Source organism: Microcoleus sp. FACHB-672 (assembly GCF_014695725.1).
Lineage (GTDB): Bacteria > Cyanobacteriota > Cyanobacteriia > Cyanobacteriales > Oscillatoriaceae > FACHB-68.
Genome location: NZ_JACJOU010000019.1, coordinates 461,373 through 519,043 on the forward strand (window position 1 = coordinate 461,373; position 57,671 = coordinate 519,043).

The 57,671-nt window shown below is 46.9% G+C and carries 41 protein-coding genes and 1 other RNA gene (1 of these 42 only partly in view); 26 read left to right on the forward strand and 16 right to left on the reverse strand.

What is annotated here, in order from left to right; all coding sequences use genetic code 11:
* Positions 1-188 precede the first annotated feature (188 nt).
* The 4 genes from H6F56_RS15555 to H6F56_RS15570 all read left to right on the forward strand — a co-directional run bounded on the left by H6F56_RS15555 (position 189) and on the right by H6F56_RS15570 (position 4,608).
* Positions 189-1,043, forward strand: coding sequence for a class I SAM-dependent methyltransferase (locus tag H6F56_RS15555; RefSeq protein ID WP_199312871.1), 855 nt, complete (start codon positions 189-191; stop codon positions 1,041-1,043).
* Positions 1,044-1,051: 8 nt separating this feature from the next.
* Positions 1,052-1,966 carry an NAD-dependent epimerase/dehydratase family protein gene (locus H6F56_RS15560; RefSeq protein ID WP_190669702.1) on the forward strand — a complete coding sequence of 305 codons (915 nt, stop codon included), beginning with the start codon at positions 1,052-1,054 and terminating at the stop codon, positions 1,964-1,966.
* Positions 1,967-2,092: 126 nt separating this feature from the next.
* Positions 2,093-3,244, forward strand: a complete 1,152-nt coding sequence (locus H6F56_RS15565) for a glycosyltransferase (protein WP_190669704.1) — start codon at positions 2,093-2,095, stop codon at positions 3,242-3,244.
* A gap of 359 nt (positions 3,245-3,603) precedes the next feature.
* A complete protein-coding gene (locus H6F56_RS15570; protein ID WP_190669940.1) occupies positions 3,604-4,608 on the forward strand; it encodes a pentapeptide repeat-containing protein in 1,005 nt (334 codons plus the stop codon).
* Positions 4,609-4,742: 134 nt separating this feature from the next.
* Here the strand turns inward: H6F56_RS15570 and H6F56_RS15575 are convergent, their stop codons facing one another.
* Together H6F56_RS15575 and H6F56_RS26895 are read right to left on the reverse strand one after the other, a co-directional pair.
* Positions 4,743-4,958, reverse strand: a complete 216-nt coding sequence (locus tag H6F56_RS15575) for a DUF2945 domain-containing protein (protein ID WP_190669705.1) — start codon at positions 4,956-4,958, stop codon at positions 4,743-4,745.
* An 86-nt stretch (positions 4,959-5,044) separates the two neighbouring features.
* Positions 5,045-5,167 carry a hypothetical protein gene (locus H6F56_RS26895; RefSeq protein WP_255513722.1) on the reverse strand — a complete coding sequence of 41 codons (123 nt, stop codon included), beginning with the start codon at positions 5,165-5,167 and terminating at the stop codon, positions 5,045-5,047.
* A 220-nt stretch (positions 5,168-5,387) separates the two neighbouring features.
* On the opposite strand from H6F56_RS26895, the gene H6F56_RS15580 reads away from it, so the two are divergent.
* Complete coding sequence (locus H6F56_RS15580) at positions 5,388-6,377, forward strand: pentapeptide repeat-containing protein (protein WP_190669707.1); 990 nt, start codon at positions 5,388-5,390, stop codon at positions 6,375-6,377.
* 31 nt (positions 6,378-6,408) lie between these two features.
* On the opposite strand, the gene H6F56_RS15585 is transcribed toward H6F56_RS15580, so the two are convergent.
* Positions 6,409-10,071: a hydantoinase B/oxoprolinase family protein gene (locus tag H6F56_RS15585; RefSeq protein WP_190669709.1), complete on the reverse strand. Its 3,663-nt coding sequence runs from the start codon at positions 10,069-10,071 to the stop codon at positions 6,409-6,411.
* Between the two features lie 191 nt (positions 10,072-10,262).
* Here H6F56_RS15585 and H6F56_RS15590 point away from each other — a divergent pair, with 191 nt between their 5' ends.
* On the forward strand, positions 10,263-12,269 hold the full coding sequence (locus tag H6F56_RS15590) for an alpha-amylase family glycosyl hydrolase (protein ID WP_190669711.1): 2,007 nt from the start codon (positions 10,263-10,265) through the stop codon (positions 12,267-12,269).
* A 67-nt stretch (positions 12,270-12,336) separates the two neighbouring features.
* Here the strand turns inward: H6F56_RS15590 and H6F56_RS15595 are convergent, their stop codons facing one another.
* Positions 12,337-12,681: a type II toxin-antitoxin system PemK/MazF family toxin gene (locus tag H6F56_RS15595; RefSeq protein WP_190669713.1), complete on the reverse strand. Its 345-nt coding sequence runs from the start codon at positions 12,679-12,681 to the stop codon at positions 12,337-12,339.
* Positions 12,682-12,936: 255 nt separating this feature from the next.
* Positions 12,937-13,047 (reverse strand): Z1 domain-containing protein, encoded by a 111-nt coding sequence (locus H6F56_RS27355; RefSeq protein ID WP_416360995.1) that lies wholly within the window; start codon positions 13,045-13,047, stop codon positions 12,937-12,939.
* A gap of 338 nt (positions 13,048-13,385) precedes the next feature.
* Here H6F56_RS27355 and H6F56_RS15605 point away from each other — a divergent pair, with 338 nt between their 5' ends.
* Positions 13,386-13,880, forward strand: coding sequence for a peptidoglycan-binding domain-containing protein (locus H6F56_RS15605; protein WP_190669715.1), 495 nt, complete (start codon positions 13,386-13,388; stop codon positions 13,878-13,880).
* Between the two features lie 189 nt (positions 13,881-14,069).
* On the opposite strand, the gene H6F56_RS15610 is transcribed toward H6F56_RS15605, so the two are convergent.
* From H6F56_RS15610 to H6F56_RS15625, 4 genes are all read right to left on the reverse strand, one after another.
* Entirely contained in the window at positions 14,070-14,480 is a 411-nt protein-coding gene (locus H6F56_RS15610) for a hypothetical protein (RefSeq protein WP_190669717.1), read from the reverse strand.
* A gap of 194 nt (positions 14,481-14,674) precedes the next feature.
* A complete protein-coding gene (locus H6F56_RS15615; RefSeq protein ID WP_190669718.1) occupies positions 14,675-15,043 on the reverse strand; it encodes a phasin family protein in 369 nt (122 codons plus the stop codon).
* A gap of 95 nt (positions 15,044-15,138) precedes the next feature.
* Positions 15,139-15,235: signal recognition particle sRNA small type (ffs, locus tag H6F56_RS15620), an RNA gene on the reverse strand.
* Between the two features lie 22 nt (positions 15,236-15,257).
* Positions 15,258-15,524 (reverse strand): YciI family protein, encoded by a 267-nt coding sequence (locus tag H6F56_RS15625; protein ID WP_190669720.1) that lies wholly within the window; start codon positions 15,522-15,524, stop codon positions 15,258-15,260.
* A gap of 30 nt (positions 15,525-15,554) precedes the next feature.
* Here H6F56_RS15625 and H6F56_RS15630 point away from each other — a divergent pair, with 30 nt between their 5' ends.
* Entirely contained in the window at positions 15,555-16,115 is a 561-nt protein-coding gene (locus tag H6F56_RS15630) for a 2'-5' RNA ligase family protein (protein WP_190669723.1), read from the forward strand.
* 77 nt (positions 16,116-16,192) lie between these two features.
* Here the strand turns inward: H6F56_RS15630 and H6F56_RS15635 are convergent, their stop codons facing one another.
* The 6 genes from H6F56_RS15635 to tig all read right to left on the reverse strand — a co-directional run bounded on the left by H6F56_RS15635 (position 16,193) and on the right by tig (position 23,876).
* A complete protein-coding gene (locus H6F56_RS15635) occupies positions 16,193-17,623 on the reverse strand; it encodes a ribulose bisphosphate carboxylase small subunit (protein ID WP_190669725.1) in 1,431 nt (476 codons plus the stop codon).
* A 683-nt stretch (positions 17,624-18,306) separates the two neighbouring features.
* Complete coding sequence (locus tag H6F56_RS27055) at positions 18,307-19,044, reverse strand: rubrerythrin family protein (protein ID WP_199312875.1); 738 nt, start codon at positions 19,042-19,044, stop codon at positions 18,307-18,309.
* Between the two features lie 195 nt (positions 19,045-19,239).
* Positions 19,240-20,094: an alpha/beta fold hydrolase gene (locus H6F56_RS15645; protein ID WP_190669727.1), complete on the reverse strand. Its 855-nt coding sequence runs from the start codon at positions 20,092-20,094 to the stop codon at positions 19,240-19,242.
* Between the two features lie 91 nt (positions 20,095-20,185).
* Positions 20,186-21,526, reverse strand: coding sequence for an ATP-dependent protease ATP-binding subunit ClpX (gene clpX / locus H6F56_RS15650; protein ID WP_190669729.1), 1,341 nt, complete (start codon positions 21,524-21,526; stop codon positions 20,186-20,188).
* Between the two features lie 15 nt (positions 21,527-21,541).
* The gene (clpP, locus tag H6F56_RS15655) at positions 21,542-22,225 is read right to left on the reverse strand and encodes an ATP-dependent Clp endopeptidase proteolytic subunit ClpP (RefSeq protein WP_190669731.1); all 684 of its coding nucleotides are present in this window, start codon (positions 22,223-22,225) and stop codon (positions 21,542-21,544) included.
* Between the two features lie 205 nt (positions 22,226-22,430).
* Positions 22,431-23,876 (reverse strand): trigger factor, encoded by a 1,446-nt coding sequence (tig, locus tag H6F56_RS15660; RefSeq protein ID WP_190669943.1) that lies wholly within the window; start codon positions 23,874-23,876, stop codon positions 22,431-22,433.
* 752 nt (positions 23,877-24,628) lie between these two features.
* On the opposite strand from tig, the gene H6F56_RS15665 reads away from it, so the two are divergent.
* From H6F56_RS15665 to H6F56_RS15700, 8 genes are all read left to right on the forward strand, one after another.
* Complete coding sequence (locus H6F56_RS15665; protein ID WP_190669733.1) at positions 24,629-25,675, forward strand: aspartate-semialdehyde dehydrogenase; 1,047 nt, start codon at positions 24,629-24,631, stop codon at positions 25,673-25,675.
* A gap of 124 nt (positions 25,676-25,799) precedes the next feature.
* Positions 25,800-26,699, forward strand: coding sequence for a 4-hydroxy-tetrahydrodipicolinate synthase (gene dapA, locus H6F56_RS15670; RefSeq protein ID WP_190669735.1), 900 nt, complete (start codon positions 25,800-25,802; stop codon positions 26,697-26,699).
* A gap of 200 nt (positions 26,700-26,899) precedes the next feature.
* Positions 26,900-28,663, forward strand: a complete 1,764-nt coding sequence (locus H6F56_RS15675; RefSeq protein WP_190669737.1) for a ribonuclease J — start codon at positions 26,900-26,902, stop codon at positions 28,661-28,663.
* A gap of 148 nt (positions 28,664-28,811) precedes the next feature.
* On the forward strand, positions 28,812-30,512 hold the full coding sequence (locus H6F56_RS15680) for a bifunctional serine/threonine-protein kinase/formylglycine-generating enzyme family protein (protein ID WP_190669739.1): 1,701 nt from the start codon (positions 28,812-28,814) through the stop codon (positions 30,510-30,512).
* Between the two features lie 518 nt (positions 30,513-31,030).
* Positions 31,031-31,408: a Mo-dependent nitrogenase C-terminal domain-containing protein gene (locus H6F56_RS15685; protein ID WP_190669741.1), complete on the forward strand. Its 378-nt coding sequence runs from the start codon at positions 31,031-31,033 to the stop codon at positions 31,406-31,408.
* Positions 31,409-31,691: 283 nt separating this feature from the next.
* Complete coding sequence (locus H6F56_RS15690) at positions 31,692-33,380, forward strand: glycosyl hydrolase family 28-related protein (RefSeq protein WP_190669742.1); 1,689 nt, start codon at positions 31,692-31,694, stop codon at positions 33,378-33,380.
* A 124-nt stretch (positions 33,381-33,504) separates the two neighbouring features.
* The gene (recR, locus tag H6F56_RS15695) at positions 33,505-34,128 is read left to right on the forward strand and encodes a recombination mediator RecR (protein WP_190669744.1); all 624 of its coding nucleotides are present in this window, start codon (positions 33,505-33,507) and stop codon (positions 34,126-34,128) included.
* Positions 34,129-34,558: 430 nt separating this feature from the next.
* The gene (locus H6F56_RS15700; protein ID WP_190669746.1) at positions 34,559-35,995 is read left to right on the forward strand and encodes a hypothetical protein; all 1,437 of its coding nucleotides are present in this window, start codon (positions 34,559-34,561) and stop codon (positions 35,993-35,995) included.
* 64 nt (positions 35,996-36,059) lie between these two features.
* Here H6F56_RS15700 and H6F56_RS15705 read toward each other — a convergent pair whose 3' ends face one another.
* A complete protein-coding gene (locus H6F56_RS15705) occupies positions 36,060-36,341 on the reverse strand; it encodes a DUF427 domain-containing protein (RefSeq protein ID WP_190669748.1) in 282 nt (93 codons plus the stop codon).
* A 282-nt stretch (positions 36,342-36,623) separates the two neighbouring features.
* Between H6F56_RS15705 and H6F56_RS26900 the strand changes: the two genes are divergently transcribed.
* The 10 genes from H6F56_RS26900 to H6F56_RS25875 form a co-directional block, all read left to right on the forward strand.
* The gene (locus H6F56_RS26900; protein ID WP_255513723.1) at positions 36,624-36,758 is read left to right on the forward strand and encodes a hypothetical protein; all 135 of its coding nucleotides are present in this window, start codon (positions 36,624-36,626) and stop codon (positions 36,756-36,758) included.
* Positions 36,759-36,960: 202 nt separating this feature from the next.
* Positions 36,961-37,104, forward strand: a complete 144-nt coding sequence (locus H6F56_RS15710) for a hypothetical protein (protein ID WP_190669750.1) — start codon at positions 36,961-36,963, stop codon at positions 37,102-37,104.
* A gap of 28 nt (positions 37,105-37,132) precedes the next feature.
* Entirely contained in the window at positions 37,133-39,382 is a 2,250-nt protein-coding gene (gene recQ, locus H6F56_RS15715; RefSeq protein ID WP_190669752.1) for a DNA helicase RecQ, read from the forward strand.
* 219 nt (positions 39,383-39,601) lie between these two features.
* Positions 39,602-41,563 (forward strand): long-chain fatty acid--CoA ligase, encoded by a 1,962-nt coding sequence (locus H6F56_RS15720; protein WP_190669753.1) that lies wholly within the window; start codon positions 39,602-39,604, stop codon positions 41,561-41,563.
* A gap of 35 nt (positions 41,564-41,598) precedes the next feature.
* Positions 41,599-42,045, forward strand: coding sequence for a YlqD family protein (locus H6F56_RS15725; RefSeq protein WP_190669754.1), 447 nt, complete (start codon positions 41,599-41,601; stop codon positions 42,043-42,045).
* Positions 42,046-42,175: 130 nt separating this feature from the next.
* The gene (locus H6F56_RS15730) at positions 42,176-43,480 is read left to right on the forward strand and encodes a dihydrolipoamide acetyltransferase family protein (RefSeq protein ID WP_190669755.1); all 1,305 of its coding nucleotides are present in this window, start codon (positions 42,176-42,178) and stop codon (positions 43,478-43,480) included.
* Between the two features lie 88 nt (positions 43,481-43,568).
* Positions 43,569-44,276, forward strand: a complete 708-nt coding sequence (locus tag H6F56_RS15735; RefSeq protein ID WP_190669758.1) for an ROK family protein — start codon at positions 43,569-43,571, stop codon at positions 44,274-44,276.
* 326 nt (positions 44,277-44,602) lie between these two features.
* Complete coding sequence (locus H6F56_RS15740) at positions 44,603-45,604, forward strand: zinc-dependent alcohol dehydrogenase family protein (RefSeq protein WP_190669760.1); 1,002 nt, start codon at positions 44,603-44,605, stop codon at positions 45,602-45,604.
* Positions 45,605-45,984: 380 nt separating this feature from the next.
* Complete coding sequence (locus tag H6F56_RS15745) at positions 45,985-53,184, forward strand: CHAT domain-containing protein (RefSeq protein ID WP_190669762.1); 7,200 nt, start codon at positions 45,985-45,987, stop codon at positions 53,182-53,184.
* Between the two features lie 1,087 nt (positions 53,185-54,271).
* Positions 54,272-57,671, forward strand: partial view of a PAS domain S-box protein gene (locus tag H6F56_RS25875; protein ID WP_199312877.1) — the 5' portion only. Its footprint extends 74 nt past the window's final position; only the first 3,400 of its 3,474 coding nucleotides appear in the window; it begins with the start codon at positions 54,272-54,274; its stop codon lies off the right edge, out of view.

Sequence of the window (57,671 nt, forward strand, 5' to 3'; positions counted from 1 at the left end):
GTTTAGCTTTATTTTGGTTAGCAAATTGGCACTTCCTTAAAGCGCAAGTTTGATTTCATCTGCTGAACTGGCAGGAAGAAGTGAAGGTGCTATTATCATATTTGGTTCTCGATTTATCCAAAATGTCGCCTGAACATACTAAGTTCATAAAACTCAAAAACCTGTCCGTTTTAGTCCAAGGGAGTTAAATGATGAATGAAAAAGCTTTAACTTGGGAAGAGGCAGTTCAATGGTTGAAATCTCAGCCTGGTCAAAAAGAACTGATCGAGGCTTGTTATTACGATCTACCTTTGATAGGAGCCGCTAAGCGGTTTGCTGAAAGTGAGGAATGGCTAGCTGTTTGTGAACTTTTGTCAGGTTGGATACCTGGGAGAGTTTTGGATCTCGGAGCTGGCAATGGAATTGCCAGTTATGCCTTTGCCAGTGCAGGGTGTGCGGTAACAGCCTTAGAGCCTGATCCGAGTAATATTGTGGGAGCCGGCGCAATCAAACAACTGTCTCAAGAAGCCAATCTTCCGATTAATGTTGTGGAATCTTTTGGGGAAAAATTACCATTTGAAAATGCGAGTTTCGATATTGTACATTGTCGCCAGGTTTTACACCACGCAGCGGATCTCAATCAATTATGTCGGGAACTCGCGAGAGTTTTACGTCCGGGTGGCGTGCTGATTGCTACGCGGGAACACGTCATTTCTAAGTCAGAAGATTTAGATGCTTTTCTCACCTCGCATCCGCTTCATGAACTCTATGGCGGTGAAAACGCATTTTTGCTCAAACAGTACCGTCAGGCTATAAGCGATGCCGGCTTTACCATTAAAAATGTTTATGGCCCTCAAGAGTCTGTGATTAATTATTTCCCAACAACAAAAGGGAAGAATCAAGAAAGAATTACTGCTGTATTGCAGAAATATGCCGGTAAATCTGTTGCTAAAGCCTTAGCTTCCCAAGAAAGTTTTATCGCTTTAGTTAATCGCTTTCGCACTTGGCGCGATCACTCGCCCGGTCGTCTTTACACGTTCGTCGCTGTTAAACCTCAAGCCTAAACAAACAAATGAAGAAAATTCTAGTGACCGGAGGAGCAGGTTTTATTGGCTCTGCTCTAATTTCTGAGCTGCAAAAACTGAGCTATGAAATCTCTGTAATTGACAATTTGTCTTTTGGAAATAGAGATTTCATAAAAATTCCAGATACCCATTTTTATAATTTGGATATCTTAAATTCAGAGCAAGTAAGAAAGACTATTCTGGAAATCGATCCCGCTTGGATTATACATCTTGCAGCTATTCACTTTATCCCTTACTGCAACCAGTATCCTTTTGAATCTAGCAATGTCAACACAAAAGGAACGATCAATATTTTAAAGGCAGCCAAAGAACTTAAAAACTTAGAAAAGATATTTTTTGCTTCTACGGCAGCAGTTTATCCGATCTGCGACCATGCGATACCTGAAACCCAACCGCTTCAACCAATGGATGTTTATGGGTTATCGAAGTTGGTTGGGGAGCATTTAATGAATGAGTTTTATTTGCAGACCTCTGTTCCTACGATCATTTGTCGCTTCTTCAATGCTTTCGGCCCTAATGAAACAAACCCACACTTAATTCCTGAAATTCAACAGCAAATTAATTCAGGACTCAGAAAAATTAAGTTAGGAAACTTGGAACCGAAGAGAGATTTCATTCACACGTATGATATGGCAAAAGCAGTAATTTTACTCTTAAAAAATTTTGCCAAGGAAATAGATATTTTCAATTTGGGTAGGGGCATTGAGTATTCAGTTGTCGATGTTGTTAAAGCTTTTGAGCGCCAAATTGGAGAAGAAATCTTGATTGAGGTAGAGCCGACACGAGTCAGGAAAGTAGAAAGAATGCATTTGCTTGCAGACATTTCTAAATTAAAATCCTTGACCGGCTGGGAACCAACAATCAGTCTTGATGAAGGGATCAAAACCTTAGTCAACTTGTAGGACTTAATCACTGCAATTACTCAATTAATCGCCCAAAGTAATTGAATTGTTGGGAAGTTTAAAAGTGGGTAGATGCATTAATTTTTGCCGGAATCGAGAAAGAAAGTAGGATTGATAGGGGGGACTATGCACATTTGTTTAAATATGTTGGGTGACTCTGGGTGGATAGGAGGAGCGCTCTACATTCAAAATTTAGCTCGCGCAATTGCCAGTTTACCAAAAGAGGAAAAAGACCAAATTAAATTAAGCGTAGGTGTTTACTCATCTAACTTAGAATTAGCTGAGCCGATGCGTCCTTACGTTGACCAAATTTATGCCAGAAATGTTTTTGACCGGCGATACCTTAAAATTTGTAAAGGTTTAGCTGAGCGCTTTTCCTTCATTCCGCTACAGATGCTCAACCCTCAAAAGGTTGATTTTGTTTACCCAGAACTTGCCGGCGCACGTGCTCCCTATCGCTGGGGTGCCTGGATTCCTGACTTTCAGCACTATCATCTCCCCCAGCTTTTCTCCCAAGAAGAAATTGCTGATCGCGACATCAAGCATAAAAAAATGGCTGAAGTTGCTCCTGTTGTCATCCTCAGCAGTCAGATGGCGCAGAACGACTTCAAGCATCTTTATCCAGACGCTGCCGCCCGTAGTGCAGTGATGACCTTTGCGAGTTTCTTAGAACCAGAATGGCTTCAGGGAGATCCCAAACAAATCCAAGCAAAATACGAACTGCCGGATCAATTCTTTTTGGTAAGCAATCAGTTTTGGAAACACAAAGATCATACCGTAATCATTGAAGCATTAGGCTTACTTAAACAGCAGGGAATTAAGCCAATTGTTGCTTGCACCGGCAGCCTACAAGATCGTCGCAATCCTGAATATTCTAACCAACTCCTCGCCCGTATCAAAGAATTAGACCTTAACGATCAATTTCGCACATTAGGGCTGATTCCTCGAATTGATCAAATTCAACTAATGCGGAGAAGTCTAGCCGTCATTCAACCTTCTTTATTTGAAGGGTGGAGTACGGTGGTAGAAGACTCCCGGACGCTCGGAAAACCCATGTTGATTTCTGATTTTCCGGTACACATCGAGCAAAACCCGCCTTACTCTCACTTCTTTGAGCGCGGTAATGCTGAACAACTCGCAGATCTGATATCTCTTGCGTGGTCTACTTTTAAACCAGGCCCAGATCTAGACAGAGAAAATATCGCGAAACAAGAGAATAAAGAACGCGTAGCAGCTTACGGGCGGCGCTTTCTAGAGATAGTTCGGAGCGCTCTCTAACACTCCTCTAACTGAGTTGGTACTGTTTGAGTTGCTGAACGTTTACAGAAACTCACACCTTCTATAAAAAGAGGGATTAAAAACATAGTGTCTCCACCTTGAATTGGGTAAAAACGCGAGTTCTGAGGTCTATTGAGTAGATATCAGAACTCGTTTTGTTATGAATAAATATAAATAGAAAATCTTTCACACCGGCATCTGCCATCGCCACAGACGGAAGAGAGAGACGATCCAGCCGGCCTTAAGGCATCGCCTTGAACTTGTTATATTTGTTGACCTTTTAATTGCGATCCCTGCTAAGTATTTGGGAACTCTAGCCTTTGAAGAGGCTTACCGGCATCACCGGCGAGGGAGAAAATATGAATGAATATGAACTGATCAAGCGTTACACCGCTGGCGAAAGAGATTTTAAGGGAGCCAACTTAGCAGAAGCCAATCTAATTGGGGCGACATTGGCAAGCGTCAACCTATCCGGCGCAAATCTAACAGAAGCCTCTCTGGCAAGAACAGATTTAAGTCGCTCCTCCCTGCTTGAAACTAAATTAAATGGAGCCTTTTTATACGGGGCCGATATGAGTTTTATCAAGCTGAAGGGAAGCAACCTCATAGAAGCAGACCTGACAAAAGCTGATCTCAGAGGGGCGCAACTCGCTAACGTGGATCTGACAGGCGCTAAACTCAGTGGAGCTATCCTCAGCTGGGTCAGTCTTTATCGCGCTAATTTGGCGGGAGTCAACCTGTGTGGAGCGAACCTCAACAGCATTAACCTGCGCTCAGCTAATCTAGCCGGCGCAAACCTGAACTGGGCAAACCTGAGTGGAGCGAGATTGAGCGGAGCATCCCTGAAAGGGGCACAGCTCAATGGAGTTAAACTGAGTCGGGCATTTCTGAATGGACTTAATCTCGAAGGCGTCAATTTTAGCGGGCTTGAGATGAGTGAGGTCAAACTCAACGGAGCCAAATTAAGCGGAATGAACGTTGCCGGTGCGGATTTAACCGGCGCTCAATTGCGCTTAGTTAGCTTTGAAAACGGCAATCTCAAACAGGCAGACTTGCATCAGAGTATCCTCAAAGGCGGTCACTTTAATGGGGCCAATTTGATGAAAACCGATTTACGGGAAGCAGACTTAAGGAATGCAGACCTGAGCGGGGCCAACTTGAACTTGGCCAACCTTGCTGGGGCCGATTTAAGTGGGGCCAACCTACAAGGTGCGTACCTCTGGGGCGCAGAGCTGGATGGGGCTAACTTTGAGGGGGCAGACCTCCGGGGAGCCAGTCTACGGGATGCGGCAATTACTGGCGCAAACTGGCGCAATGCGATCTTTGATGGAGTGTTAATGCCGGATGGCCGGCTTTGCGCTTAGCGAGCACTTTCTGCCAACGGTGAAACTTGGACTGTCTAAAGTTTGCATTTCAACAGTCCTGAGAGAGCGTCATGTTGACAACTTGGTGAAATTCGTCAATAACGGATCTACCATTTTTATTCATGGCGCTGGGATTACTCATCTACCTTTTCAAGGGCGTCAGGCTTGTGGGCGGCTTCTTTGCCGGTTTTTTCGCTCTCAACAAGGTACTCTGGATTTTCTTTTGAGGCGGCGACGTGATGCCCTTTAATATCTGTGGGTGAGGTGAGCTTTTTCTTGACCTGGCCGGTTGTTTTGCCTTGTGAGGTTTTCCACTCAACGCGGTCGCCTTTTTTGAATTCCTCTGTCAAGGGTTTTCTCCTGTTCAATGGTTTTCTCCCACATTATGTTTGGAGATAAAGCCATAGAAATCGGTCTAATTACAGATTACGGGCTTCTAAGTTTCTAGCTGAGAATCCCCCTTTTTGAGGTTGTTTGCTGCCGGCAACAAAATTAGCCACTGCCAAAAAACTGGAATTTTAATATTCAGGTGAGGTGCCGGCGCAGATAGGTGTGACACTCACTTTCTTTATGCCGGTTATAGAAATCTCGTGTAATTTTTATAGATGTAGCGGCTACTGACATCTGTGTCAATATATATTTTGGATACAATTTTCTCTATAATTATAAGTATTGAAATTAAATAATAATTAAATATTTACAGCTTAAGGACAATTATTTATGGCATTTAATAACTAAAAACAAAGTCCTTTACTTGAGCGAAACAGGGGGCAAATGATATGCAAGTTGAAGAATTATTAAGCCAATACGCAGCCGGGGAAAGAGATTTTAGAGAGGCGAATCTGATTGGGGTCAACTTAGAGAGAGCAAACTTGGCAGGAGCAAACTTGTCAGGGGCGTACTTATCCGCCGCTAACCTCAGTCGGGCAATTCTTACAGGAACAAACTTGTCAGGTGCTTTCCTAAATCGGGCAGATTTGAGTTTTGCCAGGGTGAATGAGGCAAGACTCACAGAGGCGGACTTAACAAAAGCTAATTTGAAGGGCGCTTATTTAGTTAAGTCGCTGCTGAATGAAGCAAAACTGAGTGGGGCAATTCTTTCTGGAGTGAACTTAAGTTTATCTAACTTGTGTGGCGTAAATTTATGTGGGGCAGACTTGCGGGGAATTAATTTACGTTCTGCCAATTTAAGGGAAGCCAATTTAAATTGGGCGAACCTGAGTGGGGCGAGATTGAGCGGTGCTCAGTTGCGTGGGGTGTTATTAAATGGCGTAAATTTAAGGGGCGCTTATCTGAATGGCGTAGATTTGAATGGCGTAGATTTGGATGGAGTGAATTTAAGTGACACAAAACTCAGTGGCGCGAATCTCAGCGGAGCAAATTTATCGGCAACAAACTTAACTTCAGCTCAGTTACGTGTAACACTTTTATCTCGCACAAATTTACACGCCGCAAATCTGCATAAAGCTTCTCTCACGAAAGCGGATTTATGTGAAGCAAACTTGAGTAAAGCAGATTTAAGTGAGGCAAATTTAAGTGAAGCAGACTTGACTGGCGCAAATTTAAATAAGGCAAGCCTGCATAATGCAGATTTGAGCTGGGCGAGTTTGCGCGAAGCTTATTTGTGGGGGGCAAATTTGAATGTTGCGGGAATGCGTGGGACAGATTTGAGTGGCGCTAGCCTGCGGGGGGCGTATTTAGAATCAGTTGATTGGCAGGAGGCAATTTTAACCGGCGCAACAATGCCGGATGGCACAATTCATGAGTAGGATAAGTCGCTTGGTAAACGTCAATATTCGGTTACAATTCTCCAGGGAAGCCATAACCTCCGCCTCCCGGAGTTTCTATCACAAATAAATCCCCGGCATTCATTTCAACGACCGCCGTACTGCCTAATTCTTCTACACTTCCATCATTACGATTCACGTAATTTTTTCCTAAAGCACCGGCATCCCCACCATCTAAACCATAAGGCGGAATGATTCGACGACTTGATAAAATTCCAGCCGTCATCGGTTCCAGAAAACGAAGGCGACGAATGACGCCATTTCCGCCGTAAAAATGCCCTTTGCCACCACTATTGGGGCGAATAGAAAAACTTTCTAAAAGTACAGGAAACCGCCATTCTAGAACCTCTGGATCAGTGAGGCGAGAATTTGTCATGTGGGTTTGCACTGCATCGGTGCCGGCAAAATTAGTCCCCGCTCCCGATCCGCCGCAAATAGTTTCATAATATTGATAACGTTCGCTGCCAAAGGTAAAATTATTCATTGTTCCCTGAGAGGCTGCCATCACTCCCAGCGCACAATACAAAGCATCGGTAATATTTTGAGAAGTCTCCACATTGCCGGCAACCACAGCAGCCGGATAACGCGGATTCAGCATACACCCTTCAGGAATAATAATTTCCAAAGGTTTAAGACAACCGGCATTTAAGGGAATATCATCATCGACTAATGTGCGAAAAACATATAAAACTGCTGCTTTGCACACGGCTGCCGGCGCATTAAAATTACTGTTAAGTTGAGAAGAGGTGCCGGTGAAATCTATCTTGGCGCTGCGACTGGATTGATCGATGGAAATTTTGACCTTAATTTCACCGCCATTATCCATCTGATAGGTAAATTCCCCATCTTTTAAAACTGCAATTGCACGGCGTACTGACTCCTCAGCGTTATCCTGTACGAAACCCATATAAGCTTGTACAGTTTCCAAGCCGTAATGCTCAACCATTTTATCTAGTTCTTTCACACCTCGCTCATTGGCGGCAACTTGTGCTTGCAAATCTGCAATATTTTGAACCGGCTTTCGTGCGGGGTAATTTCCCGAAACAAGTTGCTGTAAAAGTTGTTCTTCTTGAAACTTTCCTTGACTCATCAAAAGGAAGTTATCAAATAACACACCCTCTTGCTCCACACTCGTGCTACTTGGCGGCATTGAACCCGGAGTAATTCCGCCGATATCTGCATGGTGTCCCCGTGAGGCGAGGTAGAACAGAGGGGAAGCGGAAGCGGGAGAGAAAACGGGGGTAAGTACGGTAATATCTGGGAGGTGAGTGCCGCCGTTATAGGGATTATTTGACACATAAACATCCCCAGACTTAAGCGTGCCGGCACGTGCAGCAATTAAAGCTTTTACACTTTCACTCATTGAGCCTAAATGTACCGGAATATGAGGGGCATTGGCAATTAGCTCACCCTTGCCATCAAAAATCGCGCAGGAGAAATCGAGTCGTTCTTTAATATTGACAGAGGAACTCGTATTTTGCAGCGTAATTCCCATCTGTTCAGCAATTGCCCGAAACAGATTATTAAAAATTTCCAGCATTACTGGATCTGCTTTATCAATTACAGATAACCGCTGATTAGCAGGAATTTCTTCATCTGCGTTTATCTGCGTGCATCTGCGATTCAAAATTAAATGATTGCGCTCAGTTAATTGCGCTTGCCAAGCCGGTTCAATAATATTCGTCCCCGTTGCTTCAATAATAATTGCCGGCCCTGCAATTTCATCCCCAGGCTGCAAATCTTCTCGCTGAAAAACCGGCACCTCCTCCCACTCGGCGGCAGTATACATCTGTACTGTAGCAACCGGCACCAGCACTGCATCTGTGCGCCGCGAAATCACCGACTCTGCCGGCGACTCCATTTTTTCCACCAACTCAACCGAAACCGCCTCAACAATTAACGCTTTTTCCGGTTGAACAAAGCCATAACGCTGCCGGTGTGCCTCCTCAAATTGCTCCCGCATCGTCGCAGTCTCGCCAAAATCGACAATTAGCGCCGAATCTGTCCCCTCATATCTCAGACGTACCTTCTGCAAAACCTTAAGCGTCTCCATTTGCTTAAGGCTGCCTGCATCTGTGGTTAGTTCCCCTTTTCCTTCGGCCTCTAACTCTGCCAATGCTTGTTTTAATGCCGGCACCAACTCACTGCTTAACTTCGCCTCAACCGCCCGTTCCCGAATCACGCGTACATCAGCCAAACCCATGCCATAAGCCGAAAGCACCCCCGCATAAGGATGAATAAATACCTGTTTCATCCCCAGTGCATCCGCAATTAAGCAAGCGTGTTGCCCACCGGCACCGCCAAAACAACACAAAGTATATTCAGAAACATCATAGCCGCGCTGAAGTGAGATTTTTTTAATCGCACTTGCCATTTTTTCCACAGCGATTGCCAGGAACCCAGCCGCCACTTCTTCTGGGGTGCGGCTGTCCCCCGTCGCCTGCTCAATTTCTTGCGCCAACTGGGCAAACTTCTGTTGCACGATTTCTGCATCCAGCGGTAAATCCCCATTTGGGCCAAATACCTTGGGAAAAAATGCCGGCTGAATTTTGCCGGTGATTACATTGCAATCGGTTACTGTCAGCGGCCCATTTTTCCCGTAGGCAGCGGGTCCCGGATTTGCCCCAGCCGATTCTGGCCCGACGCGATAGCGGGAACCGTCAAAAAATAGAATCGAACCGCCACCGGCAGCCACGGTATGAATTGCCATCATTGGGGTTCGCAGCCGCACACCGGCAATTTCAGTTTCAAATTCTCGCTCGTATTCACCGTTGTAGTGGGCGACATCGGTGGAAGTGCCGCCCATGTCAAAGCTGATGATTTTGCCAAAACCGGCAATCTTGCTCGTCTGCACTGCCCCAACAATGCCACTTGCCGGCCCTGATAAAATACTGTCTTTGCCCTGAAATTGCTGGGCATCCGTCAATCCGCCGTTGGATTGCATAAACATCAGCTTCACAGAATTGCCTAATTCAGCAGCAACTCGATCAACATACCGGCGCAGGATAGGGGACAAATAGGCATCAACGACGGTGGTATCACCTCGGCTTACCAGTTTCATTAATGGGCTAACTTTGTGAGATATTGAAACTTGGGCAAAGCCTATTCCTTGTGCGATTTCAGCAAGACGCTGCTCATGAGTCGAGTAACGATAGCCGTGCATCAACACAATCGCACAACTACGGATGCCGGCATCATAGGCTTCTTGCAACGCGGCGGCTGCACTGGCTTCGTCTAAGGCAATTAACACCTCTCCTTGGGCGCTGTAGCGTTCTTCAACCTCTATGACGCGCTCATAGAGCATTTCTGGCAGGATAATGTTCAGGGCAAAGATATCGGGCCGGTTTTGGTAGCCGATGCGAAGGGCGTCCCCAAAGCCTTTGGTAATCAGTAATACGGTGCGATCGCCTTTCCGTTCCAGCAGGGCATTTGTCGCGACAGTTGTGCCCATTTTGACGACTTCAATGGAATCTGAGGGAATCGGTTGATCGGCACCCATTCCCATCATCTCCCGAATTCCGTGAACTGGCGCATCGCTATAGCGTTCAGGATTTTCTGATAACAGCTTGTGAACCAGCAGTTGCCCATCGGGGCGTTTGGCAACAATGTCGGTAAACGTGCCACCTCGGTCGATCCAAAATTGCCAGCGATTACTGAGATTTGGGGAAGTGTTCATTGTGAAACGAGTAAAAACGACTGTTATGAGTTTATATTTATTTTTTTTAGCGATTATTCAGATTTGGAGAAGTGTTCATTGCGAAACGAGTAAAAACGACTGTTATCACTTTATATTTATTTTGTTTGCTGAAATCGGCAACTGTTAGCAGAAAACCGCATCAGTTCATTTTTACCCAGAAGGGCCGTATCATGTCTCTCAATATATTCATTCGGAAAACCACGCACTTTGTTTTGTGGCGTCCGGGATCGTTGGAACCGACACCGGCACTCTACATTGGCACTTTCAAAACATCCGAGTCACCGACTTTTGACAATTTTCGAGAAATTCCGCTGAAACAATCCGCGCAATTTTCCGATTTATGGGAAATGCCGGCACAAGAGTGTGATTTAAAAGACGGACAAGTTTATTACTACTGGTTTAAAGTTCGTGACACCGCCCCTTATAGCGAAGCCTATCAAGTCGTTTACTGCACCGATCCGATGGCTTGGACAGTGGATCGGCGGTTTCCCGCGCCGGTGCCGGCAGAGAACGGCGGAATTGCCAGTTTCGATGCTGCCAGTGTGGTGTTATTTAAAAATGGTCAGCTAGTCCCCTGTGATCCTCAAGGGCAAACTGTTAGCTGGGAAGGAGATGCAGATTTGCCGGCACTGCCAACGAATAACCGGCTCGTTATTTACGAATTACCGACTCGTTGGGCACGAATTGACTCAACTGCTGAAATTGTAGTTGGCAACGGCACATTTCGTGATGTCCTTTCTCTATTAGTCCCAGACAAAACCGCACCAACATTTCCCACCCTTAATGAAGTAAAAAACCGCGCTCATCTTGTCGAACTCGGTGTGAATGCGCTGGAATTGCTGCCGCCATCCGATAGCGACGATAAGCTGGAATGGGGTTATGGCACCGGCAACTATTTCGCCGCAGATTTCGATTTAGGATTGCCAGATCATCAGTCAGAACCCACCGCTTCAACCGATTTAGCCAATTTAATTAAAGTTTGTCATCAGCATGGCTTGCGCTTCTTTGTCGATGCGGTGATGGCTTTTTCGCGTAATAATCCTTACCACAATATTAGCTTTCTCGATTTCTACATCAAATGGGGTGCCGGTGATCCAGAACAAGGCAGTCGAGATGGATTTGGAGGAGATTTATTCAAATATAATTATTGGGTGGAAGGTTATCACCCAATAACTGGAGAAAAATCTTGGTTTGTGCCGGCTCGTGAATACATGAAAGCCTACGCCGCCCACTGGCTGCAATATTACCGCGTTGATGGTTTGCGCCTTGATAGCGTGAATAATGTTGGCAATTATGACTTTTTAGAGGAATTTAAAAACTTCTCTCGCTCGCTTTGGCGGGAACGCTGGGGAAATCAAAACGGAGCCGATGAGCGTTTCCTTGTTGTAGGTGAAGAGTTAAGTGTTCCGCTGTCTCTAGTTCGGCAAAATCGTCTAGATGGGTTGTGGAATGAAAAGTTCAAGCAAATTATCCGGCGGGTAATTTTAGGTCAAAATGCCTTTGATGAATCCAGCTTTGAGTGGAGTGTGCGTAAACTGATTGACTGCCGGCTTTTAGGATTTGCCAATGATTACGAGGCGGTTAATTATCTAACGTCTCACGATATTGGCGGCATGGGAAATGAGCGCTTCTTTAATTGGCTGAAAAATAATGGAATTGATCACACCGAACCGCGCATTAAGTTAGCATTTACCTGCTTATTAACGGCTGTGGGAGTTCCGATGATTTTTGCTGGCGATGAATTTGCAGATGAGCAAGATTTGGATCTCAGTAACGAACATGGAAATCACAAACAAATTGATCCGGTTAACTACAGTCGTGTGAAAGAAGATTGGCGGCAGCGCATTTTTCAATATGTCGCCAGATTAATTAAATTTCGCACAACTTCTGAGGCTTTTTCAGTCAGTGATACCCACTTTATTCACTGTGACTTCAACGAAGGAAAGCGAGTTGTTGTCTGGCAGCGCGGCAATCAAGCTGATAAATTAGTGGTTGTGGTTGCCAATTTCTCTGATTACGGCACACCTCCAGGTTCAGAGTATAAAGTTCCGAATTGGCCGGGAATTCCTGCCGGCAAGCAGTGGAAGGAAATTTCCCAAGATCGGATGGTGCCAAATGAGTGGGCCGGTAGAGAAGGGATTTTTCCTTGGGAAGCGAAAGTTTACGCAATGGTTTAATAATTGAAAAAGTTAGCGATCACGTTTTAGTAGCGTGATCGCTGCTTGATAAAAGCTTTACCTGTAGTTATTTTTCGTTCAGTAATTTGTAAAGCTTTTCAGCAATCTGAGCTTGTATGTCTAACGACAATTCCCCCAATTCTCGATGGATGACTGCGGTAGAAACCGTCACCAATTGGTGTAATCTAATGGTGGATGGAACTCGCAATCCTGAAGCTGCGAAATCTGGATGCGTGGTATCTAATACGATGTCTGTTTCCACCAAATTAGAGGGGATAGGACTGGTAATATAAGCCAAAATGATGTGCTGGCGTGAGCCTAAAGGGTTCGTTAAGCAAGCAGTTGGACGCAGCTTATTAGCTGATAGATCGTCATAGGGAAAAAGCGCAAGGAAAATCTTACCCTTCGTCATGGAATGGTTTATCATCAGCTAGGGTGTAAATGCCTTCTTCAGACTTTGTTGGGGAGATAAAATTAGAAGCGCTGATCACTGATTTAGCCTATTCTGGGTCATTAAAGGGTTTGTCATCCGCTAAAGTTCTAAATATCTTATTTAGGGGCTTTGAGAAAATCAAAGGCTGGATTATTAGCTGCTGCGTGGAGCATTCATGTTTGTCTACTTCCTCTGAATTATTTTATTCTAGTTCATTTATCTAAATCTTCAGGATCAGATAGTGCGGAAAGCTTCTAATATGTGCTTGGGCAAGAATAGATGGGTAACATCTTTTAATTTCTCACGATAACCATACATCCGTGCGTGCTGATGCACGGTATCCATCACTTTTTGTATTGTCCATAAAATCTCAATAATAAAACCGGCTTCATTTCATAATAAAGCCGGCAAAAAGCTGTGTGCAGTTGCTCGCAACAAAGCGCGAGTCTTTCACGTCATTTCAGTGTAAGCTGCCGGCGCATTTTATGGGAATATAGTATGGCTCTAGCAGATGAAATGCGCCTCTAAATACTTCAACAATCTGCCGACCACCCTCATCCTTATGGGTGAACTGATGGAGCGATTGATAAAGCCTTCTACTGGATGAACTGATTAGGCGATGGTGGCTATGGGTGTGACCCCTTACCTTGGTAAATGTAGACATTCACTCCACCCAGAAAACAATGCAAACCACAGATAACCAAACCATCCAAGCTCAAGCTGCTGCCGCTCAATTGAATAAACCCCAACTGCTCTTTGGATCTAAGGGAGAAGCGGTTAAGGAAATGCAAAAACTCCTGATTCATTGGGGTTACTGCATCAATGCTGATGGCCACTTCGGACATAAAACTTTAGAAGCCGTTAAAGCCTATCAGCGCCGTGTTTTCCTTAAAGCTGATGGAATTGTGGGAAATATCACTTGGCAAGCACTCTACACCGGCGCACCCATTAATATGCCGGTGTTGCGTAAAGGCAGTAAAGGTCAGGCTGTAATGACTTTACAACAAGCCCTCAAAGATGCCGGTAATTATAAATCCACCATTGACGGTGATTTTGGCCCTGGGACTGATGGAGGGCTTCGAGCATTCCAAAAAAATGCCAATTTAGCCGTTGATGGCATCACCGGCAGCTCAACTTGGTATGCCTTGAGCCGAATTTACGCGCCCTATCACTGCTAATTCCGGGAAACCGCATTGAGCAAGTGCGTTTTCAGTTCTGTAAATATAGCGGTTTTCAGCTAACTGCAAGCCGCTATAACTCTCAAATTATAAAACCGGCTTCATTCCTTAACGAGCCGGCTAACTTCTATAAACTTAAAAAGTGCCGGGGTAGCCATCCAAAACATCGTGATCGCTACCCCGGCATTTTTAATGGGTTTCCCAGTCTGGACAATTTGCATCATCCCAACCGCTGGGGTGCATCCCGCAAACTAACAAATTTCCCCCGTAAACATGACCATGATAGTTGCGGCAACCCATACAAGCTGGATGTTTTTGTGACGTGGGTTCCACATAATGCACAAACTGTTCAGGCTGATCGGTAAAATCTAATTCTTCCAGTTCCAAATAAACATCGAACATCGGCTCGACAAGTTCATTCAAAAACCGATCCAGATCATTGACAAAAGTATTCTGTACTTGTGCTGTAATTTCTTCAGAAAGCTCGAAGAAGGCATCGACCGCTTCGAGCGCCTCTTCCGTTACTTCGATGAAGAACTGTTCAACCTCGTGAGTCGCCTCTTCCAGCATCTCAAAAAAACTTTTTTGCCAGTCTTCCATTGGCGTGTAATCTTGCTCTTAAAAAACATCATAAAAGTGCAGCTTGAGCCGCAAAGCGGGAATCCTGCACTTCTTTCTCCATTGTGATCCGTGATCAGGGAATGTGGAGTGGATTGCTGCACTCATCTTCACACTCTGTAATCTCTTCCAGGGAATACAACCATCGGCTCTTTTGCTATCCCTGTTGTGTGAGTCTACTCGCGCTGTAGCCGGCGCAACTCTTCCTGCAACGCTTGTACCTGATCACGCAGGTGATCTGCCTTTTTCGTTTCCGGTGTTGATGGTTCCTCTTCATCGAGGATCTCGATCCGTCTTGGCTCAGCCGGCCCTTCTTTCGTGGCTGTTCCTGCCGGCGGCTGCTGTTGCGCCTTAATCACCATATCATCAACAAACTTGCGGGCTTCTTCTGCTGTCATCTCGCCCCGCTCAACCATTTCATCTGCAAGCTTTTGAGCTTGGGTTCGCAGCTGGCTCAACGTGCTGCCGGCCCTCTCGCCGGCATAAGAAGCCAGCCCAACGCCGAGGTAAAAAGCCTTTTGAACAATATCTCCTAAACCAGCCATTGCTAGTGAGGCTCCTTGAGAACACAAGTATCTGATGATTCCAGCATAAAGTTAAAGCTGGCTGATTGCCCACTGGACTCAAGGCGTAAAAAAAAAGTGACCCGGAGTCCACGCCTACCACAAGCATCCCGTGTTGCTGCTACCTTCCGGTCCTGACAAGATTTAGGCGTTGCGATCGCATGAGTCCGAGCCAATAACACTATAACATAACTGTTCACTCTACGACCACGCACCACTCGTAAATGTCATATTTAACACAGCCATTTTTCACTAAGGGATCTTGGGCAACCAGCGCGTGGGCTTCTTCCTTGGATGCTGCCTCAAACAGCAGCATTCCGCCGCCACGTCGCGCCCAGTAGCCGGTTCGCGCCTTATGTCCTTTCTCAATCAAGTCTTGGACATAAGCTTTGTGTGCTGGCACATACTGGTCAAACGTAGATTTATCGACAATTCCTTCCTCAATCTTGACAAACCAAGGCATCGTATTAGTAGTGATTAGTAGGGATTAGTGATGGACAAATCTAAAAGTCGCTACTTCATTGCGCTCCTGCCACCCAAGGACATTAGAACCCATGTCAACGGTATCAAGCAATACTTTGCCGATCACTACGACAGCCGCGCTGCTTTTAAATCTCCTCCCCATATCACGCTGCAACCACCCTTTGAATGGCTGACTGAGGAGGTGCCGGTGTTGGAGGGGTGTTTGACTAAATTTGCCAGTGAACGCCCTTCTATTCCTATTACTCTCTCTGGCTTTGCTGCCTTTGTCCCCCGCGTCATCTACGTCAATGTTATAAAAACGCCGGCTTTGCTCACCTTGCAAGCCGGCTTAATGACGCATTTGGAAACTACCCTAGGCATTACCGATCCCAAATCAAAACAGCGTCCTTATGCGCCACACATGACGGTTGCTTTTAGAGACTTGAGCCGGCAAAATTTCAAAGCTGCTTGGCCAGAATTTCAGGATCGAGAACTGCATTTTGAGTTTACAGCCGGCAACCTGACATTGCTAATTCATGATGGCAAGCAGTGGAATATTAATACTGAGTTTCCATTTCAACTGGCTTCTTAGTGCAGACATAACGCCTTTTAGCTTCACATCAGTCATTCCCAGGCACTTGCCTGGGAACGAACTCGCTTTACTTTTTACTAGCTTTTTGGGCGGTGAATAATTGACTCAACAACGCGGCGCTTGCTATTCGGTTCAATCCCAATTAGACGTACATAATCCCCACTGTGTTCATGCAGACACGCTTCCAATGCTGAGATCGCTTCAGACTCTTGATTAGCTGGAATTGAAGCACAACTTATCCAAGAATTCGTCCGGAACCGGCGCTGATCCACATACTCAATGCCAAGGCGATAGCCACCCCGCACAATTTGTTGCAGCTGTTCCATCACTTCTGTACTGAGTTGCGAATTATGACCGTTGCCGGCGTGGGTCACCTGCTGGTAAGCTGCAACATGAGTTGGATCATTTGCTATCTCATTGCGATCAACCGCCTTTTGGGCTTCCCTCTCGGTTGATGATAGTTGATTAGTCGGTTGATAAGATGAGGATTGATTTGTCGGTTGATTTCTCGATTGATTTGCCGATTGATAAGATGAGGGTTGATTTCCCGATTGATTTGCCGGCTGATAAGATGAAGGTTGATTTCCCGATTGATTTGCCGGTTGATTACCCGGCTGATTATTTGAGCGCAAGACTTGATTATATTCTTTTGCCAGCCCTGTTTTCAGCACCCGTTGCTGTTCCTGGCTCATCAAATTACCAAATTCGATTAAGCGAGACAAACTGAAATCTGGTTTAGGAAATTGTGGCTTGCCTTCAGAGCTATTTGCTACACGCGAGGAAATCCGCTCAATTCCTGTTTTGTAAATAAATTCTCGGATTTGCTCATCATAAAGCCGCGCCCGCAACGCACCGTAGAAATCAATCGCTTGATTGGGAAATGTATCAACAAGTTTTTCAACGTCTTTGCGAGAAAGTTCATCTTGCTCAAAAATACCGGAAACGATACCAACTCGGTCATCTCTGTCTGGTTCCCAGTAGAATTTTTCCATCCGTCCATCCCGAATCAGCGGCTCATATAGGGTGGAAAAGTCGTTGCCGGTGACAAGAATGGGGACACGGTGTAGAGGCGTGGAATCATAACTGCCAGGGAGTTGCACATTGGTGGGGTTATCGGCAATGTTCATCAGGGTGCCGTTCACCATCTGTGTGTTCACCGTGTATTGAGTGGTTGAGTCAAACCGCCCCGCACCGGCATCCAAATCGTTAATCATTAATACGCACATCTTGCCGCGCACTTTAATTAACTCTGCTGCTTCCCGATAGCGCAGGCGAACCAAACGTGATGGATCTCCCGCATCTGGACTTTCCAACTCGCCGGCAGACATATGAATGACTTCAATGCCCATCCTTTGGAAAATTTGTTCGCATTGAAAGGTTTTGCCCTCTCCCTTGCGTCCATGAATGCCGAGAATCAGTGGAACTCGTACTTTCGGAAGGTCTAAGAAGTTTTTGGTGATGTGAACCGCAACTTTATCTAAAAAACGGGGAGAAATGTAATACGTCATTGGTCTAATTTTTAGCGTTCGCTCTGATTTCCCTTATTGTTAAGATTTTATGACAAAATGACAGGTTTGTAGAATTTTTCTTAATAGCCAGTACCAATCCACAGCTACGAAAAAGCGAACTCAAGAGTTTTGACAAATAAACCGTATGGAGGCAATCAATAACCTCTGTCAAAGCAAGGCATAACCGGCCTCGGCTTTATTTAATCTACTTGATAAGCGATTAGGCACTTCAGATATTATTTGCGCTTATGGAACTCATATAAACTCGAGTGACCGACACGCACAGGATACGGCGCAAGTCCTTCCCCCTTTTTGTAGATTTAGCAATAAAATAATTAATACAAAATAGGATAAAATTTTTTATGTCGATTTATTCAACAGCTTGGTTATGGAAAAATGATTTTAATCTAACGATTTGAATTATTGTTTTTAAATTTAAAATTTATGGAAATAGCATTATTTTTTTTTTATAGGCAATTAAAGTTTAAAAAGTTACAGCTAACAAAAGAAGAAATGACAAAAAAATGCCGGGTGCATCCTATTTTTGTCAATTTGGAGTGGGAGCATTTTGCTGCTCCAGATGACAGCTAGCCAGCAAGAAGCCCCCGCTCCAAATATTTTTGCCAACTGGGATGTACCCAAAATTTCCCCTTATAAAGAGAAATTGTTTTTTGACCTTTTAATTATGCTGCTGCCTTCTCTTCCATGAGTGTAAACATCTTTTTAGTAGCACCGCAAATCGGGCAAACCCAATCTTCTGGAATCTCTTCAAAAGGTGTGCCGGCAGCAATTCCTGAATCTGGATCGCCAACAGCCGGATCGTAAATCATGCTGCACTTTTTGCAGATCCAGCGACTGGTAGCTGGGTTATCGCTGACAACTCTCGGTGCCGGCTTTTCTCCCTCTAATTCTTGTAGCGCTTCTGTATAACGCTCTGCATGGAATTGCTCTATGTGTTTGAGCAATCCAAAACGTTGAGCTGCTTGCCGAAACATCTGTGCGTGCTCTGCAGATTCCGCTGCTTGAGCTTTAAATTCATCTGCCGCGCCACTGTCGCGATCTCGCTCAGCATCTGCTGCAAAATCCGGATACATTGTCTTGTATTCATACGTCTCGCCCTCAACTGCTAGGGAAAGACAGCGAGACATAATTTCGTGCTTTTGGGCGTCAGATAAACCGGCTGCATCTTTTACAGCGAGTTCTGGATGCAACAAAGAAAAGTGGGCAAACGCGTGTTCTGTTTCTTGCGCTGCTGTTTCTTTGAATAACTTGGATATCTCCCCAAACCCTAATTGACGGGCGACTTCTGCAAAAAATAGATACTTCCGATTCGCCATTGATTCGCCGGCGAAGGCAGCTTCTAAGTTTTTAAAGGTATTAGAATTTGACAGATCCATTTCGTTGGATGAGTCTGGACTCATAAGTGTTCTCCCCTTGATTTGTGTTTTCCTCACCGGGCAAGTTTTCCCTACCCTAGTGGGTTGATTTTAGCGGCATCTTTGACTGTTAAAGTCAGGGTTAGCTGACGGTAAAAGATGCGCGAGGGGGATAATTTTGTAGAACCGGCACCCCATTTGCCCAAAAAGCCGGCACTGTCTACGTTGCTGTTTCTTTCCCTAAATTCCTAAAAACTCCCGCACCAACTTTAAATAAGTCGCGGGATCTTCGAGCATGGGAAAGTGAGCGGTATCTTGAATCAAGGCAAACTCAACTTTTTCACTGAGCGAGGCTGCGTGCCGGCCCATTTTTGCTGGAATAATTTGGTCATACTCACCAGCTACCAGCAGCGTCGGCACCTTCAATTGAGCAAATTCTTGCGGCATCACCAAAGATGCTTTCTCACTCACCGAGGTAAAAATCGTGCCCATTGCCGCCGCATAATCTGCCTCCAGAAAATCTTCCATGAAAGAGCGTCTTAGGTTGCCGGCAATACTCTTGCGAAGGAACCGTGCCATAAACATCCGATCTGCAAAAGGAATGTTTACTAGCCATTTGGGGCGAAATTTGACTACATAGCCGCCAAATTTATGAAATGCCTTAAACGCCTTTTCTTCGTACTCAAAAACCCCACTACAGGTTAAAATCGCACGTTCCACTCGTTCTGGATAGCGGTTAAGAAACAGCGTCGCCACAGACGCTCCCATTGAATGGGCGTTGAGATACACTCGCTGTAGCTGCAAAGCATTTAGCAACCCCAGCAAGTCCTCAGCATAGCTTTCCATTTCATAATCTAATTCTTCCTGCGTCTGCGGCTCAGGCTGCTGCTGCGGCAATTTGGAACGCCCAAACCCACGCATATCATAAAGCAGGCAATCAAATTCATCAGCGAGTGCCTTTGCCGTCGTTTCCCAGTAACGAGCCGAGCCGGCCCATCCGTGCATAAAAATCATCACCGGCTTGTTTTCTGAAGCTGCCGGTGATTTAACCCATTCGTAATAATGTTCGACGCCGCGAACCTGAATGTAGGGCATCCTGAAAGTGCTTGTTGCGAATAAAGTATAAAGCATTGAGTGTAGAGCCGGCGAAGCAATCTCACCTTAACCCTATTCCCAATGCTCCATTTTAAGCTGATTCTGGCTTCGGCAACGAAGACGGATGTACCAAAAGTTCCGCTGTTGAGCGTTTCTCTACCATTTCTCGCGTAATCATACAGCGCGATACATCCTTGCGGGAAGGCAACTCGTACATCACATCGAGCATCAACTCTTCCACGATGCCCCGCAGCGCCCGTGCGCCGGTTTTGCGGCGGTAAGCTTCTTGAGCGATCGCCCGAATTGCCTCTGCCTTAAACTCTAACTGCACGTTGTCCATCTTCAGCAGCTTTTGGTACTGCTTCACGAGGGCATTGCGCGGCTGAGTCAAGATTGCCATGAGGGCTTCCTCATCTAGCGGTTCCACCACTGCCACCATCGGCACCCGCCCGATGAACTCTGGAATCATGCCAAACTTCACCAAGTCATCGGGTTCCAGTTGTTTGAGAATATCTGTTGCGCGTTTTTCCTTGGGCTGACTTTCTCCAGGCTGAACAAAGCCCATTGATTTTTTTCCGATGCGCTGTTCAACCACTTTATCCAGCCCCACAAATGCGCCCCCGCAAACAAACAGGATATTGCTTGTGTCTATCTGGATGCAATCTTGATAGGGGTGCTTGCGTCCTCCTTGAGGTGGGACATTGGCGATGGTGCCTTCCAGCATTTTCAGCAGTGCTTGCTGTACGCCTTCGCCGGAGACATCGCGCGTGATTGAGGGATTTTCGCTCTTACGAGCAATCTTGTCGATTTCATCAATGTAGATAATCCCGCGTTGGGCCTCTTCTACATCCAAGTCTGCGACTTGCAGCAGCCGCAGCAGAATATTTTCCACATCTTCCCCAACGTACCCCGCTTCTGTCAGCGTTGTGGCATCCGCGACGGCAAAGGGAACGTCAAGAATATCCGCCAGGGTTTGAGCCAAGAGCGTTTTGCCGCAGCCGGTGGGACCCATTAGCAAAATGTTAGACTTTTGCAGCTCCACCGTATCGTCAGGCGCGGCTTTCCCGTTAACTTTGGATTGGGCAAAGCTCAGACGCTTGTAGTGGTTGTAAACCGCCACTGACAGCACCTTTTTCGCTTCATCTTGGCCAATCACGTGTTCGTCGAGATATTTCTTAATTTCCCTTGGCTTAGGAATTTGATTCAGCGATAAATTCGCAGAACGAGCTCGCCGCTTCTGAGGCGGTTCAGAACGCGGGGTCGGTTGGGGAGTCGCAGAGCCGGCATCAAACAGCTCTTCGTCTAAAATTTCATTGCACAGGTCTACGCATTCATCGCAAATGTAGACTCCCGGACCGGCAATCAACTTGCGGACTTGCTCCTGAGACTTGCCACAAAAGGAACATTTTAGATGGGAGTCGTACTTGGACATATCTGCCTCTCATTTCTATGCGCTAACAGCCTCTCCGGGGGTGGGAAGGCTCTGCTTTGATACCACCTGGTCAATCAGGCCATAATTTTTGGCCTCTAAAGCCGACATATAGTAGTCGCGTTCGGTATCGACTTCTACTTTTTCAAAAGGCTGACCCGTGTGCAAGGCCAGTAACTCATTGAGATTGCGCTTGATATATAGAATTTCTTTGGCTTGAATTTCGATATCAATCGCTTGCCCTTGAGCACCACCAAGGGGTTGGTGAATCATAATCCGGGCGCTTGGCAAAGACATCCGTTTGCCCTTGGTTCCCCCGGAGAGTAGAAACGCCCCCATGCTTGCTGCATGGCCAAAACAAATGGTCACCACATCGGGGCGAATCTGTTGCATGGTGTCGTAAATTGCCATGCCGGCGTAAACCGAGCCACCCGGAGAGTTGATGTAGATCTGAATATCTTTTTCTGAGTCTTCAGCTTCTAGATACAACAACTGCGCCACAATTGAGTCTGCCACGGCATCGTCAATTGGCGTTCCCAGAAACACGATCCTCTCGCGCAGCAGCCGTGAGTAAATATCAAACGCCCGTTCCCCCACGCCGGACTGTTCCACCACCATCGGGAGGACAGCATCTGCGCCGGAGCGAATCTCCAAGCGACTCAAGTTGATAAATGGGTCATTTTGGGACTGAGATACAAGCATAGGAGTTAACTCAAAGCGTGCAATTTAGCATCTAGCTGTTAAGGGAATTTTCCAGATGGCAGCAACGACTGCCTCTGGTATCTGTCACCATTATGCCGCAGCTAGATGGACTCTGCCGGTTTGTTTCGGGAAAAATGCCCGAATGGCTCACAAATCCCGCGACTTGTTCTTGCTTAAGGGCAAAGCTTGCCGGGAATCACCGGCTTCAGGTTGGCTCTCCAGAAGATGAGACAGTCGGCTCATCCACTTGAGTCACTTCAGCTTCAAGAATTTGCTCTGATGCTTCAGGCGTTGCTTCTTCCTCAAGTTCGCCCTCATCTTTTTTCGTTAAAGAACCTTCTGGCAGCAGTTCGATGTTCGCATTTTCTGCCAACCATTCGAGGGTTTTTTCTCGCTGTAGCTCTGCTTGGACAAAATCGCGCACCCTGACTGGATCAATGGATTGACCGGCAAGCTGGGCCACTACTTCTTCGATCCGGGTATCAATCTCTGCCTCTGTGGGTTCGATTGATTCTAGCTTGGCAATTTCTTGCAGAGCACGAGCCTGTTTGATCCGCTCAATCGCTTCCGGACGTGAACGCTCCCGCATCTGGGGCAGATTTTCTTCACTATATAGCTGCTTAACATCTAAGCCATAATTTCCCAGCTGGATGGCCATTTGCTTGAGCAGGTACTCAACTTCTCGCTCAATCAGCGTTTCCGGAATTTCCATTTCTACGTGGTTTAAAAGCTCCTTGAGCAAGGCTTGCTCTTTGTTGGCTTTTGTTTCCTTATCGGCATCCTCTTTATACTTGGACTCGACCGATTCTCGCAGTTCTGCTAAGGTTTGGAACTCGCTGACTTCTTGGGCGAAGTCATCATCCAATGGGGGCAGCTCTTTTTCTTTGAGGTCTTGCAGGGTAATAGTGAAAATCGTAGATCTGCCGGCCAGGTCTTCGCGGGTGTAATCTTCCGGAAACTTAACGGTGACTTCTTTGGTTTCTCCCAAATTCATGCCAAAGATGCCTTCGATGAAGCCGGGAATAAACTTGCCTTCTACCAATTCCACTTGAAAGTCCGTTGCTTGCGCCCCTGGAACTTCTTCGGTGGCTTCCTCTGCTGAGTCACTGGCAAACCGTGCACTATAGTCAACGACTGCCATATCTCCCTGCTGTGCCGGTCGCCCTTCTACCGGAATTAAGGTAGCCTGCTCGCCTCGTCGCTGTTCTAGAAACTTATCGACTTGGCTAGAATCTGGCTTGACTTCTTCAGCCTGTACGGTCAATCCTTTGTAGTCACTCACCTGCACCGCCGGCTCTACATCCACTGTGGCTTTGTAGGTTAGCGGCTCTCCGGGTTTAAACTGGGTGATCAGTTCCTCGAAGGACGTGAGGAGTTGATAGTTGCCGATCGCTGGAATCGATTCCTGCTTGATGGCTGCTTCCAGGCCATTTTGAATCAAGTCTTCCAAAGTGGCGGCTTTGATGCGGACGGTTCCTAAGCGCTGGAGCAATATCTGGCGAGGAACCTTGCCTTTGCGAAACCCAGGAATATTCGCTGTGCGGCTGAGGTCTTGAATGACCCGCTCGTAGGTCTTTGTAGACATTTCTGGGGGAATTTCGATTTCTAGGCCAACTTGGCTAGCTGGAAGCTTTTCCTGGGTGACTTTCATGGGCGCGTTCGTTTCAGACAACAGCTGTGATGGTTCTTGATCGGTTTTACTCGGTGCTTCACCGGCTGAGATTGCGTTAAAGGCGATCCTCCAGCGATGGAGGTCAGCATCGCCTAGCAGCTCGCAGTCGGTGATGGGATCGGGCCGGACAAGACCGCTAGCTCTAACTGGGTATTTCCAGCCCAAACTTCCGGTTGCGATCACCGTTCAAATTTCTATCGTAACCGATCCAAACGCAGTATTTTGTTTAATGTTTAATTCTATGGCCTGCCAGTGAGGGAGGTTTGAAGGAGGCTGATCTCAGTGCCTGGATGCCAGCCTGTCTCAGCGGCTGTAGTGCAGCTAGGAACCGGATCAAGATTGGGGGACAATTTCTGTGATAAGCTTGTTAACCTAAAGACATCTTCTAAACTGTGCGATGGGAAAGCCAGTTAATTAGGCTCCTGGGCTTTTGGCCGGCCTACACGCTTTCAAAATAGGCTAATTAAAGATAAATTTATAACAGCGTTGCAGGTTGAATCGGTTATTCTAGTTGAAATGCCCATAAAAGGCGCACTAGCCGGGAGACTGGATCGGCAGGGTGTAAACATGAAAAGCCCCAAAGAAAATTTACTTTTTCAGATAAAATTTAATGGAAAGTCAAAAGTAATTACTGCTAAATTTTAGATTTAATGAATTTTTTTTTGATGTTTGATGTTTGAAGATCTCGAAGTTAATAAACAATGGTGATGAGTTAACAGGAGGAAAAAAATTTGCCTGAATCTTATCGAGTAGCAATTTTAGGAGCCACCGGCGCAGTTGGCACAGAATTGCTGGAATTACTGGAAAACCGGAACTTTCCCCTCAGTGAGCTTAAGCTGTTAGCTTCCCCGCGCTCAGCAGGGCGGACTTTACCGTTTAAAGGCGAACAACTGCTGGTGGAACCTGTGGGAGAGGGTTCGTTTGAAAATGTGGATATCGTTCTGGCATCTGCCGGCGGCTCAACCTCGAAACAGTGGGCGCATAAAGCGGTAGCAGCCGGTGCGGTGGTGATCGATAACTCCAGCGCGTTTCGCATGGATTCGCAAGTTCCCCTTGTGGTGCCTGAGGTGAATCCAGAAGCAGCGGCCAATCATCGGGGAATTATTGCCAATCCTAACTGCACCACGATTTTAATGAGCGTAGCAGTTTGGCCCCTGCATAAAGTTCAGCCAGTGCAGCGCATCGTTGCCGCCACCTACCAATCTGCAAGTGGTGCCGGTGCGCGGGCGATGGAAGAAATGAAAGAGCAAGCACAAGCGATTTTGGATGGAAAAACACCCAAAACAGAAATCTTCCCTTACCCTCTAGCCTTTAATTTATTCCCGCATAACTCCCCGCTAAATGATCAGGGATACTGTGAGGAAGAGATGAAGATGGTAAATGAGACACGCAAGATTTTCGGTGCGCCGGCATTGCGAGTCAGTGCGACGTGTGTGCGGGTTCCCGTATTGCGTGCCCATTCAGAAGCCATTAACCTAGAGTTTGGCCAACCGTTTAGTGTGGCTAAAGCGCGGGAAATCCTCTCAGAAGCTCCAGGGGTTGAGTTAGTAGAAGATTGGCAGGCAAATTACTTCCCCATGCCGTTTGAAGCGACAGGTCGGGATGACGTATTAGTTGGCAGAATTCGTCAGGATATTTCTCATCCTTGCGGCTTAGAACTGTGGCTGAGCGGGGATCAAATTCGTAAAGGCGCGGCTTTAAATGCCGTACAAATTGCGGAATTATTGGTCGCTAAAAATTTGTTAAAGCCGGCAGTTGCGCTCGGTGCGAATAGCTAAAGGTTAATCGCTAATTGCGTCTTTTGTCCCTAGTCCTTAGTCCGGCAATAATTTCTAAGTGGACAAAGGATAAAGGACTCTTGCACAAAAGACAAGCATACAAAAATAACTTAGGTAGAAACGTGTGGTAAATTTTGGACGGGTTGTGACGGCAATGCTTACGCCGTTCAAAGAAGATGGGAGTGTCAACTACGCAGTCGCTGAGAGACTGGCGGCGCATTTAGCGTCTCACGGATCAGATGCTTTAGTCGTTTGCGGGACAACCGGCGAGTCTCCCACATTAAGCTGGGACGAAGAATACCAGTTATTTCAGGTTGTGCAACAAGCCGTTGCCGGTAAAGCAAAAGTGATCGCCGGCACCGGCTCCAATTCCACGACAGAGGCGATCGCAGCGACCCAAAAAGCCGCTAGAATAGGATTGGACGGTTCTTTGCAGGTTGTCCCCTACTACAACAAGCCACCCCAGGAGGGACTTTATCAGCATTTCAAAGCGATCGCCGGTGCAGTGCCCGACCTACCGTTGATGCTGTACAACATTCCGGGACGCACTGGCCAAAATCTTTTGCCAGAAACCGTTGCGAAATTAGCTGAAGTTCCCAACATTGTGGCAATCAAGGAAGCAAGTGGCAACCTGGATCAAGTCACTCAAGTTCGACACGCCACGCCAGAGGAATTCAAGATATACTCTGGAGATGATTCCCTTACCCTTCCCATGTTGGCGGTTGGGGCTGCCGGCGTCGTCAGTGTTGCCTCTCATTTGGTGGGAGAACAACTCCAAGAAATGATCGAAGCATTTGAAACTGGCAAAACCGGCAAGGCAACTCAAATACACCTGCAATTATTCCCCCTATTTAAAGCCCTGTTTGCAACAACCAATCCAATTCCAGTCAAGACAGCGCTTAAACTTCAAGGCTGGGATGTGGGTTCAACACGCTTACCCCTGTGTGATCCACCGGCTGAAGTCAGTCAAGCTTTATCAGCGGTGCTCAAAGAGTTATCTCTCCTGCAAACTAGCGTGTGGTAGTGATCCAGGTTTTTTGCAAAATTGAATACTTTGAAGGCGATGCCTTACCCCTGATCTTTCAGGAAAACTGTTATTTGCTAGATGTCAATAGCGAATCGCTAATGACTAAACAAGCGGATTAAGTGCAAATTAGCAATGCAATGATTAGCTAAATTCATTTGCAACTGTTAACAACCAAATTATCTATCAAAAGGATGTCCATGACCCAAAACGAATCTTCAACAGCCCTAAAAATTATTCCCCTAGGGGGATTGCACGAAATCGGCAAAAATACGTGCGTCTTTGAATACAACGACGAAATGATTTTGTTGGATGCCGGTTTAGCATTTCCCACCGACTCCATGCACGGGGTAAATATTGTCCTGCCAGACATGACCTACGTGCGGGAAAACCGGCACAAAATTAAAGGCATGATTGTCACCCACGGTCATGAAGACCACATCGGCGGCATTGCCTTTCACTTAAAGCAATTTGACATTCCAGTAATTTACGGCCCGCGCTTAGCAATGGCCTTACTGGAAGGCAAACTCGAAGAAGCCGGTGTTTCCAACCGCACCGAACTGAGAAAAGTTGGCCCGCGCGATATGGTGCGAATTGGTTCCTCATTCTTTGTGGAATTTATTCGCAACACCCACTCCATCGCAGACAGCTTCACCATCGCCATTCACACCCCAGTTGGCATTCTCATTCACACCGGCGACTTCAAAGTTGACCACACGCCGGTTGATGGTGAATTTTTTGACTTTCAAAGATTGGCTGAGTATGGCGAAAAAGGCGTAGTCTGCCTGATGAGCGACTCAACTAACTCGGAAACCCCAGGATTTACGGCGTCAGAACGGTCTGTTTTTCCCAATCTAGATCGGGTTTTCTCTCAGGCACAAGGTCGCTTATTTGTTACCACCTTTGCCTCCTCAGTTCACCGGCTGCAGATGATTTTGGAGCTGGCTAAAAAACACAATCGGATTGTATCTGTCGTTGGCAGATCCATGCTGAATGTGATCGCACACGCCCGCAACTTGGGTTATATCAAGTGCGAAGATAACTTGTTTGAGCCGTTGCACGCGATTCGCCAGCTACCGGATGAGCGAGTCTTGATTTTGACCACCGGCTCTCAAGGTGAGCCAATGTCTGCCATGACGCGCATTGCTCATGGGGAACACCGGCAGATCAAAATCCGCAAAGGCGATACCGTCGTCTTCTCTGCTAACCCTATCCCTGGCAATACCATCGCCGTTGTCAATACCATCGACAAGCTGATGATTCAGGGTGCTAACGTGGTTTATGGCCGAGATAAAGGCATTCACGTTTCCGGGCATGGCTGTCAGGAAGATCAAAAACTGATGATTGCCCTCACCCGTCCGAAATTCTTCTTGCCGGTTCACGGTGAGCACCGGATGTTAGTCCAGCACTCCAAAACCGCGCAGAGTATGGGCATCCCCGCTGAGAATATGGTAATTATCAATAACGGAGATGTTGTTGAATTAACCGAAACCAGTATGCGGATCGCGGATAAAGTGCCTTCTGGGTTGGAACTGGTGGATTCTTCCCGTTCTGGTGTGGTGAAAGACAACGTCCTGAAAGAACGTCAGCAGCTTGCAGAAGATGGCGTTGTGACGATTGCCGCCGCGATTGACTGGAATGGTCAGATGACAGCGCAGCCGGAAGTTCACCTGCGAGGGGTGGTATCATCCGTTGAGCGAATGCTCTTGCAACAGTGGGTCAGCGAAATTCTGGCAGGTTTATTGAATGATCGCTGGACAGAGTTTGCCAAACCTTCAAATGATAGCGAACTGGAAGTCGATTGGGCCGGCCTTCATGTCCAAATTGAGCGCGAACTGCAACGAATGCTGCGCCGCGAATTGCAAAGCAATCCTTTACTCGTGTTCTTGATGCAAACGCCTCAAGAAGCCCCGATGAAAACTGCCGGCAGACGCCGCCGCCCAACTGCTAAAGTCGCTTCGTAATTTTACAGCGATTTAAGCGAATGAGGGGGAGAGTTTTCTCTTCTCCTCATTTTTTTGTGTGATGGTATGTAGCCGGCGCGAGTGCGGTGATGCCGCCAGGGCTATTGTGCGAAAATCAATTAAATTGCCACTGCCCGGAGTACAGACTATGCTCGCTGCCGGTAAAATCCTGCGGAATCGCTACGAAATCGTCAAGCTGCTGGGAAGTGGCGGGTTTGGGGAAACCTATTTGGCAAACGACTTAGATATTCCCGTCACCCCGAAGCCTAAATGTGTCGTCAAGCGGCTGCAACCCGAAGCGATCAACCCTGATATTCAACGTTTATTTCACAAAGAAGCACAAATTTTATATAAACTCGCGCAAAACCATGAGCGCATTCCCAAACTATTTGCGTATTTTGAAGAAAATCAAGAATTTTATCTCATTCAGGAATTTATCGAAGGGCATGACTTAAGCCAAGAATTGAGTCCAGGCAAAAAGTTAAGCGAAACCTATGCGATTAAATTGTTGCAGGAAATTTTAGAAATTCTGGCGTATGTTCACCAGAACAATATCATCCACCGAGATATTAAACCCCAGAATATTATGCGGCGAAAAGATGGCAAGTTGATGCTAATCGACTTTGGGGCAGTTAAGGAGATTGGCAACCAGAAGACAATTTTATCAAGACAAACGAGCCGCACGGTTTCTATTGGAACGCTTGGTTTTATGCCCAGTGAACAAGCAATGGGCAAGCCAAAACCAAGCAGCGATATTTACGCACTGGGAAAGACAGTCATTTTTGCTTTGACTGGTGTAGAGCCTGACTTACTCAAAGAAGATAATGACGGGGAAGTGATTTGGAAAAATCACGCTTCTGTGAACAACGATTTCGCAGACATCTTAAATAAAATGGTGCGCGATCACTTCACTGGGCGCTATGCAAATGCGACAGAAGCTTTGCAAGCTCTAAATTCTTTGATGCTAGGATATGCGTTTCCAACAGCGCCATCTCAAACGACTAAAGTAATCTCAGCGTTCGCCCTTTCAACTTCCCCCTTTCAATTCACAACCTTTACTGTCGATGCCATAGGACTAATGGTTAGCAGTCAACAAAAACAAGCGGAAGTTTTTGCAGAAAAACTCGGTAACAATGTAATTCTCGAAATGGTATCAATTAAGGGCGGCAGATTTCTCATGGGTTCCCCCGACACGGAAGAAGAGCGACATAGCGATGAAAGTCCCCAGCATGGGGTAACGCTACAGCCGTTTTTCCTAGGCAAATATCCTGTCACTCAAGCGCAGTGGGAAGCTGTGATGGGCAATAACCCCAGCCGCTTTCAAGGAAATAATAGGCCAGTAGAAAATGTATCTTGGAATGATGCCGTTGTATTTTGCCAGAAACTTTCACGAAAAACGGGACGCAACTATTGTTTACCCAGCGAGGCGGAGTGGGAATATGCCTGCCGCGCCGGCACCACCACCCCCTTTTATTTTGGCGAGACAATCATGCCTAATTTGGCTAACTATGATGGCAACTACACTTATGCCTCGGCACCGAAAGGTGTTTACCTACAACAAACAACTAATGTCGGGAGTTTTCCACCCAATGCCTTTGGGCTGTATGATATGCACGGCAATGTTTGGGAGTGGTGTCAAGATGTCTGGCATAAAAATTACAACGGTGCGCCTTCTGATGGCAGTGGGTGGGAAAGTGGAGGAAATAGTAATCGCCGGATGCGGCGTGGAGGTTCTTGGAGTAATTACCCCATGCTCTGCCGCAGTGCGGTTCGTCTCTGGCACGAGCCGGGTAACTGGTTCTACGACATCGGTTTTCGGGTGGCACTCGTTCCCGCGAGGACTATTTAACCCTTTTCTCTCTTACTCTTTTACCCTTTTTTAGCAAGTGAGCCTTTCAATTTTTTTGCAAGTCAGTTATTGTTTTTCGCACCATAGAATCAGCCAAACCCTCTCTGTATGCAATTGCCGCTTTGTGCCGGCTGCCAGAACTTACTAAAGATTTACCTCCCGTCGAGTCGTTAAGTTAGTGGATGCCGGCACTCTTTGATTCATAACCTGAAATAAGCGACCGAATTGAGCCGGTGAAAGCACACATAGCACCGCTTAGTGATACCGATCACTTATGGCGGTGAGAACAAATATTTAACTTAGTGATGTTAATCCTTTATAAAGTCTTCACTTTTTGGGCAGAATAACAGAGGAATGCGACAGCATCCCAATTGCTCAGCTTAAGTTCAGGATTTCTGCGCCGGCTCATAATCAAAGCCAACGCGTTAACAGCAGCACAAATCCGGGAAACCTAGCTGAGGTCTTGTAGAAAGTCGGCAGACGCTTGCCTACAACTTCTGCCAACAGAGGAAAAAAACATGAATGTATCCCACAATACCATACGGACAATCACCATTGCAAGCTGGGTATGGATTGCCAAACCGGAAACCCCTATGAGTGCAGCAACAACAGCGAATTATCCTTCTCAAAAACCCGGCTTTGATCCACTCCAACCCTTGCGGCAGTGGCTCGATCAAGTACAAGTCCAAAACCGCGAATTGGCTCACCAGCTTTGCCAACTGATTCCCGCTCAATGCCCGTTTGAGCGCGACATCAAAGTGTTTGGGCGCACCCTGTTTCACATTCCCCCGATGTGCAAGCTCAACCCCCTCTACGAAGAAGTCGTGGGGCTGCGTTTCCGTGCACTTTGCTACCTAGCAGATCAATGCGGTGAAGATGTCACTCGCTACTGCTAATCTTGCACTGATTAAAGCAGTGATTGCCGGCAACCCACCAACATCTCAGCTTCCTCACACAACCAATGGTGGCTAGCATTGAAGGCTAATTAACTGCAACCTTTGAACACTTCCCCTGCGTCAACCCGAAAAAGTCTATTTCGCTTCGCTCTTTTTCCTAGAGACACAAGCGTTGATGCCGGCGTTATATTCTCAAGTATTGTCTCCTTCAGGGGGCTAAAGATTCTGCAACCGCATGATACTGTGGCACAGGAGAGATCATTACCCTTGAGGGAGATCGCGGATGAGCCGAAAACCTGCGAACCGACGTTTTAAAAAGTTCTGGCAAGTTTTTTTAGTTATCGCTTTATTTTTTACTTTTTTTGGTGGAATCTACAGTCTGTCTGTTGCTTACAATTATCTGACAGCCTTGGAAATTCCCCAGTCTGAAACTGCCACATTCACCGCCAACCCTTCATCTACTTGCGGTAGTGCTACCGGCAGCCCCACAGATAACCCAATTTCAGCGCGTTACGGCAATTCCACGTATTCTTGGACAAATCAAATAAAGTGGAATTGTGTTTATAACATTAAAGATTTTCAAGGTTCTCCAATCGAGCGATTTAATACCGCGCGAGATGCCGCATCAGCCGGTGGTGGAGGTGTGGTTTACTTTCCTGCCGGCACTTATAATTTTACCGATAGTATTTCTCTAAAAAATGGCGTTGTTATTCGCGGCGCAAATCCTGCTACTCAAGATGCGAAAGCCGGCTCTTATGCTCCCCCGACAAAGTTTGTCTTTCCTAAATACGAGCCAAAATTATCAGGAAACGGAACCCCCAACCAGACAGCGTTTAAAAAAATTCTAACCACTTCACCCAATCAAGATAGTAATATTGGTCTTGTTAACCTTGATATTAATCGTGCCGGCATTTATTGGGAGGGAGATACGAATAGCGGGAAAAACAAAAATATTATCATCTTTGGCATTCGTAACAACAACGTTGCCGATCCAGATCCGAATATTCCCAATACTTCCTTTCAAGAACCTTGGATGCGATATAGTCATCGCTTTGCCGCCAATTTAAAAATTAATGCTTATGAAAATGTTTTAGTTGCCAATAATCGGATTAACGATGCGATTACCGACAATTACGATCAACCGGGCTATAAAGTTAGAGCGTTAAAAGGTAACAATATTATTACTTATTCCGAAGGTAATAAAGTCCCTTTTCACTACGGCAATCATTACGGAATTGTCGTGAATCGTTCCAAAGCCGGTGGATATAGTCTTGCCGGCAATCCGCAAACCGAGCCAGGATTATTTCGCAAAGGAATTGTTATTCGTGATAACTGGGTTTATCACACCATGCGAGTGGGAATTCAAGCATCCGGTGAAGGTTTAATCATTCAAAATAATCAAATTCAAGATAACGAAAATAAACAATGGTGGACAGATCCCACCGGCATCAAAGAACCACAAGGTTCCGTCACCTTAGAAAACCGTGCAATTGATTGGTCTGGGTGGAATGTTCGCCTAGAAGGAAATAACTATCAAGTTTACCGGCATCGAATCATGGATACTAAATATCTCAGCGTTGATGGGGAAGGAATTTTAGTCCAAGAATGCTGCGGTGGAACTCAAGTTAATGGAGCGACCCTTACTAAAAATCAGGGAAATTCTTATATTGGTTTTTATAAGGTTCCCTCAATCCGCAATGTCAACATTACTGAAAATAAATTATTTGACAATATTACAAATACTGAATTAATTTATGTTGTAGCAGATACGAATAAACAATCTAATTCAATGGAAAATGTGCGAGTTGAAAATAACACAGTAAACGGAGGAATTTTAGCAAAAGCCACTTTAGGAGGTAGCGGCAACTTAATCAAAAATAATACAGGAAATAACACAGGAGCAATCGAAGCATCCTGCCATGTAGAAGCCAGCGGAAATACAGGGTTCCAAACCAAACCTTGCTTAAACTAATTCATCACAGTTCCTAACCCTAAAATCTCTGAATTCCACGCTACTGGACTCTCTCCAAAACTTCCAGATAGAAAATTTTAAGGAATTACCGAGCTGCAACTTCCCTCGGAATGTCATCATAGTAATGGAGATTTACAGCCACCGAAGGAGGCTCAAAGTTTACACACGTCCTTTAGCTCGTCTGATTGAGCAGCTGCAACGGTTACCCGGAATTGGCCCGAAAACCGCGCAGCGCTTAGCGTTGCATATCCTCAAGCGACCAGACACCGAAATCCAAGCGCTGGCCCAATCTTTAATTGAGGCCAAACAACAGGTCGGGTTGTGTCAAGTGTGTTTTCACCTCTCAGCAGAGCCGGTGTGCGAAATTTGCCGCAACCCCACCAGAGACAACGAGACGATCTGCGTGGTTGCAGACTCCCGCGACGTAATTGCTTTAGAAAAAACGCGAGAGTATCGCGGGAAGTATCACGTTTTGGGCGGAGTCATTTCACCGATGGATGGGATTGGCCCAGAGCAACTCAGCATTCAACCCCTAGTGCAGCGGGTGAGTGGACAACAGATTAAGGAAGTCATTCTGGCCATTAGTCCCAGTGTGGAAGGAGAGACGACGACCCTATATGTGGGCCGGTCGCTTAAGCTTTTCACCAAGGTGACGCGCATTGCCTTTGGCTTACCGATGGGTGCCGATCTAGAATATGCGGATGAGATGACCCTAGCGCGGGCGTTAGAAGGCCGGCGGGAGTTATAACAGGTTTCAGAATGCCAAAATGAAACCCAGGGGCGCTGGCTGTGTGCCGGCCCTATTCCCGCCGTTCACTCACCGCCTTAACAGAAATAGAAAATGAGCTGCCGGTGTCACTTTTTCCCCTTTCTCTGTTGTTGGTTTCCCTGTAAATCAATCTGGATTAATATTGAAGTTTGCCCAGCGAGGCGAAGAATGTGTCAACCCGAAATTTTTCAAAAATACAATAACTGCCTTGCTGCTGGTACTATTCTTGATTAATGCAAAAACGACTGGCAGCTTAGCAATGCCGATTTCGCTAGCTATCATATAGAAAATACCATAGTCTCTACGGACACCCCAGCCGAAGAATCGCTAATTTAAAAAAATCTTTGTTTTATCCTATCCAAGGCAGTTAAAGACAGGATTAATGACTCACCGTCAAAACTTCTAAGCCATGAATCATAAAGTCTACGCGCCTAACATCCATCTGTTTGCATTTCATCTCCGCAACGGCTATGGGGACTCTACTGGGGAAGGGTCTGATAACCAGTTGTGGCGAAAATGCGATCAAATTTTTGAAAAACTTAAAATAGAAGACCTCAAGCTGACACAAAACTTAAATCAGCAAAAGTTTTCAGATAGTCTGCGTCTTGATTTACTGAAAGAAACGGAAATTAAAGATAACAAAGTTTCTCTGCCGTTTAATGGTCAGCTTCTGTTAAACGATCATCAAGTTGTAAAAATTTCAGGCTTTGCTTATCCGCTACAAACTCACGACAGTTACGCACTTTGGCTAAATCTTCGTCGGCCTGATCGAGAAAATGGCAAAAAAACAGAGTCTGTAGACCTTTCGATTCTCAGTAAGTTCAATCCTGATAGCTGCTTACTGCCGGAGTTTATTGAGTCATCTCTGGGGCAAACACTGCTGATTACAGTTTGGCTAACAGAAGGACAAAATTACCAAGATAAACAGTTTTTAAGAGAACTCGCTGACCAATGCGTTGAGGATTTTATTCCTGATTCAGCACACCGCCCTAATTTCAATCGGGATGGCCTACTTTTTGGAAGTGCTATCTTTGAATACGGCATTATTAATCAGCCCCCACCTCACCAGCACATCTTAGTTTGGTTGTTTTCCCATACAGTAACCGACACAAAATTTGGGAAATGTTATCAAGAATTAATGGATTTATTTTATTATAGAAGCAAAGTCGTTCAATCTTATTTGAATAGCCGAAAAGTTTATGAAAATATTTATGATGCCTACAGAACTATAGAAGATCAGGTTGACAAAATAGGTTGTTTAGATGATGGAAATGATTTAGACAGTAAAGAATTATTTAAATACAAAGGAGTCTTGAAAAAAATCCCTAAGGCAGCATTAGAATATTCTAGATTACTGCGAGATTTAGACCAATGCCGGCACATGATTAAAATGAATGCCCAGTGTTATGAAGAAAAACTCGCTAAAATTCAAGCAAAGCTGCAATCAGACAATTTAGTTTTTCTGGAAATATTTAGTCGAAAGAACTGTCTATATTTACAAGAAGAAATTCAAGCAGATTTGGGCTATTTCGAGCATGGATCAGGCTTGCTGGAAAAGGTGCTAAGTGCGATTAGAGGCATGGTAGAAATTGAACAAGCAGAGCGAGCAATCTGCCGGCAAGACACCATCAAATGGTTAGGAGCCGGCATCGGGACAGCCGTGGTTGTTTCCAGTAGTTCCACTCACCTAACGCCAGAAAATCCCATTCACCCACCGTTTACCTCTCGCACGCTTCATCCCTTCATTACATCCCTGCTCATGAGTGCTTTTCTCGGCATTTTAGTTGGGCTAATAGCTCGATGGCTCATCCAGCAGCGCCGGCATAAAGAAGTTCTCAACAAGTAGTCAAGAAAAAAAGCAGAGGCGGTAGATATACCGCCCCTAAAAAAGGGAAAATCTACTTCACCCTTTATTCAACCTTTACACCTTTCCAAAACGCGATATATCCTTCAATATTCTTCGCTGCATCCTTTGTTTGCGGATAGTACCAAGCCGCATCCTTGTTGACTTGACCATCAACCTCAATGCTGTAATAACTCGCAACCCCTTTCCAAGGACAGGTGGTGTGCGTGTTACTTTCCTTGAAATACTGCTGGTTAATGGCATCTGGCGGAAAATAATAATTACTTTCCACCACTTGACCTTTATCGCTTTCGGCTAACACAGCACCGTTCCACACTGCTTTCGGCATAAGAGACTCCACTAAAAACTGCTTACTCAACATTGTGCCTGAGCATCTCGGTACAGTAAACTCCCTTCGCAATTTCAAAGGCAAAAATGTTGAATTTGGGAGGAATTGCCATTCGCCGCCGGCTCTTACTGCTGCAAGGATCTGGCAATTTCAAAAAAGAATTTTCTCGCACTTAAAATCTGGCATAACTCCAAGAAACTCTGCTTCTTGAATTGCAACTAGCTTGATAACCGCGCTGCGGGACAGAAAACACAAAAGTCATGAAGTTTGAGGGATGATTTCATGCAGGCGCACTCCGGCAAACTCTGCGCTGTGATGGGGCAAACAAAACTGCTATCAACAACGACTTCAACAGCAGCAACCACAGCAGCCGGTGTCACCACCGAAAGCGAACCTCTAGTCAACTCCTTCATCTGAGAAGTATCAGGCTTGATTAAACAAAGCCTGCGGCTACGGGGATTGTATGTTGGATGCAACCATAAGGGGATAACCATTTCCTGTCCTCACAATACCTTTTCAGGCCGCTAGATGCGAAATTCTGTACTAATACAAATTTCTTCACAACCGGCAAATAACCGGATACGTGTATCCCTCTTTACGCAAAATTCCAACAGGGAGAATGGCAAGTTCAAGTAAAATCGAACGCAGAGAGCCGGTAGCGACAGGAATTTATACCGGCAGCTTTATTGGACAAATCTTTAAAGAATTAATGAACTGCTCGGCTGTCGGGAACAGACACCGGCACCCTCAACCCATAAAATAAGTGAGAGGTACATGACACACTGAGGGCAATGTCAGCAAAAATCCCGTTACCGGCAACCCAGCCCTTGTCTTTAGAACAAGCACTCAAACATTTTTTTGGCTATGACAGCTTCCGTCCCGGACAGCGGCAGATTGTAGAGGACGCCTTAGCTCACCGGGATTCGCTGATCATCATGCCTACCGGCGGCGGAAAATCCCTGTGCTTTCAGTTGCCGGCACTCCTCAAACCCGGCGTCACAGTGGTAGTATCGCCGCTGATCGCCTTAATGCAAGATCAGGTAGAAGCGCTGCAAAATAACGGCATTGGCGCAACCTTTCTCAACAGTACCCTCAACTGGCAAGAAGTCCGGGCGCGTGAAGAAGCCATCCTCGCCGGCAACATTAAACTACTCTACGTCGCTCCAGAACGGCTTTTAGCAGATAGATTTTTACCCTTCTTAGAGCAAGTGCGATCCTTGCTGGGTGTCTGTGCCTTTGCCATCGATGAAGCCCATTGTGTCTCCGAGTGGGGGCACGACTTCCGCCCAGAATACCGGCAAATGCAACACTTGCGCCGGCGCTACCCAGACATCCCAATCATGGCGTTAACCGCCACCGCCACCACTCGCGTACGCCAAGATATTATTCAGCAACTGGCGCTACAGGAACCTTGCATTCATATCGCCAGTTTCAACCGGCCTAATCTTTACTACGAAGTTCGCCCCAAAAATAAGCAATCTTATAGAGAACTCCTGCAACTAATCAAACAAGCCGGTGGCAGCAGCATTATCTACTGCCTCAGCCGGCGCAAAGTCGATGAACTTGCTTTTAAATTGCAGCAAGATAAAATTTCCGCCCTGCCCTATCATGCCGGTATGAGCGATGAACAGCGCAGCATCAATCAAACTCGCTTCATTCGCGATGATGTGCAAGTTATGGTTGCCACGATCGCCTTTGGCATGGGTATCAACAAACCCGACGTGCGCTGTGTGATCCATAACGACTTGCCGCGAAATTTAGAAAGCTATTATCAAGAATCGGGACGGGCGGGGCGAGATGGAGAGCCGGCACGCTGTATTCTGTTCTTCAGCTATGGCGACAAAAAAAGCATCGAACACTTCATCGACCAAAAACCAGACCCTCAAGAACAGCGAATCGCCCATCAGCAACTGCGCCGCATGATCGATTACGCCGAAGGCACAGACTGCCGGCGCACCATCCAACTGAGTTACTTTGGTGAAGAATTTGCCGGCAACTGCGACACCTGCGACAACTGCCGGCAGCCCAAACCCATCCAAGACTGGACAATCGAAGCCCAAAAATTCCTCTCGTGCGTTGCCCGTTGTAAAGAACGCTTCGGCATGACCTATATTATCGACGTACTGCGCGGCTCCAAAAAAGAGAAAATCCTACAGTACAAACATCACGAACTCTCAACCTATGGCATCGGCATGGATAAAACCGCCGATGATTGGAAACTCCTCGGGCGATCACTCGTGCATCAAGGTTTATTAGACGAAACCGCAGATGGTTATCAAGTCCTGAAACTCAACGAACGCAGTTGGGAAGTTTTGCGAAAACAACGCTCAGTTTCAATCGCCGTTCCCAGCGTGCCGGCAGCGAGCACGGAGACAGACAAAGATCGCCACTCAGCAGAAATAGAAATGCTAGTCAGCCGGTTGCGATCACTCCGCAAACAACTCGCCAACGAGCAATCCCTGCCGCCTTACATGGTATTTGCCGATTCCACCCTGCGATTGATGGCCCAGCAAAGACCCCTAACTCCCGAAGAATTTAGCCAAATTTCCGGCGTAGGAGATTACAAACTCGCTCAATACGGGCAGCGCTTCATCGCCGAAATCCAAGCTTACTGTCAAGAACACGGCATCAGCCCACGGGCGAGTCTCCATAACAGCGCCTCAGTAGAACCGACAACCCTCAAACAAAAGCCCCCAGATTCAGTCAACCTTCCCACTTACACCCAAATGCAAACACTGGAATTGCACCGACAAGGTTTAAGCGTCGAAGCAATTGCCAAACAGCGCAACCTCAAACCCATCACCATCACCAACCATCTAGCTGAACTGATAGAAATGAATCAGCCAGTAGATTTAAACCAGATCGTGCCATTACTAGATCGGCAGAAGATTTTACAAGCCATCGAAGCCGTGGGAACCCACGCCCTCAAACCCGTTTATGAATATCTAGAGGAAACCTACAGTTACGGAGAAATTCGCCTAGTCGGCGCATGGCTGCGAAACGGACAAAAAGCACTCACAAAGCCAGAAAACCAACCCTAAAACCAACCCTACCCAAAACCAGAAAACCCAACAACCACTGCATCTAACCCTCAACCTTATCTGCATTCTTATCTGCGTTTATCTGCGTGCATCTGCGGCTAAAAAACAAAAATCAACCACAAGCAAGCCGAATGCAACTTCAACAACTGTCATAAAATTTCCACAGCCTGTCAGATCTCCTCAGATACTAAACTTACGCACTAAAACAAAATAAAAGCCATGAATCTCCCCGCCGCCGACCTTTATTCCTACATGACCGAGCGAGAACGCGCCAACATTGCCGACATGGCAGAATACAATTCTGTGCAGTCTTTGCCAGAAATTTGGCCCCTAGCGCGTTCTCGCTTCAGCCAGACAATCGCCCTCTGGGACCCGCACGCCAAACCAGAAGTCAAGCTTACCTATACACAGCTAGCCGATCAAATTCAACAATTTGCCGGCGGCATTCAGTCCCTAGGCTTGCCCCCAGCAATTGATGGAGTGCCCCCCCGTGTTGCCCTGTTTTCTGATAACAGTCCCCGATGGTTCATTGCTGATCAAGGCATCATGACTGCCGGCGGCGCGGATGCCGTGAGATCCTCCCAAGCAGACAGGGATGAACTGCTTTATATCTTGGAAAATAGTGGCAGCACCGGCTTAGTTGTAGAAAACCTCGCCACACTGAACAAACTGCGTCCCCAGCTAGACGAGTTGCCGGTGCAGTGGGTTGTTTTACTCTCAGATGAACAACCCCCCGAATCAGAAACCCTGAAACTTGTCAACTACACCCAACTGATGGCAGAAGCGGCAAGCCAAACCCTCAGACTAGCCATGCCAAAACGCCAAACTCTGGCCACCCTTCTCTACACCTCCGGCACTACCGGCAAACCCAAAGGCGTCAGCCTCACCCATGACAACTTCCTGCATCAAATTAGTACCCTAGGGGTGGCACTGCAAGCGCACATGGGCGACTGCGCCCTTACTATTCTCCCCACCTGGCATAGCTTCGGGCGAATTGGAGAATACTTCCTTCTTTCCCAAGGTTGCACCCAAATTTACACCAACATTCGTTACGTTAAGCAAGACTTAAAACAATACAAACCGCAATACCTAATCGCCGTCCCTCGTCTGTGGGAATCGATTTATGAAGCGATTCAGAAACAGTTTCGTGAACAACCGGCTAATAAGCAGAAATTGGTGAAGACCTTGCTGGGTCTCAGTCAGAGCTACATCGACTCTCGCCGCACTCTGCAAACGTTGCGCCTAGAACCTCATCCTCCCTCACTTCCTGAAAAGTTACTGGCCGGCATCAAAACAGCCGCTTTCTGGCCATTTCATACGTTCGCAGACCGACTGGTTTATGGCAAGATCCGGGAAGCTACAGGGGGCCGAATGAAGTACGCCATCTGTGGAGGAGGTTCCCTGGCAATGCACTTAGAAAACTTTTTTGAAATTGTTAATGTGCAACTGCTAGTTGGTTATGGGTTGACGGAAACCACGCCGGTTTTAACCGCACGGCGTCCTTGGCATAACTTGCGAGGTTCTTCTGGCCGACCTCTTCCCGCAACCGAAATTCGCATTGTCGATCCAGAAACCCGCCAAGTTTTACCTGTCGGTGAACGCGGTTTAGTTCTGGCACGCGGGCCGCAACTCATGCAAGGCTATTTTCAAAATCCCCAAGCAACGAGTAAGGCAATTGACAAAGACGGCTGGTTTGACACCGGCGACTTGGGCTGGCTGACACCGGGTAATGATATTGTTCTCACGGGTCGCGCCAAGGATACGATTGTGCTAACCAATGGGGAAAATATCGAGCCTCAACCGATTGAAGATGCCTGTGTTCGCAGCCCTTACATTGATCAAATTATGTTAGTTGGTCAAGACCAAAAAGTGCTGGGTGCTTTGATTGTGCCCAACTTGGACGCATTGCAAAAATGGGCAATTGAGCAAAATATGTCGCTGCCGGCAGATGGAAAAGCACTTGATTTGGGCAACAAGCCGATTCAAGAGTTGTTCCGCCAAGAATTAAATCGCGAAGTGCCAAACCGGCCCGGATACCGCCCTGACGACCGCATTGGACCCTTTCGCCTGATTGCCGAACCCTTTACGATGGAAAACGGCATGATGACACAAACGCTGAAAATTAAGCGACCCGTTGTGATGGAACACTACCGCGATATGATTAACGGGATGTTTTCTTGATCCCGAAATACTAAGCGTTCCCCAGAGCAATGTTTATGGATGCGGCCAACTCTTTATTACTGAAGCGCGCTATTACGGTTAAAGCTATCGTCACCTCACGGTGGAAAGAAGAAGCGCAACAGCAACTCCAAGCCCAAATCAACCAACTAGACAGTCAGTTGCAACAGCTAGAAATGCAAGGGCAGCGGATGATTTCGGAAATTCAGAGGCAAAGCTTGCAGCCCCCCGGCCCTCAGGTAATGCAACAAATTGAAAACATTCAAGGCCAGGTGAATCAAAAGAAAAGTGAGCTGCTAGAGCAAAAAAATCAAATCTTGCAACAGTTGCAACAAGTGCAACAGTTAGAACTTGAACAAGAGGTAAACCAAGGTCAAATTGAAAGCTTTTTCCGCATTGAGCGCGGTGACAACTTGATTCACAAAATGCAAGTTGAAATTCTGCTGCGCGATGGTGTGGTAGAGGAAATTCGCGGCGATCTCTAGTCTGAGTGCTGAGTTCTAAATCCCTCACCCCCTGTCCCACTGTTGCTCTCTCTTCTCTCTAGCCCCTAAACAGGGTACAATTCAATCTTGTCCTGCTGTCGTTTTAAATGTCGATTCAGATCGCCTCCTTATGATTCACGAAGTTTTCATGCCGGCCCTCAGTTCCACCATGACCGAAGGCAAAATTGTATCTTGGGAAAAATCTCCAGGGGACAAAATCGAAAAAGGTGAAACGGTGGTGGTGGTCGAGTCTGACAAGGCAGATATGGATGTGGAATCCTTCTATGAAGGGTATCTAGCCACGATCATCGTATCTGCCGGCGACTCCGCTCCAGTTGGCGCTGCGATTGCTTTGGTGGCTGAAACAGAAGCAGAAATCGAAAGCGCCAAGCAGCAAGCTGCTGGCAAAAGTCAGCCGACAGCAAAAAGTGCAACTCCCGAACCGGCAGCAGCCACTCAGTCGAAAGTTGAAGAACCGGCCATTACTCAGGCAAGCACCAGCCGGCAAAACGGGCGCAGCATTGCTTCACCCCGAGCCAAGAAGCTGGCAAAGGAACTTAGCGTTGATTTGAAGTCCCTGCATGGAAGTGGCCCACATGGCCGAATTGTGGCCGAGGATGTGGAAGCGGCTGCCGGCAAGACGAAACAGCCGACTGGGACCACGGCAACACCAGGAATGACACCCCCGACACCGACACCGGCATCGGCCCCGGCCCCTCAAGTGAAGCCGGCAGCCCCCGCCGCCCCGGTAGCTGTCGCACCGGGCCAAGTGGTGCCCTTCAACACCCTGCAAAATGCAGTGGTGCGGAATATGGTGGCAAGTTTGCAAGTGCCGGTGTTCCGTGTGGGCTATACCATTACGACGGATCATTTAGATAAGCTTTACAAGCAAATCAAGTCCAAAGGCGTTACCATGACAGCGCTGCTGGCAAAAGCCGTGGCGGTGACACTGCAAAAACACCCCCTGCTAAATGCCACCTACACAGATGCGGGAATTCAGCATAACTCCGGAATTAATATTGCGGTGGCGGTGGCAATGGAAGGCGGCGGCTTGATCACGCCGGTGTTGCAAAATGCCGATCAAGTTGATATCTACTCCCTGTCTCGCAGCTGGAAGGATTTAGTGGAGCGCTCCAGAGCGAAGCAATTACAGCCGGCGGAGTACACCACGGGTACCTTCACTTTATCCAACCTGGGAATGTACGGGGTGGATAGCTTCGATGCGATTTTGCCGCCTGGACAAGGTTCAATTCTGGCAATTGGAGGGGCGCGGCCTCAAGTCGTAGCCACTGAAGATGGCATGATGGGTGTACGCCGGCAAATGACGGTCAATATCACCTGTGACCACCGGATTATCTACGGTGCGGATGCTGCAGCATTCTTGCAGGATTTGGCAAAATTGATTGAAACAAATACTCAATCACTGACCATGTAGGAAGACTTTCGTGAGATCCCCCTGCGCCTCTTGTTAAGAGGGTTGGGGGATCTGCAATGATCATCAACCACCTAGCCTTTTTCCCAAAATGGTTGAAACAACTGGATCGGCCCGCACCCTAGCCGTAGACATTGGCGGCAGTGGCATCAAAGTAATCGTCTTGGATGAAGCCGGTGAACCTCTGACGGAACGCAGTCGGGTGGAGACACCGCAACCCCCCAAGCCGGAGGCGGTACTCGCGGCAATCACCCAATTAGCCGCCGGACAGGGTGAATTTGATCGCGTCTCCGTGGGATTTCCCGGTGTGGTACGAAATGGCGTCACCTATACGGCAGCGAATTTAGACCCTGATTGGGCGGAATTTGACTTGGCAGCAGCACTGACAGAACGCTTAGGCAAGCCGGTGCGGGTGGCAAATGATGCGGATATGCAGGGAATGGGGGCAATTGCCGGCAATGGAGTTGAACTGGTTGTCACTTTGGGCACCGGCTTTGGTTCTGCACTATTTGTTAATGGTAAATTAGTGCCGAATTTGGAAATGGGACATCATCCATTTCGCAAAGGGGAAACCTACGAACAACAGTTAGGGCGTGCGGCGCTGGACGATATTGGTCAAAAACGCTGGAATCGGCGCTTGGAAAAAGCGATTGGCACCCTTGGGCGTTTGTTTAATTATGATTGCCTTTATATCGGTGGTGGGGAGGCAAAAAAAGTATCCCTTGAGTTGCCGGCGAATCTCAAAATTGTGCCGAATATTAGTGGTTTATTAGGTGGCATTGCTTTGTGGCGGGATTAGTCAGCACAATGTTTTATTAGTGATTTTTTTAAGAGTTTTTTAACCGCAGATAAACACAGATAAACACAGATGGGTTAAGGGTTGGGAGAATAATATTTTGGATTTTTAGGTGTTTTCAAGTTGGAAAATAGAAAACTTTGGTTTTTTAGAAACATTAGGCTTTTTATTATTAAGAAATGATTTGGGTTACTGTCGAGAAATTTTGACCCAAGGAAGTTGGTAATTTTTAAAAGTAGGTTATAAATAGGATGCTTTTGGCTCGGATTCAATTAGAGTGAGGTAGGATCTAGCTGATCGAGCAAAGCAGTTAAATAAGGAATGCAATTATGAAAGCAGTGGTGATGACCGCAGTCGGCGATCCAGAAGTCCTGCAATTACAAGATATTCCACAACCGAATATTGAAAAAGATACAGAAATTTTAGTGCGGTTAAAAGCAGCCGGGGTTAACCCTGTCGATACCAAACTTCGCAAAGGGGGGACTTTTTACCCAGACAAAACACCGGCAGTGCTGGGGTGTGATGGTGCCGGCATTGTTGAAGCAACCGGCAGTGCTGTTAGTAAGTTTAACACTGGCGATGAAGTTTATTTCTGCAATGGTGGACTTGGTGGCCCTACCGGCAACTATGCGGAATATGCTGTTATTGATGAGCGCTTTGCTGCTAAAAAACCCGCTTCATTGAGCTTTGCTGAAGCCGCCGCAGCCCCTCTGGTTCTCTTGACGGCTTGGGAAGCACTTTATGATCGCGCACGCTTGCAAGCCGGCCAAAAAGTGTTAATTCATGCCGGTGCTGGTGGGGTGGGTCATGTGGCAATTCAATTGGCAAAATTGCAAGGTGCTGAGGTTTGTACGACGGTAGGTGATGAAGAAAAAGCTGAGTTTGTCCGGCAACTCGGTGCCGATTTAGCGATTTTATACAAACAAACCGACTTTGTTCAAGCGACTTTAGACTGGACGGATGGAGAAGGTGCGGATATTGTTTTCGACACTGTCGGCGGAGAAACTTTTTATAAAAGTTGTCCAGCGGTGCGAGTTTATGGCGATCTTGTCACAATTTTAGAGCCAGAACCTGAATATGGAAATTTAAAAATCGCTCGGCTACGAAACTTGCGAATTAGTTTAGAATTGATGCTCACACCGATGTGGCAAGGCTTGGCGAAATATCAGGAAGAGCAAGCAAAGATTCTGCAACAATGTGCTGATATGATTGATGAAGGCCGGCTCAAAATTCATTTGGGTAAAACTTTCCCCTTGCAAGAAGCCGCAGCAGCTCACCATCTGCAAGAAACGGCTTCCATGACTGGCAAAATTGTCTTGCTGATCGACTAATAATTATTTGGGTTGTCTCTCGTTCATGCCTAGCCTTGTTAAAGTAATTTAAACGGCTATAGGGTGATTCACAACAAGTTGATCGATGTCGCACATTGAACTTTAATTTATCAGTAGGGTGGGTTGCGCTTCGCTTAACCCACCTTATTAAACTGGCTTAAATTTAATCCTATTTGTGAAAAAACGACATAGTCATTGTAAAAACTTATTAAAGTTTCGTTTTTTGAGAGCAAGCGCAGCCATAGCCCCTTAACAGACAACGGATGCCGAAGCTATGCTGTAGGAGCAAGCTTTGGCGCTTTAACATGAATAATTTACATAAGTCAACCCTCAAACTACGCAAATCAAAAGGAGTTCGGCGGTTTTCGAGTTCTGTTTTTGTGTTCACTTTATTCTTTTTACTTTTGCCGTCAAAAGTGTCGGCACAATCGATTAAACCGGCAACTGACGCAACCAACACAACCACGACTCAAAACGGCAACACGATTAACATAACTGGGGGACAGCTCTCGAAAGATCAAGCGAATTTATTCCATAGCTTTGAGCGCTTTGGCTTGAATTCGGGTGAAATTGCTAATTTTGTTTCTAATCCGCAAATTGAAAATATTTTAGGGCGGATCACTGGCGGTAACGCCTCCTATATCAACGGATTAATTCAAATAACCGGCGGCAATTCCAACTTATTTTTAATCAATCCAGCCGGCATTGTATTTGGGCCAAATTCTAGTTTAAACGTACCGGCTTCTTTCACCGCAACGACTGCCGGCGGAATTGGGTTGGGATCGCTTTGGTTTAGCGCTTCAGGATTGAATGATTATACGGCTTTAGTGGGGACTCCCAGCGCCTTTGCCTTTCCGATGAGTAATCCGGGAGGAATCGTCAATTTTGGCAGCTTGAGCGTTTCTCAGGGGCAGAATATCACCTTTTTAGGTGGCACCGTTACTAATACCGGAAACTTGAGTGCACCGACAGGGAATATTACCCTGGCGGCAATCCCCGGAGAAAACCTTGTTCGCCTTTCTCAATCGGGACATTTATTAAGTTTAGAGGTTCAACCAATTGCCAATATCGGCACTGCATCTTTACCAGACAATTGGATATTGCCGATTCCATCCTTACCGGAATTACTAACAGGTGGAAATATTAATCATGCAACAGAATTAACGGTTAATTCAGATGGCACCGTACAGTTAGCCGGTTCTGGGATTACGATTCCCACAGACAGCGGAACGACAATTACAGCCGGCAATATTGATGTGTCTGTGTTAGCGGGAGGAAGTGGGGGAGAAGTTAACCTTTTTGGCGATAAAGTTGGATTATTTAATGCCGGCATTAATGCTTCTGGTAGTAACGGCGGCGGAGATGTGCGGATTGGCGGAGATTACAAAGGTTTAGGAAGTGTACCCAATGCCGGTTTTACGTTTATTAGTTCAGATTCAACGATTAATGCCGATGCTTTAACAAATGGCAATGGCGGTCGTGTTATTGTTTGGTCAGATGAAGCCAGCCGCATTTATGGAAATATTAGTGTTCAGGGTGGGCAAAGTGCCGGTAATGGCGGTTTTGTCGAAACGAGCAGTCGCCAATTTCTAGAGATTACAACCACTCCTAATATTGCAGCTCCTGCCGGCTTGGGAGGAAGTTGGCTAATTGACCCGAATAATATTAACATCGTTGCCAATGGCAGTGGAAATGCTAATATCACACCCACAACTGCCGGTGAACCCCCCAACACGTTTACAACCACAAGCAATACTGCACAAATTGAAATTGGCTTAATTTATAACGCCTTACTGTCTGGTGATGTCACGGTGTCTACTGGAACAGCAGGAGGGCTATTTAGTGCTTTTGAAGAGGGCAATATTACCCTAAATACTCCCCTGGATTATAACGGGATAGGTACTGGGAGAACTCTAAGACTTAATGCACATAATAATATTTTTATCAACCAGCAAATATCAGATAACATTATCGGCGGCGATTCACTAAATTTAGTCTTAAATGCCAACAGTGATAATAGCGGTTTTGGCAGAATTCAAATCAATGCGCCCATTAGTACAGGAGGTGGAAACCTCTCGATGAATGGGTATGGTGATACATTTGCCGGCCTCAGTATTAACAGTCCAATCAACACAGGAGGCGGGAGTATTGACCTCACCGGCATTAGCAATAGCGAACCGGCGATTAATATTAACAGTACCCTGGACTCTGGCACCGGCAATATTATTCTAACCGGCGATGAGATTAACTTAAACGAAACTTCAGTATCAGGTCAAGGCATACTAACTTTACAGCCTTTAACCGCCACTCAAGCCATCGCTATCGCTGGAACTGACAGTGCAAGCACCGACATCTTAAATTTAACAGCCACAGAGATTGGCATCTTGCAAGATGGCTTTAACTCCATCACCATCGGACGTGCAGACAGCAGCGGTGCCATCTCTTTTGGGAGTAATGTTACTTTTAACGATCCGGTGACACTGCTCTCACCTGCAGGTGCCGGCACGATTAGCACCAATGGCTTTACCCTCAACGCTCCTTCCTTAAGCGCGATTGCCGGCAGCAATATAACAGTCAATAGCAACATCACCACCAATGGAAATATCAATTTCATTGCTGATGCGGATGCTACAGGTAATGGCACACTTTTTATCCGCAATGCCACGATTAATACAAACGGTGGCAACCTCACGGGCAACGGTAGAAGCAATTTTTTAGGCAGTGAAGGGGTTAGTATCCTCAATAGCAGCATTAATGCTGGAGGTGGAAACATTGCACTCATCGGCACAGGAGCATCCACGGGTTCGGGTAACGAAGGCATTTACATTATTAACAGCCAAGTGCAAACAAACGGCGTGGGAACCATTCAGCTAACAGGCACTGGCGGTGTTGGGGACAGTGGCAATCACGGGATATACCTGACTGGAGTCGGTTCTACGGTGAGTTCAGCAAGTGGAGAAATCAGCCTCACAGGTGCCGGTAATGGCACTGGGAACTTCAATCTAGGAATTTATCTTGACGACGGTGCGGTGGTGCAATCCACCGACACAGGGAATATTACGCTCAATGGCACCGGCTCTCCTAGCGGCACGGAAAACAATAACACCGCGATCAATCTTTCTAATAGCACAGTGCAAGCCACCGGCACCGGCAGCATCACACTCCAAGGTAGCGGCGGTAATGGAGCAATCGGTAATATTGGCATCGATCATACCAATAACTCGATTATTAGCTCCACCAGTGGGAATATCAACCTGACAGGTACGGGCAGCGGCATTGATGACGGGTTCGGCATTGAAATTCGCGACGGGGCTACAGTCGGTTCCACAGCCGGTGGGAATATTTCCCTAACAGGAAGCAGTACGGCAACGGGCAGCCAGAACCACGGCATTATCATCCGCCAGTATTCAAGCACCAATAGCGGCACCGTGCAAACGACTGGCGGCAATATTACCCTTAATGGCATCGGCTCTGCTAATGCCATTGGAACGGGCAACACCGGCATTGCGCTTTATGGCGGCGCGTTGGTGCAAACTAGCAGCATCGGCACAGTTACCCTTGAAGGGACTGCCGGCAATTCAACCTCAGCCGGTATTGGGATCGATGTGGCAGGCATTAACTCAATGATCGCTGCCGTAGATGGAGATATCAGGCTTACAGGTACTGGCAACGGCGGTAGTAACGGTTTTGGCATAGAAGTTCAAAACGGCGGCGCAGTGCGCTCTACAGGCGTTGGAAATATTTTTCTAACGGGGAACAGCACGGGTGCCGGCAGCCACAACCACGGTATTATTTTTCGCAATAGCGGCATCATAGAAACAACGGGTGCCGGCAATATTAGCCTGACTGGCACTGCTTCTGCCAATGCCACAGGCAACGGCAGCACCGGCATCATCCTTTTTAGCGGCGCGACAGTGCGAGCCACGGGTTCAGGTAGTATCACCCTTGAGGGGACTGGTGGCAGTAATGAACCACAAGTTGGCGCAGGTATCGATCTGGGGGATATTAACTCCCTGATTAGCGCCGTAGACGGGGATATCAGGCTGACGGGTACAGGGAAAGGTGGCAATGACGGCTACGGCATCGAAGTGCGCGATGGTGCAACCATTCGCTCTACAGGCGTTGGCAATATTTTTCTGACAGGAACGAGTGAGGGAATCGGCAGCAATAACAATGGCATTATATTACGCAACCTCTTTACAACCAATAACGGCATTGTCGAAGCAACCGGCACGGGAAATATTAGCCTCACTGGCACAGGTTCAAATGGCGCTGCGGGAATTCTCGTACAAAATGGCTCGATTAACCCCACAGGAGTTGGCGGCACCGGCACGGTTACGTTAAGTGCCGATGAAATTGATTTACTAGGCAATACTCAAATAAGAGGCATCGGCAGTCTCCTGTTACAGCCGCTCACTCCCAGTTTAAACATAAGTGCCGGCGGCACTGTGGTAGACACTCGTTTGAATTTAGACACCGGCGAATTAAATACCTTGCAAGATGGGTTTTCCCAAATCTTTATCGGAGGCGCTAATAGCAATAGCGTTATTACTCAGACAGGAAATTTAACGTTCAATGATCCTGTAACGATACGTTCTTTCGCTCCCGGTGGCTCAATTAATTTTACCGGCGGCACCCTCACCGGCACAGATAACGCCACGATTACGTTCTCTGCCGATGGAGATATTATCGCCGGTAATATTACAAATCCAGGTCGAGCGGTGACTGCAAGCAGCAGCACCGGCAGTATTAACACCAGTCCCGGCACAATTGACACGAGCAATAGTAGTGGCAGTGGCGGCGAGATCCGCCTGGAAGCACTCACCGGCAACGTCTACTCAGGCAATTTAAATGCTTCTGGAACAACCGGCGGCGGCAATATTACAGTGCTGGGTGCAGGAGTTATTAATGCCGGTGATATCAACTCCAGCACAGTATCGGGCAAAGCCGGTGATGTGATAATCGACCCTATTGATATTACGGTTAATACCATTAATGCCGAAAGCGCTTCCGGTACAGGCGGTAACGTTACTGTTGAAGCGACTAATTTTATTCGGCTTCCAGGCTCGTTTTCCTCAAGCTTCTGCCTGAGTGGTTGCAGCATTTCCTCTGCCGGTGGTACAGCAAATGGCGAGGTAGTAATTCGGCATGGCGGCGGTTATCCGGTTAATCAACTCTTTGTCGTGGGTGATGCCACAACCAATGGCACGGCGGCTGCAATTGTTGGCAGCTCAACAAATGCGATCTCCCCCATCCAATCATTTGCCGGTCCCTACACTCAGGGCAATATTCAAATCATTAGCACGCCGGCACCAATTCCAACACCAATTCCAACACCAATTCCAACACCAATTCCAACACCAATTCCAACACCAATTCCAACACCAATTCCAACACCAATTCCAACACCAATTCCAACACCAATTAGTCCAGCGCCAACACCAATTGCCGAACCCACTCCAGTGCCGGCACCAACAATTACTCCTGCGCCAACACCAATTCCCGAATCCACTCCAGTGCCGGCACCAACAATTACTCCTGCGCCAACACCAATTCCCGAACCCGCTCCAGTGCCGGCACCAATAATTACTCCTGTGCCAACACCAATTCCCGAACCCGCTCCAGTGCCGGCACCAATAATTACTCCTGTGCCGAATAGTAGCTGTACAGGGGCTAACTGTAATGTCTCCCCCCCCACAGAGGTTCAAACAACCGCACCCTCGACACAGATGCCAAATGCGGCTAATAACCAGCAGATTTTGGTTGTTGAGCCTCAAATCGTACCGAGCCTTAACACGCTTCCCTCAGAGACAGCAACAACTCCTGTAAATACCGCCACAGCCAGCAATCCTGTTTTATCAACGACTCCTGTAAATGTCGGCACAGCCAGCAATCCTGTTTTATCAGGGAGTGGTAGCTTCGCCCCTACAGAGTCGGCAACAGGCGGGGGACTTGCTCAGCCGATATCACCAGTGGATGGCTCCATTTCTCAGGCAGCACCGGCAACAGGCGAGGGACTCGCTCAGCCGGTTACCCCGATATCACCAGTAGGCGGTTCCATTTCTGAGGCAGTGCCGCCGGCAGGGGGGAGACTGGCTCAAGTAGAAAAACCAATTGCCGGGGGGAATACAGCCGGTTCCAGCATCTCCGAGATCGGAGGAAGAGCCAATTCACTTCCCCAAGAAGGTTCAAGTTGGGAAGCTCAAGGCGGCACAAAGACACCAGTAACGCACAAGATAGGTGCTTTGGCGGGAGAAATTCAGGTTTTTGGCTCCCGCGAAGGTTCCACTCTGCCAAAGCGAATGTCGGGTGTGATCGGTGCCGGTGCTGAAGTTACCCTCGCCGCACTGCTGAAAAATAACCTCGCTTCCGGGAATATAGAGGCAGCAGTCCCGCAAATCGAGCAACTTCAGAGTCAGGAAGTTGGGGATTACTATGAGATGGAAGCCCCCACCTTAATGACAGCGGAAAGTATTCAAGAGGTTCTCAAAACAATTGCCCGTCAAATCGACAACCGTTCAGCAATTATTTATGTATTAGCCCAGCCAGAGCAATTGGAACTGATCATGTTCTCTGCAGAGGGCAAACCGATTCACAAGAGTGTTCCCATCCCCGAAGAGACTGTGCTGCAAGTGGCTGCTCAGTTTCGCAATAAAATCACCAATCCCTTAAATCTGAATAACACCGGCTATTTGCCCCACGCCCAACAACTCTATCAATGGATGATCGCACCCCTAGAGCCGGAGCTAAAAGCGCAAGGCATTGAGACGCTTCTCTTTTCAATGGATGCCGGCTTGCGATCTTTACCTATCGCTGCTTTGCATAATGGCAAACAATTTTTAGTTGAAAAGTACAGTTTTAGCCTAATCCCCAGTATGAGTCTGACCGATTTGCGCTATGAATCTGTCCAAAATATGCCGGTTTTGGCGATGGGAGCCTCAGAATTTAGTGAGCTTCCAGATTTGCCGGCGGTGCCCTTAGAATTGTCTACCGTCGCTGAAGAAACGCAGTCACAAGATTATTTTCTGAATCAAAATTTTACGTTAAAAAATTTGCAATCCCTCCGCCAAAACTACCCCTATGGAATTATTCACTTGGCAACTCACGGGGAATTTAATTCAGGAAGCTCCAACAATTCCTACATTCAACTGTGGGACGAAAAGTTAACATTGAATCAACTACGGCAGATGGATTGGAGTAATCCGCAAGTGCAGTTATTGGTGCTAAGTGCCTGCCGCACGGCGGTAGGCGATAAGCAGGCGGAGCTAGGCTTTGCCGGCTTAGCGGTGGGTGCCGGCGTCAAATCGGCAATGGCGAGTTTGTGGTATGTCAGTGATAAAGGCACGTTTGCGCTGATGAGTGAGTTTTACCGGCAGCTCAAAACTGCTCCCATCAAATCGGAAGCTCTCAGGCAGGCGCAACTGGCGATGGTGAACGGTCAAATTTATTTACAAGATGGTCAGCTGATAGCACCCAAAGAACGCGTGACGTTGCCATCCTCTCTAGCACAAAAGCAAAGCCAGTTGCTCAAACATCCCTACTTTTGGGCCGGCTTTACAATGATTGGTAGCCCGTGGTAGTTGTTTGATGATGTTAAACCCGGTTGCAGTTTTAATGGGTGAGCCGGCTACATTTTGTCAATTTAAAATAGCCTAATGTCTCTGTTGTTAAGGTTGCTATTTGTATTATTTTTTGCTTTGCTGCTCGTCATTGTGGCAGCAACACCAACAGCACTAGCAGCGAGCGCTTAGCCAGACAAAACACTTTTAACCTTAAGCTCGCTAAAAGGCCGGTTTAAATCAGCAACAATCTATCATTATCTTTACATCACTGATGCCGGCGTACCCATCCAATCAGCCGCAGCCGATTCCAAATCCGAGCTGTCGCGTCTGAGATCCGCTCTTAAGGCACTTTCTCCAAACAGGCTTACGATCACAGAAGATGCCCTCTCCTCGACGAAGTTGGATAAAATCGTTTCTGGAATTGCTCTTTTAAAGCCAGACTCCGACTACACCCAACATTTAGCCAATGATCACATCCATTGAGCCATAATTTTTGTAGTGGCTTTAAGATAAAAAAAGTGGGTTAATTTTTTCCTGTGTCAGCTGGAAATTGCAACCTGACTCGATAGAGTTAGGGGGGGCGTTCACTTGAACTCAAAAAATATAAGCCGGCTCAACTATTCATTTGGTGAAGTGCCGGCTCGCTAGAACCAAGCCGAGCAAATAACTGGTTTTTAGTAGAAGAACGTATAAAAAAGAGAGAGAGGCAAAAAGACACAACCATAGAAAAATTGAATGATTGAGCTTGCCGTCAAGTGGCTGCCGGCATCTCAGGTACTTTATTCCGAAAAATCAGTTTAACTTCTTGTCTTTAAGCGATAAAATTGTATTTCTCTCTCTATTTATAAAAATATTTTTATTCAAATATCTGAGTTTAGATTTCATATATATTAATAAACTTTTATTGCATAAGAACTTGCAACTTACTTACAATCTACTGACCTTGAGATAAGATATTAAATAGGTTTTCTCATTCTTGGCAGTGATTCCTTCTACCAATGAGACAAAGTTATAAATCGCAACAAACCTATAAAGTAGAAAAGTCAAGCCAGTATAATTAAATTAAAAGTTTGAGTAGATCGAAGTGGTTAATTTGGTGGTTCTAATGCTACTTTATAGCTGTGAAATTAGCCAAATAGAGGCGCTGCAAATGTTTGGGTTAGCGCTCTCACTCCTCGGTCTGTCGATCTTGACAGCACTCATCAAACGTAAACAGGTGGCAACACTACATTGTAGCGAAGAACTTTTCTCCAAGGTCTTTCACGCCGGCCTGTTGAGCATCTGTGTTATCCGCCTCAGAGATAGCCGTATCCTCGATGCAAATCACCCCTTTCTACAACTCATGGGTTACAGCCGGGAAGAAATCATCGGACGTACCACTGTAGAACTAGCAATGTGGGCGAATGCCGATGAGCGCTTAAACATCATGCAAACGCTGCACAAAGGCCATTCAATTAATGAATTCAAAGTCCAGTTACGGGGAAAATACGGTCAACTCCGCACCGCAATCACCGCAATAGAAACTTTTGAGGTGGTCGGCCAAACCTGTATGCTGGCGATGTTTTCGGACATTACACATTGCACAGAAGCAGCGCTGGCAACAGCCAGAGTACAGGAAGCGCTGCAAAAAACCAAACAAGACTTAGAAACTAGAGTTGAACAGCGCACAGCCGAATTAAAAAACCTTAATGAGCAGTTGCACGTTGAGATTGCTGTACGCAAGCAAGCAGAGGTAGCGGTGGCTCAAAGCGAAGCCCGATTTAGAGCCTTAGTTCAGAACTCATCTGACCTAATTACCATCTTAGAATCCAACGGCACCATACGATTCAACAGCCCAGCGCTAGAGCAAATATTAGGTTACACAGCAGCAGAGCAAATTGGCCAAAATGTCTTTGAGTTGATTCACCCAGACGATGAGCCGGCAATGCGAGCTGTATTTGTACAGAGACTGCAACAACCCGGACTCACAGGTTCAATTCAGTATCGGGTGCGTCATGCAGACGGTTGCTGGATCTATATCGAATCCGTTGCCAATAATTTACTTCACGATGCCAGCATTAAAGGGATCGTCGTCAACTCTCGTGACATCACAGATCGCAAACGAGCGCAAGAGCAAATCATTTTTCAAGCCTCGCTGTTAAACCAAGTTCGCAACGCCGTTATCTCAACAGACTTAGAAGGAAACATCATTTACTGGAATCAGTTTGCCCAAAGCCTTTACCAATGGACAGATGAAGAAGCGATTGGCAAACCCATCCTTGATGTAACTGCTCCTTTAAACGACAAAGAACTTTGCCAAGAAATGTTCGACAGTATCAACGCCACGGGATACTGGGAAGGAGAATTTATAGTTCGGCGAAAGGATGGAATGCCTTTTCCGATACACTTGGTAGAAACAATCGTTCTAGACGCTGAGGGGAACCCCAAAGGCTATGTGAGTGTGAGTTTAGATATTACTGAGCGACAACAAGCCGAACAAGCACGCAAAGCGAGCGAGCAACGCTATCAATTAATGGCTGAATTGTCAGCCGATTTAATTTCTAGGCACACCCCTCAAGGAGATTATCTCTATGCCTCACCGGCTTGCCGTACCCTGCTGGGATATGAGCCAGAGGAGTTGCTGGGACATTCAGTTTATGAGTTTTTTCATCCTGAATACGCCTCAGCGTTCAGGCAAACTCACTCTGCTGTCAGCAACCTGCCAGAAGTCTACACGCTGACACACCGGCACCGTCGTAAAGACGGCAGTTATATCTGGTTGGAAACCACCAGCCGTGCAGTCCGCCACCCCGACAAGCCAGAAGTGCAAGAAATTATTGCCGTTTCGCGCGATATCACTGAGCGGAAACAGGCAGAAGCGGAAATTTGCTTGCTCAATGAAGAACTTGAGCAACGGGTAATCGAGCGCACCGCCGAATTGCAGCGGGCAAATGAAGAATTGAAACGTGAGATCAGCGAACGCCAGCGAGTAGAAGAAGCACTGCGCGAGAGCGAAGCCAAGTTTCGCCAAATTGCGGAAAACATTGAAGAAGTCTTTTGGATCGTCTCTCCAGATGCCAGACAGATGCTGTACATCAGTCCAGCTTACGAAAATCTCTGGAAGCGCTCGTGCGAGAGTTTATACCAAAACCCGGAAATTTGGATAAACAGTATTCATCCTGAAGATCGCGAACGTGTCAGCACTGCCTTTGGGGAACGTTACGAAGGGGACAAACCCTTTAGAGACGAGTACCGCATTATCTTGCCCGATGGCAGCGTGCGCTGGATTTGGGCGCGAGAGTTCCCGATTCGCAACGAGCTAGGAGAAGTTTACCGTGTTGTTGGTATTGGCGCGGATATCACTGAGCGCAAGCAGGCAGAGGAGGAACTCAAACAGCTTCGCCATCGCAACGAGTTAATTTTGAACTCAGCGGGAGAGGGGATTTTGGGCTTTGATCGGCTATTAAGAGTCATTTTTGCCAACCCTGCAGCCGCAAAAATGTTGGGCTATGAAGTCGAGGAATTGCTGGATCGGCCCTTACAGGCAACCCTTCATACCCCCCAAGCTGAGACCAACTTCTATGACAGCCAGTCCCAAAGTCCGATTGCGATTGCGCTTCAGGAGGAGGTTTCCCAGTCAACGGGAACATCACAAAATTGTTCTATCAATAAAGACTTGTTTTGGCGCTCGGATGGGTCGAGTTTTCCCGTTGAGTATGTCTGTACACCCATTCAAGAACGAGGTGAGATTGTTGGCGCGGTGATTACGTTTAAAGACATCACCGAACGCCTTGCCGTGGAACGAATGAAGGATGAGTTTATCTCAGTGGTGAGTCACGAACTGCGAACACCTCTGACCTCCATGCGGGGCGCTTTAGGTTTGCTCACCAGTGGTATGCTCACTGCTCAACCAGAAAAATCACAACGGATGCTGGATATTGCGCTGACGAATACGGAGCGGTTGATGCGCCTGATCAACGATATCCTCGCTCTGGAGCGCATCCAGTCCGGCAAAATCACGATGGCTAAACAAAACTGCAATGCCGCCGACTTGATGCAGCAGGCTTGTGAGGCGATGCAAGCAATGGCGGATAAGGCCGGCATCACCCTCTGCTTAGTGCCGGTGGATGTCCAACTCTTGGCTGACCCCGACCGCATCCTCCAAACCTTGACAAATTTACTGAGTAATGCAATTAAGTTTTCCGCGCGAGCTAACACAGTTTGGCTGACTGCCGAAATTAGGGAAAAAGAACGAGAAGCCGAGCCGGCAATCCTCTCTTCTGTAGGGGGCTTAGGTTCTGGGAATCAGCGAGTTCGCGATAGCGAGAGCGTACGGGCTGAGCGCATAACGCCCCTCATGTTGTCTTACGAAGTGTTATTTACTGTCAAAGATCAAGGGCGGGGCATTCCAGCAGACAAGCTAGAGATTATCTTTGAGCGCTTTCAACAGGTCGATTCCTCCGACTCCCGACAGAAGGGGGGCACCGGCTTGGGTTTAGCAATCTGCCGCAGTATCGTACAGCAGC

What these genes read in the sequence shown, in the direction of transcription:
- recQ (WP_190669752.1), top strand. Translation starts at nt 37,133, where the DNA reads ATGTCAGCAAAAATCCCGTTACCGGCAACCCAGCCCTTGTCTTTAGAA.
- H6F56_RS15635 (WP_190669725.1), bottom strand. Translation starts at nt 17,623, where the DNA reads ATGACGTATTACATTTCTCCCCGTTTTTTAGATAAAGTTGCGGTTCAC.
- clpX (WP_190669729.1), bottom strand. Translation starts at nt 21,526, where the DNA reads ATGTCCAAGTACGACTCCCATCTAAAATGTTCCTTTTGTGGCAAGTCT.
- tig (WP_190669943.1), bottom strand. Translation starts at nt 23,876, where the DNA reads ATGAAAGTCACCCAGGAAAAGCTTCCAGCTAGCCAAGTTGGCCTAGAA.
- H6F56_RS15680 (WP_190669739.1), top strand. Translation starts at nt 28,812, where the DNA reads ATGCTCGCTGCCGGTAAAATCCTGCGGAATCGCTACGAAATCGTCAAG.
- H6F56_RS15725 (WP_190669754.1), top strand. Translation starts at nt 41,599, where the DNA reads ATGGATGCGGCCAACTCTTTATTACTGAAGCGCGCTATTACGGTTAAA.
- H6F56_RS15590 (WP_190669711.1), top strand. Translation starts at nt 10,263, where the DNA reads ATGTCTCTCAATATATTCATTCGGAAAACCACGCACTTTGTTTTGTGG.
- H6F56_RS15740 (WP_190669760.1), top strand. Translation starts at nt 44,603, where the DNA reads ATGAAAGCAGTGGTGATGACCGCAGTCGGCGATCCAGAAGTCCTGCAA.
- H6F56_RS15730 (WP_190669755.1), top strand. Translation starts at nt 42,176, where the DNA reads ATGATTCACGAAGTTTTCATGCCGGCCCTCAGTTCCACCATGACCGAA.
- H6F56_RS15605 (WP_190669715.1), top strand. Translation starts at nt 13,386, where the DNA reads ATGCAAACCACAGATAACCAAACCATCCAAGCTCAAGCTGCTGCCGCT.
- clpP (WP_190669731.1), bottom strand. Translation starts at nt 22,225, where the DNA reads ATGCTTGTATCTCAGTCCCAAAATGACCCATTTATCAACTTGAGTCGC.
- H6F56_RS15700 (WP_190669746.1), top strand. Translation starts at nt 34,559, where the DNA reads ATGAATCATAAAGTCTACGCGCCTAACATCCATCTGTTTGCATTTCAT.
- H6F56_RS15585 (WP_190669709.1), bottom strand. Translation starts at nt 10,071, where the DNA reads ATGAACACTTCCCCAAATCTCAGTAATCGCTGGCAATTTTGGATCGAC.
- H6F56_RS15690 (WP_190669742.1), top strand. Translation starts at nt 31,692, where the DNA reads ATGAGCCGAAAACCTGCGAACCGACGTTTTAAAAAGTTCTGGCAAGTT.
- H6F56_RS27355 (WP_416360995.1), bottom strand. Translation starts at nt 13,047, where the DNA reads ATGGATACCGTGCATCAGCACGCACGGATGTATGGTTATCGTGAGAAA.
- H6F56_RS27055 (WP_199312875.1), bottom strand. Translation starts at nt 19,044, where the DNA reads ATGAGTCCAGACTCATCCAACGAAATGGATCTGTCAAATTCTAATACC.
- H6F56_RS15610 (WP_190669717.1), bottom strand. Translation starts at nt 14,480, where the DNA reads ATGGAAGACTGGCAAAAAAGTTTTTTTGAGATGCTGGAAGAGGCGACT.
- H6F56_RS15675 (WP_190669737.1), top strand. Translation starts at nt 26,900, where the DNA reads ATGACCCAAAACGAATCTTCAACAGCCCTAAAAATTATTCCCCTAGGG.
- H6F56_RS26900 (WP_255513723.1), top strand. Translation starts at nt 36,624, where the DNA reads ATGCAGGCGCACTCCGGCAAACTCTGCGCTGTGATGGGGCAAACAAAA.
- H6F56_RS15630 (WP_190669723.1), top strand. Translation starts at nt 15,555, where the DNA reads ATGGACAAATCTAAAAGTCGCTACTTCATTGCGCTCCTGCCACCCAAG.
- H6F56_RS15560 (WP_190669702.1), top strand. Translation starts at nt 1,052, where the DNA reads ATGAAGAAAATTCTAGTGACCGGAGGAGCAGGTTTTATTGGCTCTGCT.
- H6F56_RS15705 (WP_190669748.1), bottom strand. Translation starts at nt 36,341, where the DNA reads ATGCCGAAAGCAGTGTGGAACGGTGCTGTGTTAGCCGAAAGCGATAAA.
- H6F56_RS15565 (WP_190669704.1), top strand. Translation starts at nt 2,093, where the DNA reads ATGCACATTTGTTTAAATATGTTGGGTGACTCTGGGTGGATAGGAGGA.
- H6F56_RS15555 (WP_199312871.1), top strand. Translation starts at nt 189, where the DNA reads ATGATGAATGAAAAAGCTTTAACTTGGGAAGAGGCAGTTCAATGGTTG.
- recR (WP_190669744.1), top strand. Translation starts at nt 33,505, where the DNA reads ATGGAGATTTACAGCCACCGAAGGAGGCTCAAAGTTTACACACGTCCT.
- H6F56_RS15615 (WP_190669718.1), bottom strand. Translation starts at nt 15,043, where the DNA reads ATGGCTGGTTTAGGAGATATTGTTCAAAAGGCTTTTTACCTCGGCGTT.
- H6F56_RS15625 (WP_190669720.1), bottom strand. Translation starts at nt 15,524, where the DNA reads ATGCCTTGGTTTGTCAAGATTGAGGAAGGAATTGTCGATAAATCTACG.
- H6F56_RS15685 (WP_190669741.1), top strand. Translation starts at nt 31,031, where the DNA reads ATGAATGTATCCCACAATACCATACGGACAATCACCATTGCAAGCTGG.
- H6F56_RS15580 (WP_190669707.1), top strand. Translation starts at nt 5,388, where the DNA reads ATGCAAGTTGAAGAATTATTAAGCCAATACGCAGCCGGGGAAAGAGAT.
- H6F56_RS15710 (WP_190669750.1), top strand. Translation starts at nt 36,961, where the DNA reads ATGGCAAGTTCAAGTAAAATCGAACGCAGAGAGCCGGTAGCGACAGGA.
- H6F56_RS15720 (WP_190669753.1), top strand. Translation starts at nt 39,602, where the DNA reads ATGAATCTCCCCGCCGCCGACCTTTATTCCTACATGACCGAGCGAGAA.
- H6F56_RS15735 (WP_190669758.1), top strand. Translation starts at nt 43,569, where the DNA reads ATGGTTGAAACAACTGGATCGGCCCGCACCCTAGCCGTAGACATTGGC.
- H6F56_RS15645 (WP_190669727.1), bottom strand. Translation starts at nt 20,094, where the DNA reads ATGCCCTACATTCAGGTTCGCGGCGTCGAACATTATTACGAATGGGTT.
- H6F56_RS15570 (WP_190669940.1), top strand. Translation starts at nt 3,604, where the DNA reads ATGAATGAATATGAACTGATCAAGCGTTACACCGCTGGCGAAAGAGAT.
- H6F56_RS15595 (WP_190669713.1), bottom strand. Translation starts at nt 12,681, where the DNA reads ATGACGAAGGGTAAGATTTTCCTTGCGCTTTTTCCCTATGACGATCTA.